This is a genomic window from Stenotrophomonas sp. NPDC077461 (genome assembly GCF_049545475.1).
In the GTDB taxonomy this organism is placed as follows: domain Bacteria; phylum Pseudomonadota; class Gammaproteobacteria; order Xanthomonadales; family Xanthomonadaceae; genus Stenotrophomonas; species Stenotrophomonas nematodicola.
In genome coordinates, this window is the sequence record NZ_JBMWDO010000003.1 from 167,810 (window position 1) to 209,258 (window position 41,449).

Annotated in this window: 43 protein-coding genes (1 of these 43 only partly in view); 17 read left to right on the plus strand and 26 right to left on the minus strand. The window is 68.8% G+C overall.

The genetic code is table 11. The annotated features are described in order from the left end of the window. Positions 1 to 597, plus strand: the 3' portion of a protein-coding gene (locus tag ACPEH8_RS07375; RefSeq protein WP_017354777.1) for an EamA family transporter. Its footprint begins 282 nt before the window's first position; the window shows 597 of its 879 coding nt (coding positions 283–879); its start codon lies off the left edge, out of view; its stop codon occupies positions 595 to 597. Positions 598 to 607: 10 nt separating this feature from the next. On the opposite strand, the gene betA is transcribed toward ACPEH8_RS07375, so the two are convergent. The 7 genes from betA to ACPEH8_RS07410 all read right to left on the minus strand — a co-directional run bounded on the left by betA (position 608) and on the right by ACPEH8_RS07410 (position 9,226). Continuing rightward, on the minus strand, positions 608 to 2,281 hold the full coding sequence (gene betA, locus ACPEH8_RS07380; RefSeq protein ID WP_017354776.1) for a choline dehydrogenase: 1,674 nt from the start codon (positions 2,279 to 2,281) through the stop codon (positions 608 to 610). A 25-nt stretch (positions 2,282 to 2,306) separates the two neighbouring features. After that, positions 2,307 to 3,779: a betaine-aldehyde dehydrogenase gene (gene betB / locus ACPEH8_RS07385; protein WP_017354775.1), complete on the minus strand. Its 1,473-nt coding sequence runs from the start codon at positions 3,777 to 3,779 to the stop codon at positions 2,307 to 2,309. Between the two features lie 36 nt (positions 3,780 to 3,815). Beyond that, a complete protein-coding gene (betT, locus tag ACPEH8_RS07390; protein WP_423666418.1) occupies positions 3,816 to 5,795 on the minus strand; it encodes a choline BCCT transporter BetT in 1,980 nt (659 codons plus the stop codon). A gap of 107 nt (positions 5,796 to 5,902) precedes the next feature. Next, positions 5,903 to 6,670 carry an endonuclease/exonuclease/phosphatase family protein gene (locus ACPEH8_RS07395; protein WP_017354773.1) on the minus strand — a complete coding sequence of 256 codons (768 nt, stop codon included), beginning with the start codon at positions 6,668 to 6,670 and terminating at the stop codon, positions 5,903 to 5,905. A gap of 23 nt (positions 6,671 to 6,693) precedes the next feature. After that, on the minus strand, positions 6,694 to 7,512 hold the full coding sequence (locus ACPEH8_RS07400) for a thiol:disulfide interchange protein DsbA/DsbL (protein ID WP_153164768.1): 819 nt from the start codon (positions 7,510 to 7,512) through the stop codon (positions 6,694 to 6,696). A gap of 121 nt (positions 7,513 to 7,633) precedes the next feature. After that, a complete protein-coding gene (locus ACPEH8_RS07405) occupies positions 7,634 to 8,278 on the minus strand; it encodes a thiol:disulfide interchange protein DsbA/DsbL (RefSeq protein WP_136005070.1) in 645 nt (214 codons plus the stop codon). Between the two features lie 150 nt (positions 8,279 to 8,428). Next, complete coding sequence (locus ACPEH8_RS07410) at positions 8,429 to 9,226, minus strand: c-type cytochrome (RefSeq protein WP_423666420.1); 798 nt, start codon at positions 9,224 to 9,226, stop codon at positions 8,429 to 8,431. 155 nt (positions 9,227 to 9,381) lie between these two features. On the opposite strand from ACPEH8_RS07410, the gene yihA reads away from it, so the two are divergent. Continuing rightward, positions 9,382 to 10,005, plus strand: a complete 624-nt coding sequence (yihA, locus tag ACPEH8_RS07415; RefSeq protein ID WP_017354770.1) for a ribosome biogenesis GTP-binding protein YihA/YsxC — start codon at positions 9,382 to 9,384, stop codon at positions 10,003 to 10,005. A 46-nt stretch (positions 10,006 to 10,051) separates the two neighbouring features. On the opposite strand, the gene ACPEH8_RS07420 is transcribed toward yihA, so the two are convergent. The 3 genes from ACPEH8_RS07420 to ACPEH8_RS07430 form a co-directional block, all read right to left on the minus strand. Beyond that, positions 10,052 to 11,038, minus strand: a complete 987-nt coding sequence (locus tag ACPEH8_RS07420; protein WP_423666422.1) for an MBL fold metallo-hydrolase — start codon at positions 11,036 to 11,038, stop codon at positions 10,052 to 10,054. Positions 11,039 to 11,138: 100 nt separating this feature from the next. After that, positions 11,139 to 11,969, minus strand: coding sequence for a helix-turn-helix transcriptional regulator (locus tag ACPEH8_RS07425; RefSeq protein WP_153164767.1), 831 nt, complete (start codon positions 11,967 to 11,969; stop codon positions 11,139 to 11,141). Further along, on the minus strand, positions 11,969 to 12,667 hold the full coding sequence (locus tag ACPEH8_RS07430) for a VIT1/CCC1 transporter family protein (protein ID WP_136005058.1): 699 nt from the start codon (positions 12,665 to 12,667) through the stop codon (positions 11,969 to 11,971). Before ACPEH8_RS07430 ends, ACPEH8_RS07425 begins: the two co-directional genes overlap by 1 nt. 190 nt (positions 12,668 to 12,857) lie before the next feature. On the opposite strand from ACPEH8_RS07430, the gene ACPEH8_RS07435 reads away from it, so the two are divergent. Further along, a complete protein-coding gene (locus tag ACPEH8_RS07435; protein WP_136005054.1) occupies positions 12,858 to 14,222 on the plus strand; it encodes a glutamate--cysteine ligase in 1,365 nt (454 codons plus the stop codon). 45 nt (positions 14,223 to 14,267) lie between these two features. Here ACPEH8_RS07435 and ACPEH8_RS07440 read toward each other — a convergent pair whose 3' ends face one another. Further along, entirely contained in the window at positions 14,268 to 14,600 is a 333-nt protein-coding gene (locus tag ACPEH8_RS07440) for an EmrE family multidrug efflux SMR transporter (protein ID WP_017356679.1), read from the minus strand. Positions 14,601 to 14,689: 89 nt separating this feature from the next. Further along, positions 14,690 to 15,751 carry an NAD(P)-dependent alcohol dehydrogenase gene (locus tag ACPEH8_RS07445; protein ID WP_017356680.1) on the minus strand — a complete coding sequence of 354 codons (1,062 nt, stop codon included), beginning with the start codon at positions 15,749 to 15,751 and terminating at the stop codon, positions 14,690 to 14,692. Positions 15,752 to 15,857: 106 nt separating this feature from the next. On the opposite strand from ACPEH8_RS07445, the gene ACPEH8_RS07450 reads away from it, so the two are divergent. From ACPEH8_RS07450 to ACPEH8_RS07470, 5 genes are all read left to right on the plus strand, one after another. Then, entirely contained in the window at positions 15,858 to 16,748 is an 891-nt protein-coding gene (locus ACPEH8_RS07450; protein WP_017356681.1) for a LysR family transcriptional regulator, read from the plus strand. A 157-nt stretch (positions 16,749 to 16,905) separates the two neighbouring features. Next, entirely contained in the window at positions 16,906 to 17,487 is a 582-nt protein-coding gene (locus tag ACPEH8_RS07455; protein WP_313160468.1) for a hypothetical protein, read from the plus strand. A 78-nt stretch (positions 17,488 to 17,565) separates the two neighbouring features. After that, positions 17,566 to 17,982, plus strand: a complete 417-nt coding sequence (locus tag ACPEH8_RS07460; RefSeq protein WP_166473441.1) for a DUF2231 domain-containing protein — start codon at positions 17,566 to 17,568, stop codon at positions 17,980 to 17,982. Continuing rightward, positions 17,979 to 19,328 (plus strand): PQQ-dependent sugar dehydrogenase, encoded by a 1,350-nt coding sequence (locus tag ACPEH8_RS07465; RefSeq protein ID WP_423666424.1) that lies wholly within the window; start codon positions 17,979 to 17,981, stop codon positions 19,326 to 19,328. Before ACPEH8_RS07460 ends, ACPEH8_RS07465 begins: the two co-directional genes overlap by 4 nt. A gap of 152 nt (positions 19,329 to 19,480) precedes the next feature. Further along, positions 19,481 to 19,921: a hypothetical protein gene (locus ACPEH8_RS07470; protein WP_153164762.1), complete on the plus strand. Its 441-nt coding sequence runs from the start codon at positions 19,481 to 19,483 to the stop codon at positions 19,919 to 19,921. A gap of 16 nt (positions 19,922 to 19,937) precedes the next feature. Here the strand turns inward: ACPEH8_RS07470 and ACPEH8_RS07475 are convergent, their stop codons facing one another. The 3 genes from ACPEH8_RS07475 to ACPEH8_RS07485 all read right to left on the minus strand — a co-directional run bounded on the left by ACPEH8_RS07475 (position 19,938) and on the right by ACPEH8_RS07485 (position 22,449). Further along, positions 19,938 to 20,345 (minus strand): VOC family protein, encoded by a 408-nt coding sequence (locus ACPEH8_RS07475; RefSeq protein ID WP_136005039.1) that lies wholly within the window; start codon positions 20,343 to 20,345, stop codon positions 19,938 to 19,940. A 68-nt stretch (positions 20,346 to 20,413) separates the two neighbouring features. Continuing rightward, complete coding sequence (locus ACPEH8_RS07480; protein WP_423666426.1) at positions 20,414 to 21,760, minus strand: heavy metal sensor histidine kinase; 1,347 nt, start codon at positions 21,758 to 21,760, stop codon at positions 20,414 to 20,416. After that, positions 21,757 to 22,449, minus strand: a complete 693-nt coding sequence (locus tag ACPEH8_RS07485) for a heavy metal response regulator transcription factor (RefSeq protein ID WP_153164759.1) — start codon at positions 22,447 to 22,449, stop codon at positions 21,757 to 21,759. The genes ACPEH8_RS07480 and ACPEH8_RS07485 overlap by 4 nt, the downstream gene beginning before the upstream one ends. 194 nt (positions 22,450 to 22,643) lie before the next feature. Between ACPEH8_RS07485 and ACPEH8_RS07490 the strand changes: the two genes are divergently transcribed. Genes ACPEH8_RS07490 through fghA form a run of 4 tightly spaced genes read left to right on the plus strand, consistent with a single transcriptional unit; the run spans position 22,644 to position 25,548 of the window. Beyond that, entirely contained in the window at positions 22,644 to 23,180 is a 537-nt protein-coding gene (locus tag ACPEH8_RS07490) for a DUF411 domain-containing protein (RefSeq protein ID WP_208020007.1), read from the plus strand. A gap of 50 nt (positions 23,181 to 23,230) precedes the next feature. Next, a complete protein-coding gene (locus ACPEH8_RS07495) occupies positions 23,231 to 23,506 on the plus strand; it encodes a metal/formaldehyde-sensitive transcriptional repressor (protein ID WP_017356129.1) in 276 nt (91 codons plus the stop codon). Between the two features lie 53 nt (positions 23,507 to 23,559). Beyond that, a complete protein-coding gene (locus ACPEH8_RS07500) occupies positions 23,560 to 24,669 on the plus strand; it encodes an S-(hydroxymethyl)glutathione dehydrogenase/class III alcohol dehydrogenase (RefSeq protein WP_017356130.1) in 1,110 nt (369 codons plus the stop codon). Positions 24,670 to 24,717: 48 nt separating this feature from the next. Next, positions 24,718 to 25,548, plus strand: a complete 831-nt coding sequence (gene fghA, locus ACPEH8_RS07505; protein ID WP_017356131.1) for an S-formylglutathione hydrolase — start codon at positions 24,718 to 24,720, stop codon at positions 25,546 to 25,548. A gap of 15 nt (positions 25,549 to 25,563) precedes the next feature. On the opposite strand, the gene ACPEH8_RS07510 is transcribed toward fghA, so the two are convergent. Further along, the gene (locus ACPEH8_RS07510) at positions 25,564 to 26,424 is read right to left on the minus strand and encodes a PA4780 family RIO1-like protein kinase (RefSeq protein ID WP_026070784.1); all 861 of its coding nucleotides are present in this window, start codon (positions 26,422 to 26,424) and stop codon (positions 25,564 to 25,566) included. Positions 26,425 to 26,771: 347 nt separating this feature from the next. On the opposite strand from ACPEH8_RS07510, the gene ACPEH8_RS07515 reads away from it, so the two are divergent. Together ACPEH8_RS07515 and ACPEH8_RS07520 are read left to right on the plus strand one after the other, a co-directional pair. Next, entirely contained in the window at positions 26,772 to 28,115 is a 1,344-nt protein-coding gene (locus ACPEH8_RS07515; RefSeq protein ID WP_423666428.1) for an OmpA family protein, read from the plus strand. 157 nt (positions 28,116 to 28,272) lie between these two features. Continuing rightward, the gene (locus ACPEH8_RS07520) at positions 28,273 to 29,724 is read left to right on the plus strand and encodes a GGDEF domain-containing protein (RefSeq protein ID WP_166473437.1); all 1,452 of its coding nucleotides are present in this window, start codon (positions 28,273 to 28,275) and stop codon (positions 29,722 to 29,724) included. A 57-nt stretch (positions 29,725 to 29,781) separates the two neighbouring features. On the opposite strand, the gene ACPEH8_RS07525 is transcribed toward ACPEH8_RS07520, so the two are convergent. The 5 genes from ACPEH8_RS07525 to ACPEH8_RS07545 all read right to left on the minus strand — a co-directional run bounded on the left by ACPEH8_RS07525 (position 29,782) and on the right by ACPEH8_RS07545 (position 34,573). Then, positions 29,782 to 30,120, minus strand: a complete 339-nt coding sequence (locus ACPEH8_RS07525) for a hypothetical protein (RefSeq protein ID WP_136005029.1) — start codon at positions 30,118 to 30,120, stop codon at positions 29,782 to 29,784. Positions 30,121 to 30,180: 60 nt separating this feature from the next. Further along, positions 30,181 to 31,125: a DegV family protein gene (locus ACPEH8_RS07530; RefSeq protein ID WP_136005026.1), complete on the minus strand. Its 945-nt coding sequence runs from the start codon at positions 31,123 to 31,125 to the stop codon at positions 30,181 to 30,183. Between the two features lie 92 nt (positions 31,126 to 31,217). Next, a complete protein-coding gene (locus ACPEH8_RS07535; RefSeq protein ID WP_262071221.1) occupies positions 31,218 to 31,847 on the minus strand; it encodes a 2-hydroxychromene-2-carboxylate isomerase in 630 nt (209 codons plus the stop codon). Positions 31,848 to 31,865: 18 nt separating this feature from the next. Continuing rightward, positions 31,866 to 33,158, minus strand: a complete 1,293-nt coding sequence (locus tag ACPEH8_RS07540; RefSeq protein ID WP_136005310.1) for an amidohydrolase family protein — start codon at positions 33,156 to 33,158, stop codon at positions 31,866 to 31,868. Between the two features lie 5 nt (positions 33,159 to 33,163). Then, positions 33,164 to 34,573 carry an amidohydrolase gene (locus ACPEH8_RS07545; protein ID WP_026070653.1) on the minus strand — a complete coding sequence of 470 codons (1,410 nt, stop codon included), beginning with the start codon at positions 34,571 to 34,573 and terminating at the stop codon, positions 33,164 to 33,166. Between the two features lie 145 nt (positions 34,574 to 34,718). Between ACPEH8_RS07545 and ACPEH8_RS07550 the strand changes: the two genes are divergently transcribed. Together ACPEH8_RS07550 and ACPEH8_RS07555 are read left to right on the plus strand one after the other, a co-directional pair. Continuing rightward, entirely contained in the window at positions 34,719 to 35,495 is a 777-nt protein-coding gene (locus ACPEH8_RS07550; RefSeq protein WP_017355288.1) for an AMP nucleosidase, read from the plus strand. 53 nt (positions 35,496 to 35,548) lie between these two features. Further along, complete coding sequence (locus ACPEH8_RS07555) at positions 35,549 to 36,088, plus strand: DUF924 family protein (protein WP_017355289.1); 540 nt, start codon at positions 35,549 to 35,551, stop codon at positions 36,086 to 36,088. A 92-nt stretch (positions 36,089 to 36,180) separates the two neighbouring features. Here ACPEH8_RS07555 and grxD read toward each other — a convergent pair whose 3' ends face one another. The 5 genes from grxD to ACPEH8_RS07580 all read right to left on the minus strand — a co-directional run bounded on the left by grxD (position 36,181) and on the right by ACPEH8_RS07580 (position 40,063). After that, positions 36,181 to 37,107: a Grx4 family monothiol glutaredoxin gene (grxD, locus tag ACPEH8_RS07560; RefSeq protein WP_017355290.1), complete on the minus strand. Its 927-nt coding sequence runs from the start codon at positions 37,105 to 37,107 to the stop codon at positions 36,181 to 36,183. A gap of 129 nt (positions 37,108 to 37,236) precedes the next feature. Next, on the minus strand, positions 37,237 to 37,560 hold the full coding sequence (locus tag ACPEH8_RS07565) for a hypothetical protein (RefSeq protein WP_017355291.1): 324 nt from the start codon (positions 37,558 to 37,560) through the stop codon (positions 37,237 to 37,239). Positions 37,561 to 37,587: 27 nt separating this feature from the next. Further along, positions 37,588 to 37,968 carry a hypothetical protein gene (locus ACPEH8_RS07570; RefSeq protein ID WP_136005017.1) on the minus strand — a complete coding sequence of 127 codons (381 nt, stop codon included), beginning with the start codon at positions 37,966 to 37,968 and terminating at the stop codon, positions 37,588 to 37,590. Positions 37,969 to 38,161: 193 nt separating this feature from the next. Further along, a complete protein-coding gene (locus ACPEH8_RS07575) occupies positions 38,162 to 38,785 on the minus strand; it encodes an SGNH/GDSL hydrolase family protein (RefSeq protein ID WP_136005015.1) in 624 nt (207 codons plus the stop codon). Between the two features lie 3 nt (positions 38,786 to 38,788). Continuing rightward, the gene (locus ACPEH8_RS07580; protein ID WP_017356954.1) at positions 38,789 to 40,063 is read right to left on the minus strand and encodes a pyridoxal phosphate-dependent aminotransferase; all 1,275 of its coding nucleotides are present in this window, start codon (positions 40,061 to 40,063) and stop codon (positions 38,789 to 38,791) included. Between the two features lie 183 nt (positions 40,064 to 40,246). Here ACPEH8_RS07580 and rsgA point away from each other — a divergent pair, with 183 nt between their 5' ends. Beyond that, entirely contained in the window at positions 40,247 to 41,338 is a 1,092-nt protein-coding gene (gene rsgA, locus ACPEH8_RS07585; RefSeq protein ID WP_017356955.1) for a ribosome small subunit-dependent GTPase A, read from the plus strand. Positions 41,339 to 41,449 lie beyond the last annotated feature (111 nt).

The window sequence follows — 41,449 nt, forward strand, 5'->3', positions numbered from 1 at the left end:
TTCGGGATCGCAGTGGCCATCGAGTTCTGCGGACCGCTGGCGGTGGCGATGTGGTCGTCGCGCCGGCCGGTGGATTTCGTCTGGGTGGGATGCGCGCTGATCGGGCTGCTGCTGCTTCTGCCGCTGGGGCATGGCGCGCCGCTGGACCCGGTCGGCGTGCTGTTCGCGCTCGGGGCGGCGGCATGCTGGGCGATGTACATCATCTTCGGCAAGCGCGCGGGCCATCTGCATGCCGGGCACACCGTGTCGCTGGGGCTGTGCGTGGCCGCGCTTGTGGTGGTGCCGGTGGGCGTGGCGCATGCCGGCATGGCGCTGCTGGACCCGGCGATCCTGCTGTTCGGGCTGGGCGTGGCGATCGTGTCGAGCGCCATCCCGATGTCGCTGGAGATGATGGCGCTCAAGCGGCTGCCGAAGGAGACCTTCGGCATCCTGATCAGCATGGAGCCGGCGGTAGCCGCGCTGCTGGCGATGGGACTGCTGGCCGAACACCTGACCCCGCTGCAGTGGACCGCGATCGGCTGCACAGTGGTGGCGTCGGTGGGCAGCACGGTGACCGCCCGGCGGCCCTCCCCGCAGGTGCCGGGCGCCCCGGCGTAGCAGCGGCGCGTCAGCGCTGTCGTGCGGGGGTGTCACCTGCGACGTGATAGGGGGCGGTGCTGCGCGGCAGCGGGGCGCGGCCACGGATGCGGTCGGCGATCTTCTCGGCAATCATGATGGTGGTGGCATTGAGGTTGCCGGTGATGATGCGCGGCATGATCGAGGCGTCCACCACGCGCAGGCCCTGCATGCCATGCACGCGGCCCTGGCCATCCACCACACTCATCGCGTCGGTGCCCATCGCGCAGGAGCACGACGGGTGGTATGCGGTCTCGGCGCGGGCGCGCACGAAGGCGTCCAGCTCGGCGTCGGTCCTGCAGTCGGCACTGGGGCTGATCTCGCGCCCGCGGTACGCGTCCAGGGCCGGTTGGGCGATGATCTCGCGCGTGATCCGGATCGCGTCGCGGAACTCCTGCCAGTCCTGGTCGGTGGACTGGTAGTTGAACAGGATCGACGGATGCGCGTGCGGGTCCAGCGAACGCGCGTGCACGCGGCCACGGCTGGGCGTGCGCATCGAGCCTACGTGCGCCTGGAAGCCATGCTCCTTGACGGCATTGGTACCGTTGTAATTGATCGCCACCGGCAGGAAGTGGTACTGGATGTTGGGCCACTCGAAGTCCTCGCGCGTGCGGATGAAGCCGCCCGCCTCGAACTGGTTGCTGGCACCGATGCCGGTCCCGGCAAACAGCCACTCCGCACCGATCGCCGGCTGGTTCCACCACTGCAGGGCGGGGTACAGCGACACCGGCTTTTTGCAGGCGTACTGCATGTACACCTCCAGGTGATCCTGCAGGTTCTCGCCGACCCCGGGCAGATCGTGCACCACCGGCACGCCGAGCGATGCCAGCAGCGCCGGCGCGCCCACGCCGGAACGCTGCAGGATCTGCGGCGAGGCGATCGCACCGGCGCACAGCAGCACTTCACGGCGTGCGTGGGCATCGATCGGCGTGGCGCTGCCGCCGGCCAGGTAGCGCACGCCCACCGCGCGCTTGCCGTCGAACAGGATGCGGTCGGTGGTGGCGTGCACCACGATCTCCAGGCCATCGCGGTCCTTGGCCATGTCCAGGTAGCCGCGTGCGGTGCTGGAACGGCGGCCGCGCGGAGTCACGGTCCGGTCCATCGGGCCGAAGCCCTCCTGCTGGTAGCCGTTGAGGTCGTCGGTGCGCGGATAGCCCGCCTGTACGCCGGCCTCCACCATCGCATGGAACAGTACGTTGTTGCCGTTCTTCGGCGTGGCCACGCTGACCGGGCCGTCGCCGCCGTGATAGTCGTTGGCGCCGATGTCGCGGGTTTCGGCCTTGCGGAAATAGGGCAGCACGTCGTGGTAGCTCCAGTCCTCCAGGCCATCGAACGAGGCCCACTGGTCGAAGTCCAGCGCGTTGCCGCGGATGTAGCACATGCCGTTGATCAGCGAGGAGCCGCCCAGCCCCTTGCCGCGCCCGCATTCCATGCGCCGGTTGTCCATGTGCGGCTCCGGCTCGGTTTCATAGGCCCAGTTGTAGCGGCGGCCCTGCAGCGGATAGGCCAGTGCAGCCGGCATCTGGGTGCGGAAATCCAGCCGGTAGTCGGGACCGCCGGCCTCCAGCAGCAGCACGCTGATGCCGGCGTCCTCGGTCAGGCGCGCAGCCAGTGTGTTGCCGGCCGACCCGGCGCCGATGATGATGTAGTCGTACTCGCGCTTCATGGCAGCGTCTCCTTGTCGGGCCGGTTCAGAACACCGACGCGTAGCGGTCCAGCTCGATCTGGATGGATTTGGTGCGGGTGTAGGCGCGCAGCGTCGCCAGCCCGTTCTCGCGGCCGACGCCGGACTGCTTGTAGCCGCCCACCGGCATCTGTGCCGGCGATTCGCCCCAGCAGTTGATCCAGCAGATGCCGGCCTCGAGCTGGTGGATGAGGCGATGGGCGCGCGCGAGGTCGGGGGTCACCACGCCGGCCGCCAGCCCGTAATCGGTGTCGTTGGCGCGGCGCACGGCCTCCTCCTCATCGTCGTAGGCCAGCAGGCTCATGACCGGGCCGAAGATCTCTTCGCGCACGATGCGCATGTCATCGCGGCAGTCGCTGAAGATGGTCGGCGCCACATAGCAGCCCTTGGCCAGCGCGCCGTCGGTGAGGCGCTCGCCGCCGCAGACCAGCCGTGCGCCCTCGGCCCTGCCGCTGGCGATGTGCTCGAGCACGCGGTGCATGTGTGCGGCGCTGACGAGCGGGCCGAAGGTGGTGTCGCTGGCCAGCGGATCGCCGATGCGGATGCGCGCGACACGTTCCAGCAGCTTGCCTTCAAAAGCGGCAAGGCGGGTCCTGGGCACGAACACGCGGGTGCCGTTGGTGCACACCTGACCGGCGCTGTAGAAGTTCGCCATCATCGCCACGTCGGCAGCCAGGTCCAGATCGGCGTCGGCGCAGACGATCAGCGGCGACTTTCCGCCGAGCTCCATCGTCACCTCCTTGAGCGTGGAGCTGGAGGCGCTGGCCATCACCTTGCGGCCGGTGCTGGTGCCGCCGGTGAAGGAGATCTTCTCGATGCCGGGATGTTCGGTCAGCGCCGAACCCACGCCGGCACCATCGCCGGGCAGTACGTTGAACACACCGTCGGGCAGTCCGGCTTCAGTGAAGATCTCGGCCAGCTTCAGTGCGGTCAGCGGCGTGACTTCGCTGGGCTTGAAGATCATCGCGTTGCCGGCGGCCAGCGCCGGGGCGGCCTTCCACAGGGCGATCTGGATCGGGTAGTTCCACGCGCCGATCGCGCCGACCACGCCCAGTGGTTCCTGCCGGGTGTAGAAGAAGCTGCTGTCGCGCAGCGGCACCTGGCTGCCTTCCAGGCCGTGCATCACGCCGGCGTAGTACTCCAGTACATCTGCGCCGGTGACGATGTCCACGGCGGTGGTTTCGCTCAGTGGCTTGCCGGTGTTGCGGCTCTCCAGCGCGGCCAATGCATCGTTGCGCTCGCGCAGCAGGGCCACCGCGCGCAGCAGGATGCGCGAGCGCTCCACGGTGGTCAGTGCGGCCCATGCTTTCTGGCCGGTCCGTGCACTCGCCACGGCGGCGTCGAGATCGTCGCGGTTGGCGCTGTGCACGTTGGCGAGCACCTCGCCGTTGGCCGGGTCGATGACCTCGAAGGTCGTTCCGCCCTGTGACGGAACGTAGCGGCCGCCGATGTACAGCAGTTGATCGGGGAAGGTGGGCATGTCGATGACTCCTTTGCAGCGGGAGACCAGCCGAGGTCAGCGCGTGAGGTGCAGGAACTGCAGATGGCGCTCGTACTGGTCGATGATGTCGTTGATGATCTGCTGGCGGCTGTAGCCGACCAGCTCGTAGTCCTGTCCCCCCTCATAGAGGTGGACTTCGGCGCGGTAGTAGCGCTGGTTGCGGAAGCGCTGCGCGGCGAAGGACGGGGTGAGGTAGCCGCGCATCACCACCTGGTAGCGGAACACCTGCTGTTCGCCGTGGTCCACCACCAGTTCCATCTGGCCTGGCTCGAAGCTGGTCTGCACATTCAGGCCCTGCTCGCGCAACTGCGCGGCCACCGCTTCGATGGCCGGGCGCACGTCGGTGTCCATGAACCGGTAGACCTCGTCGCGCACCGGGAAATGCACGGCCTGGGTCAGGCGCTGGCGCCAGCCGCGCTGGTGCCGGGACTGCCCGATCAGCGGGGTGGGCGAGTACTGCGAGGCCTTCCTGCGCTGGGATTCCTCGCCCAGCGCGCGGGTCAGGCCCCACAGCATCAGCAGCAGCACCACCGAGAACGGCAGTGAGGCCAGCACCACTGCCGATTTGAGCGCGTCCATGCTGCCGGCCAGCAGCAGCCCGGCGGTGACCAGACCGGTCATCACCCCCCAGAACACCCGCAGCCAGCGCGGGCCATCGTCTTCGGGGGCGCCGCCGTGGGAGGACAGGGTGGACAACACCACCTTGCCCGAATCGGCGGAGGTGACGAAGAAGATGAAGCTGACGATCACCGTGACGGTGATGACGGTGCGGCTCCAGGGATAGTTGTCGAGCAGCGCGTAGAGCACGGTCGGTGGGGTGTCCACGGCCATCTGCGCCAGCTGTACCTGGTCGTGGTGCAGGATCTGGTCCAGCGCGCTGTTGCCGAAGATGGACAGCCACGCCAGGGTGAAGCCAAGCGGAATCAGCAGCACGCCGAACACGAACTCGCGGATGGTGCGGCCGCGCGAAATGCGGGCGATGAACAGGCCCACGAACGGCGCCCAGCCGATCCACCACGCCCAGTAGAACACCGTCCAGTTGCCCAGCCAGTCCGGCCGGCCGCCGTAGGCGTAGACATCGAAGCTCTTGCCGACCACGTTGCCCAGGTAGTCGCCCAGATTCTGCATCAGCGCATTGAGCAGGTACTGGGTGGGGCCGGCGAACAGCATGAACAGCAGCAGCCCGATCGCCAGCAGCATGTTGATGTCCGACATCCAGCGCACGCCCTTCTCCACGCCGGACACTGCCACGGTGATCGCCGCGCCCATCATCAGCACGATCAGCCCGACCTGCACCCAGGCGGCATGCGGCACCGGCAGCAGCGTGTTGAGCCCGGCATTGAGGTGCAGTACGCCGAAGCCCATGTCCGCGCCGAGCCCGAACACGGTGGCCACAATGCCCAGCGCATCCACGGTGTAGCCGATCGGGCCATTGATGCGCTTGCCGATCAGCGGATACAGCGCCGAACGCAAGGCCAGCGGCAGGTTGTGGCGGTACGCGAAGTAGGCCAGTGCCATCGCGGCGAGCGCGAACACGCCCCAGCCGTGCAGGCCCCAGTGCAGGAACAGCAGCTGCATGGCCTGGCGCGCGCTGGCCTCGCCGCTGCCCACACCGCCCTGCGGCGGGACCAGGTAGTGGGTGAGCGGCTCGGACACGCAGAAAAAGAACAAGGTGATGCTGATGCCGGCGGCGAACAGCATGCCGGCCCAGGACAGATAGCTGAACTCCGGCTCGTCGTGATCGGCACCGAGTTTGACGTTGCCGTAGCCGGACAGGGCCACGCCGACCACGAACACCAGGTACACCGTCATCGCCAGCAGGTAGTACCAGCCGACGTTGCGCGAGGCCCAGGTCTGCGCGTCCAGCAGCGCCACGCCTGCATCGATGGGAAATGCGGCAACCAGAATGGCGAATGCCGCCACGAGGGTGGCGGCAAGCAGGAAAACGGGACGAAGCGTGCGCACCTCGGGCGGATGCGGCTCCAGGGTACTCATGAGGCGGGGGACGCTCCGATGCCTGGACGGCGGAGGGGCGATTTATCGCACACCGGGTGTGGATGCTGCGTCAGCACATCGGCCCGGCGCGTGGCCGGGCATGAGCGTCAGCGCAGGGCGCTGGTCGGAACCTGCAGGTCCATGCCCACTGCCAGGTGGTCGGAAAACGCGGCCGCCACTGCTTCGGTACGCTGGATGGTCAGGCCATCGCTGACCAGGATGTGGTCGATCGCACGCTCGGGGCGCCAGCTCGGGAAAGTCGGCACCACGCAGCCCGGCGGCTGCAGTCGCGTGTGGCGGTAGAGCGCCTGCATTTCCGGTCGATCGGCCACGCAGTTGAAATCGCCCATCAGCACCGCGTTGGGATGGTCGGACAGCAGTTCGGCGATGAAGGCCAACTGCGCCATGCGCGAGTTGGTGCCCAGCGACAGGTGCGCCACCGCCACCGCGAGGCCGTGAGGGCCATCACCGAATTTGGCCAGCAGCACGCCGCGCCCGCCGATGCGGCCGGGCAGGGCGTGGTCCTGGACTTCCACCGGCTCGAGCCGGCTGAGCAGGCCGTTGGCGCTGGAGGCGACCCCGCCCATGCGGCGGTTCGGCTGGTGGCTCCAGTAGTTGAAGCCGGCGCGCTCGGCCAGATAGTGGGTCTGGTTGGTGAAGCCCGAACGCAGGCTGCCCGGATCGGCCTCCTGCAGGCCCACGATGTCATGGCCGCTGGCGAGCCGGGCGATGGCATCCAGGCTGCTCCGCTTGCGCCCCGCCGGCAGCGCATGCGACCAGCTGCGGGTCACATAGTCGCTGTAGCGGCGGGTGCTGGAGCCGGCCTGGATGTTGGCCGTGAGCAGGCGCAGGGTCCGCGTGTCGGGGGAAGTCACGACGGGTTCGCTGGCAGCCGTGCTCAGTTGCCCTTGGCGGCGCGTTCGCGCGCGACCAAGTGGTCGGCGATGCGCAGCATGTCCGGGAAGCTCTTGCCCTTGACCAGGTACTTGCCGTTGACGATCACCGACGGGGTGCCGGTCACGCCGCTGCGCTGCGCGAACTGCTTGGCGGCATTGGTCTTGGCGTTGACCGCGAAGCTGCTCATGGTGGCGGCGAACTGCTTCGGATCGGCGCCGAAGGTGGAATAGAACTTGGCGATGTCCTCGACCGAATCGCGGCCGCGCTCGCCCTTCAGGGTCTGCTGGGCGTGGATGGCGGCATACAGCGCTTCGTGGGTCTTGTCCTGCAGGCCCATGCTCTGCGCGGCGTAGAACGCACGGCCGTAGTCATCCCAGGTGTTGCCGAACATGGCCGGCACGTAGACGAAGCTCACGTCGCTCGGCAGGCCGGCCTTCCACGGCCCGATCAGCGGCTGGAACGCGGCACAGGCCGGGCACACGTAGCCGAACACTTCGGCCACTTCGATCTTGCCGGTAGCCGGCTGGAACGGCTGGCCGTTCTCGATCACCACGTAGTCGGTCCCGGCAACCGGTTCCGGGCCGGTCGGGCGTGCCGAGGCGGACGGCGACGGCGCCGCTGCGTTCTCGGTGGCCGCGGCCGCCGCGGCAGTCTCGCCGGCGGCAGCCGGGGTGGCCGGCGCGGCCGGTTCGCTGGCCGGGGCCGTCGCCGGGGTGGCCGGCTCGGTCGGGGCGGCGGTGTTGGCGGTGCCATCCTGGGCCTTGCACGCGGCCAGGATCGGCAGCAGGGCCATCAACGTCATAGCGAAACGGGTTTTCATCGAAGCATCTCCAGCGGATGAACAGGGTGGGCCGACGCGCAGCGACGGCCAGGGGAACATGATGACATGCGGTGGCCAGGCCCCCGCGTGCACGGTGCGTGACGGTTCAGCGAGCGTCGACTCAGCGCGCTTTTTCGCTACGGGCGCGGGCGATCAGGGCATCGGCATTGCGCAGCATCGATTCGAACGAATCGCCCTTGACGCGGTACTTGCCGTTGACGATCAGGGTCGGGGTGCCCGTCACCTTGGCGCGCAGGGCGAAGGCGCGCGCGCCTTTGACCTTGGCATCCACCGCCTCGCTCTTGAGCGCGGCGATGTAACGGTCCGGGGTTACGCCGTAGCCCTTGTAGAAGCCAGCCAGTTCATCGGCCGAGATGTTCTGCATCGGCAGCGAACGCTGTTCGTGCAGCGCATCGAACATGGCGCGGTGGCTGCGCTTGGCGACGCCGAGCTGGTCGGCGGCGTAATACGCGCGCGCGAACGAATCCCACACGCCACCGAACGCGGCGGGCACCGGGGTGAAGCGCACATCCTTGGGCAGCTTGGCGGCCCAGGCTTCCAGTTGCGGTTCGAAGTGGGCGCAGTGCGGGCAGGTGTAGCCGAACATCTCCACTACTTCGACCTTGCCGGCCAGCGGCGCGAACGGACCGGCGTCCTCGATCAGTTCATAGTCCCGGCCTTCTTCCAGCGGCGCGGCCGGGGCGGCGAGGGCACTCAACGGGCTCAGGGCAAGCAGCAGCAGCATCAGGCGGGGCATCACACTCATCTACATCCATCTCCATCGGGAAAAAACGACGCCGGCCCTATCGCCGGCGTGCTGGTGAACATACCGTGCCGCGTGCGCGCGGCGCATCCGCCATCGGTCCCGGCGGTCGCCCGGGAGCCTCGAGCGGCCGCGACCTGCCGGCGACAGGGCTCAGGGTGCCTGTGCGGCACCGGTGCGCGTGGGGGCCGCCGCGACATCGTCGGCGCGGTTGTGCAGGCCCTGCAGATAACTGCCCAGCGCCTGGATCTCCTGTTCGGTGAGCTGCCGGGCGATGGTGGCCATGATCTGGAAATGCGCCTTGTCGGTTTCGTGGGTGACCCCGGCCTGGTACTCCTGCAACCGGCGCGCGACATACGCCGCGTGCTGGCCACCGATGTGCGGGTAGGCCGGGCCCGGGTTGCCGGCGCCGGTGGGGCCGTGGCAGGCCATGCACGCCGGAATGCCGCGGTCGGCATCGCCACCGCGGTAGAGCTGCTGGCCGATCTCGTAGAACTTTTTGCCGGCGTAGGGACCTTCGCTGACGAGGCCGTCGTCGGCAAGCCCGGCACTGGCTTTCTGCGTTGCGAAATACGCACCGATGTCGCGCATGTCCTGCGGGGTGAGGTCCTGCACGAACGGCACCATCGCCGCCGAGGCACCGGAGGTGCGCTGGCCGTTGGCGATCAGGGCCATCTGCTGGGCGACGTAGCGCTCGCTCTGGCCGGCGATGCTGGGGTACATCTCCACCGTGGAATTGCCGTCGGCGGAGTGGCAGGCCGCGCAGGCGGCGGCCTTGGCCTGCCCGGCCTTGGCATCGCCCCAGGTGGTCTTGCTGAAATCGACCTCCAGCGACGCGGTCTTGATCGGCCCGTTGTCGGGCAACGGGGTCAACGAGGTCTGGGCGACCGCAACGGCGGCCAGCAGCGATACAGCGACAGCGGAAACGGCAAGAACGCGAGCGTGGCGCATGCGGAAGCTCCGTGTGGACCGGCCTGGCGGCTGCAGGGTGCAGTCGCGGGGATCGCCCGATTATCCATGCCGTTTCACGCCACGGTCAACGCAGCAGTGCAGCAAAACCGGGCCGGGGCAGCGCGTTGGTGCCCCGGACATGCGATCCTATGCCCATGTCATTGCTCCTCGAACGTGCCCATTACCTGCTTTCGGCCCACAACACCCGGCAATTGCCGGAGGATGTCGGGGCCGAAGTCGCCTTTGCCGGGCGCTCCAACGCCGGCAAATCCAGCGCCCTCAACGCCTTGACCCGCCAGAACAGTCTGGCCCGGGTCTCCAAGACCCCCGGCCGCACCCAGCAGCTGGTGTTCTTCGAGGTCACCCCGGACGCCAAGCTGGTCGATCTGCCCGGGTACGGCTACGCCAAGGTGCCGCTGGATCTCCAGGCGCACTGGCAGGCCTTCATCGACCAGTATTTCCGCACCCGCGAGGCCCTGCGTGGCCTGGTAGTGGTGATGGACATCCGCCACCCGCTGAAGGACTACGACCGCCAGATGCTGGCCTACGCGGTCCAGCGCGGCCTGCCGGCGCACGCGCTGCTGACCAAGGCCGACAAGCTCGGCCGGGGCCAGCAGGGCATCGCCCTGCAGAAGGTGCGCAAGGAACTGCAGTCCTCGTTCGGCGACACTGTCAGCGTGCAGACCTTCTCCGGCCCCGCCCGCCAGGGCGTGGACGAGGCCCGCGGCATCATCGGCGGCTGGCTCGGCCTGAACAAGCCGGCCCCGGAAACCGCCTGACCGGCGCGTGCCGGCCCGACCGCGGGTCGGCGCCACCGACCCGGGGTTACTCCGCGCCGGGCGCGGGCAGGGGGGTGAACTCGCCCGGGACCCAGGCGAATGCGTCGCCTTCGCGGCGTACGTGGCCCAGGCCCGGGAACGGCAGGTGCGCACCGGCGACCCACCAGCCCTGGTCGGCCGCCTCGGCCATCATGCGGCGGCGGCTGGCGATGGCGGCGTCGCGGTCGCTGTCCGCTTCGTACGCGGCCGCTGGCTGTGCGAACTGCACCGCATGGAAATGCACGATGTCGCCCCAGACCAGCAACGCCTGGCCGGGCGCGGCGTCGATCTTCCAGGACACATGTCCGGGGGTATGGCCGTGGCTGTCCAGCGCGCTGACCCCGGTCGGCAGCGCCTGCCCGGCCCGGAAACGACGCAGTTTTCCCGCTGCCTCATACGGTGCTGCCGCCTTGCGTGCCAGTGCGAAGGCGAAGCGGACGCCCTGCGGTGCGCTGGCTTCGCTGGCCGGGTCCAGCCAGTAGCCGGCATCGGCGGCCGACAGCCAGACCGTGGCGTTGGGATAGGCAGTGCCGCCCTGCGCATCCAGCAGGCCGCATAGATGGTCCGGGTGGGCGTGGGTGAGCAGGAGGTCGTCCACCTCGGCCGGGTCGTAGCCGGCGGCGCGCAGGTTGCCCAGCACCTGGCCCAGCCCGGGGCCGAAGCACTGCGCGGTGCCGGTGTCGACCAGGGTGAGGTGGTTGCCGCGCTGGACCAGGTAGGCGTTGACCGCCGTCTGCAGGCCCTTGCCATCCTCGGGCACATACCGATGGTCGAGCAGGCGGGTGACCGCGCCGGGGGCGATGCCTACCAGTTCTTCGCGGCCCAGTGCGACAGTGCCGTCGAACAGCGCGGTGACCTGCAGCGTCCCGATCTGCTGGTGATAGACGCCCGGCACCTGGGTGCGCGGCAGGTGGGATGTGGTGGCGAAGGCGGGACCGGCAACGGCGGCCAGCACCAGTGCGGCGACGAGCGGGCGAACGCGGAGGAAGGGCATGCAGGTGTCCAGACAGAGCGGCAGCGCCGCGGGACGTCCATGCTGGGCGCCGGCCGCTCCGCGTTCCGCTCAGAATGCTGCGCGATCCGCTCGCGATCGCTCAGCTGTTGCCGATCGCGGCCGGCTCCAGGCCGTAACGCGCGGCGAAGCGCCTGCTGAAGCTGCCCAGCGAGCGGTAGCCCACGCGTGCGGCCACGGTCTTCAATGGCAGGCGCGTGGTGTAGAGCAGGTTCATCGCGTGGGCCAGGCGTGCGTCGGTGATCAGCTCGCGCACGCTGGCGCGTTCGCTGGCCAGACGCCGGCGCAGCGTGGCGCCGCTCAGTCCAAGCTGCTGCTCGAAATCGCGTGATTGCCAGTCGCGTTCGGGCTGTGCGGCAATCAGGTCGCGGATGCGCTCGCCCAGGCTCGGCTCGGGTGGCACCAGCAGGCTGCCATGTCCGCGGCGGCAGAAGGCCACCACCAGCGATGCCAGGGCCAGCCGCGCCTCGGTGTACCGCCCCTGTTCCAGCGCGTGGCGCCACTGCCGCAGGTGGTCGGCATGCGCGTCGAGCGGCAGGCGCGCCAGCGCGTCGCCGGCCTCCGGCAGCGGCTCGTTCCACAGCACCCGCGCGGCCGACAGTGCTTCACCGCACAGCGGCACGATCGCGCTGAGGTACAGGCCGGACGCCGGATCGGGGATGTTCACCACGTCGATGCGGCAGCGCCGGGTGATCAGGAACAGATCGCCCGGTGCCAGCACCAGCGACTGCTGCGCGGTGGATACCTGTTTGCGCCCCTGCAGCAGAATCGCGAACTGCGGCTGCGGAATGTCCACCGACGAGGCCCCATGTTCGCGGCGCGCGGTGATGCAGGCATAGCCGCCGGCGCGTTGGCAGTCGGCCAGGCTTGCCATCTCGGCCAGCAGGGAAGCGGGGGGCGTGCGGGTGTCCATTACAGTGCAGTATCGAACAACCGGCCGATCGCTGCGGCCGCCGCCATTGCCAGCGCGCCCCAGAACATCACGCGCAGCGCGCCGCGTAGGGGGCGTGCGCCACCAACACGTGCGGCGATGGCACCGGTCAGGCCCAGGCCGACCAAGGTGACGGCGGTGGTGATCTGGGCCACCTGCGCGTGCGGGGCGAGCAGCGCGGTCACCACCGGCAGCGCGGCGCCAACGGCGAACGCGCCGGCCGATGCCAGTGCCGCCTGTATCGGCCGGGCGCGCAGTTCCTCGGTGATGCCCAGCTCGTCGCGCGCGTGCGCACCCAGTGCGTCGTGCGCGGTGAGCTGCACCGCGACCTCGTGGGCCAGCTCGGCAGTGAGTCCACGATGCCGGTAGATCGCGGCCAGCTCCTGCAGTTCGCTGTGCGGGTCGTCACGCAGTTCGCGCTTCTCCACCAGCAGGTCGGCCTGTTCGGTATCGGCTTGGGACTGCACCGACACATACTCGCCAGCCGCCATCGACATCGCTCCGGCCACGGTGCCGGCGATGCCGGTGGCCAGTACGGTGGTGGCCGATGCGCCGCTGGCGGCGATACCGACCACCAGCCCGGCCACCGAGACGATGCCGTCGTTGGCGCCCAGCACGGCTGCGCGCAGCCAACCGGCGCGGTCGGAGCGGTGAACTTCCTGATGGCGGGCTCTGTTCATGCCCACAGTCTAGGGCGGGCAGGACGGGGATGGCGGAATGACTCGCAGCAGCGTCAAGTCCTTCCCGGTGGGATGCTGAAAACCGTCACGGTGACACGACGGTGGGGAACGCCACGATATAGTGCGCCCTTGCGATGCCGGGGCGTGGTCCCCACATCCCCGCCCTGACCAGAATACTGCGAGCCTCCCCTTGTCGAGCCCCAGCCACGTCGCCGAGACGCCGATTACCGACCGAAATGAACTGGTCGCCACGCTGGCCTCCGGCGAGAAGCCCAAGGCGCAGTGGCGCATCGGCACCGAACACGAGAAGTTCGGCTTCCGCCTGGACGACCTGCGCCCGCCGACCTTTGACGGCGACCGCGGCATCGAGGCCCTGCTCAACGGCTTGACCCGCTTCGGCTGGGCACCGGTGCAGGAAGGCGGCCGCACCATTGCACTGCTGCGCGACAACGCCTCGGTGACGCTGGAACCGGCCGGCCAGCTGGAGTTGTCCGGCGCGGCGCTGGAGACCATCCACCAGACGTGCGTGGAAACCGGCACCCATCTCAACGAAGTGGCCCAGGTGGCCGGCGAGCTGCAGCTGGGTTTCCTGGGCATGGGCTTCCAGCCGAAATGGCGGCGTGACGAGATGCCGTGGATGCCCAAGGGGCGCTACCGGATCATGCGCGACTACATGCCCAAGGTCGGCTCGCTCGGCCTGGACATGATGACCCGCACCTGCACGGTGCAGGTCAATCTGGACTACGCCACCGAAGCGGACATGGTGAAGAAGTTCCGCGTGTCGCTGGCACTGCAGCCGATCGCCACCGCCCTGTTCGCCGACTCGCCGTTTACCGAAGGCCAGCCGAACGGCTACCAGAGCTACCGCTCGCACATCTGGACCGATACCGATGCCGACCGCACCGGCATGCTCGACTTCGTATTCGAAGACGGTTTCGGCTACGAGCGGTATGTGGACTACCTGCTCGACGTGCCGATGTACTTCTCCTACCGCGATGGCACGTACCACGACGCCAGCGGCCAGAGCTTCCGCGATTTCATGGTCGGCAAGCTGCCGGTGCTGCCGGGCCAGCTGCCGACGCTGCGCGACTGGTCCGATCACATGACCACCGCTTTCCCGGAAGTGCGCCTGAAGAAGTACCTGGAAATGCGGGGTGCCGATGGCGGCCCGTGGAACCGCCTGTGCGCGCTGCCGGCGTTCTGGGTCGGGCTGCTCTACGACGATGCCGCACTGGATGCAGCCTGGGATCTGGTGCGCGATTTCAGCCTGGCCGAGCGCCACGCGCTGCGCGACGGCGTGCCGCGCCATGCGTTGAAGCTGCCGTTCCGCGGCGGTACCGTGCGCGACCTGGCGCGCGAAGCGGTGAAGATCGCCGTGGCCGGGCTGCAGCGCCGTGCCGCACGCAACGCCGATGGCCAGGACGAAAGCCACTTCCTGGACGTACTGCAGGAAATCGTCGATACCGGCCTGACGCCGGCCGACCGCAAGCTGGCGCTGTTCCACGGCGCGTGGAAGGGCAGCATCGACCCGGTCTTCAAACAGTTCGCTTACTGACCACCGTCAGGGCAGGGGTACCGACCGTGGGTCGGTACGCCTGTCTCAATGGGCGGACGCTTTCGAGAACAGATTGATCACCGCCACGCCGGCCACGATCAGACCCATGCCGATCAGCGCCGGTGCATCCAGTTTCTGCTTGAACACCGCCCAGCCGATCAGCGAGATCAGCACGATGCCCGCACCGGACCAGATCGCGTAGGCGATCCCGGTGGGAATGGATTTGAGCGTGAGTGCGAGCAGATAGAACGCGGCGGCATAGCCGACCACGGTGCCCAGCGAGGGCCACACCCGGGTGAAGCCATCGGAGGCCTTGAGCAGGCTGGTGGCGATCACTTCGAACACAATCGCCAGGCCCAGCAGAACATACACATTCATGGCGCGCGCACCGCTTGGACGATGCGCGCATTGTACGGGCGCGCCCGTGCCGCGCCGGACGCTGCAGGAGCGTCCGGCGCAGACCGTGTTCAGGCGGCCTGTGCGCCAAGCGTGGCCATGTCGATCACGAAGCGGTAGCGCACATCGTTGCGCGCCATGCGCTCCCACGCCTCGTTGACGGTCTTGATGTCGATCACTTCCACGTCGCTGACGATGCCGTGCTCGGCGCAGAAGTCCATCATTTCCTGCGTCTCGGCCATGCCGCCGATCGCCGAGCCGGTGATGTGCTTGCGACCGAACATCATGGACGCGCCCATCAGCGGCGGATCCAGTTCGGTCAGCACGCCGACCAGGCACATGGTCGCATCGCGCTTGAGCAGGGACATGTACGGGTTGGTGTCGTGGCTCACCGGAATGGTGTTGAGCAGGAAGTCGAAGCTGCCGGCATGCGCCTTCATCTGCGCCGGATCGCGCGACACCAGCACCTCATCGGCACCGAGGCGCTTGGCGTCGGCGCCCTTTTCCGGCGTGGTGGTGATCATCACCACGGTGGCGCCCATCGCCTTGGCGAACTTCACGCCCATGTGGCCCAGCCCGCCCAGGCCGATCACGCCGACCTTCTGGCCGGGGCCGACCTTCCAATGGCGCAGCGGCGAATACGTGGTGATACCGGCGCACAGCAGCGGCGCGGCGGCCTTCAGGTCCAGCCTGTCGGACACCTTCACCACGAAGCGCTGCTCGACCACGATGTGGTCGGAGTAGCCGCCGAACGTCGGCTGGCCGCTGTCGCGCTCGGTGCTGTTGTAGGTGAACGTGGCACCCTTCTGGCAGTACTGCTCCAGGTCCTGGTCGCAGGCATCGCAATGGCGGCACGAATCGACCATGCAGCCCACGCCGGCGTGGTCGCCGACCTTGAAGCGGGTGACGTTGGCACCGACCTCGGTGACCCGGCCGATGATCTCGTGGCCCGGCACCATCGGGAAAATCGAGCCACCCCAATCGTCACGCGCCTGGTGCAGGTCGGAGTGGCAGATGCCGCTGTACAGGATCTGGATGCGGACATCGTCCGGGCCGACCGCGCGGCGCTCGAACGAGAACGGGACCAGCGGGGCAGTCTGGTCGTGAACGGCATAACCGTGGGCGAGGGACATGGGGAATCCTTGGCAGGTTTGTAGAAAGGCGCTTTACAATACGCCCCGACGCAGTGCACAGGCAGTCAGGATATCGGCATGATTCATCAAGTCAGACTGGATAATCATGGTCACTGACAACCTCACCCACCTGGCCGCGTTCGCCGCCGTGGCGCGGCACCGCAGCTTCCGCCGTGCGGGGGCCGAACTGGCCCTGTCCACCTCGGCGGTCAGCTATGCGATCCGCGCGCTGGAAGAGCGCCTGGGGGTCGGTCTGTTCCATCGCACGACCCGCAGCGTGGCCCTCACCGAGGCCGGCCAACGCCTGCTCGAGCGCCTGCAGCCCGCGCTCGGTCAGGTTCATGACGCGCTGGAGGAGATGAACCACTTCCGCGCCGCACCGGCGGGCCTGCTGCGCATCAACGCCACCCGCGCTGCCGTGCATACCCAGCTGGGCCCGCGTCTGGCCCGCTTCCTGCGTGGCCATCCGGACGTGCGCATCGAGCTGGCGCAGGACGACGGGCTGGTCGATATCGTCGCCAGCGGCTTCGACGCCGGCGTGCGGCTGCACGAGTTCGTTCCCGAAGACATGGTGGCGGTGCCGCTCGGGCCGCCGCTGCGTGGCCTGATCGTCGGCGCACCCGCGTATCTGCAGGACCGCCCGACGCCGCAGCATCCGCGTGATCTGGCCAACCACGAATGCGTGCGCTTCCGCTTCGCCAGTGGCCATCTGTACAAGTGGCAGTTCGATCGCGATGGCCAGGCGCTGGAGATCGACGTGCCGGGCCGGCTCACGCTCGGTGACCAGCACACGGTGCTGCAGGCGGTGCTGGACGGACTGGGCTTGGCCTACGTGCTAGAAGACGCCGCGCGGCCGTATCTGGACGACGGCCGGCTGGTGGCCGTACTGGAAGACTGGAGCGAGCCGTTTCCCGGCTTCGTGCTGTATTACCCGCGCCAGCGGCAGATGTCCTCGGCGTTGCGCGCGTTCGTGGACATGCTGCGCGAGCCGGTGTGAGGCGCGCGCCGCGCGGCGGCGTGACCTTCTTCATGGCGACTTACGTCACTGGGCCGTGCCCGGCGCGCGGTACTACGCTGCGATCGAACCCCGTGCAGCGTCGCCGTGACGCAGTGCGCCGCATGGATCGGCAACACGCCATGACAAGGAGGATACGATGCAGAACCAGAACCCCGACCAGGACCTTCGCCAGCGTGTGGCGACGTTGGAACGCAACGCCCGCCGCGGACGCATGATGGCCGCGACCATGTTCGCGCTGGGCGCATCACTGGCGCTGATCGGTACCACGGTGGCGCAGCCGGAGGCGCCGATCGTGCCGGAAATCCGCACGCACAAGCTCACCGTGGTGGACAGCGAGGGACGCACCCGCGTGCAGATCGCCGAAGACCCCGCCGACCACAAGCGCAATGCGCGCGCGGCGGGCCTGACCATCTACGACATCACCGGTCACGAGCGCGGCGGTATCGGTACGATGGCCGATGGCAGTGCCGCCGTTGCCCTGGATGCGCCGCATGGCGTAGGCCACAGGATGCGCGATCGTGCGGGCATCAAAGTGGGGCCGGACGGGTCGGCGATGATCGTCACCATCTCCAACGCCGGGCAGTTCTCTGCCGGCCTGTTCTCCAAGGGCGAGGAAGGCCGCCTGGAGCTGTCGCGCAGCGATGCGGCGGCCGACCAGATCACGACGCGGGTGATCACGCAAGGCGGCGATACCTCCAGGGATGGCAAGCTGCAGTAGCGCACCGACGCTCACAAGCTCCACACAGGCGGGTGGCAGCATGGCGACATTCCTGCCCCCGTCGTTGAGGAGAGTGTCATGGCATCGTCTGCCATCCGGCCCCCTGTCTGGTCCATCCATCCGCTCCACGCCGCCGTGCTCGGCGGCGTGCTGCCGCTGTTTCTCGGTGCGCTGCTGGCCGACTACGCCTACTGGAGCACCTACGAGATCCAGTGGAGCAACTTCGCGTCCTGGCTGCTGATCGGCGCGATGGTGATGGCCACCCTCGCCCTGTTGTGTGCGGTTGTCGGCGTGGCCCGTGGCCGCCGCCGGCTGGGTTACCTGCTGGTACTGGTCGCCACGTGGATCGTGGGGTTCATCAACGCCCTGCATCACGCACGCGACGCGTGGGCCATCATGCCGACCGCACTGCTGCTGTCGGCCGTGGCGACCGTGCTGGCACTGGTGGCAGCCTGGATCGGGTTTGCCAGCCTGCGCGTGGGAGGTGTGCGATGAACCGTCCTGTCGCCCGCGTCATCGCGGTATCGGTCCTGGCCGCCACGCTGGCCGCCTGCGGCCAGGCACCGCAGATGCACCAGTACGGCAACGCGCCCGAGCTGCCGGCACCGCACCGGGGGCTGATGCCGGACATGACCATCGCCAAGCCGGCGACCTGGGGCGACCGGGTGCCAACCGTGCCGGACGGGTATCGCATCACCGCGATCGCCACCGACCTGGCGATCCCGCGGCAGACCCTGGTCCTGCCCAACGGCGACATTCTGGTGGCCGAGGGACGCGGTGGCAGCGCACCCAATCTCAAGCCCAAGGACGTGATCGCCGGCCGCATCAAGGCCAAGGGCAACACGGCGGTCAAGGGCGGCAACCGCCTGACCCTGCTGCGCGATGCCGATGGCGACGGCATCTATGAACTGAAGACCGTGTTTGCCGACGCGCTCAATGCGCCCTACGGGTTGGCGCTGATCGGCAATGCGCTGTACGTGGCCAACCAGGATGCGCTGGTGCGCTTCGACTACCAGCCGGGCCAGACCCGCGCGAGCGGCGCGCCGGTCACGCTGACCACACTGCCGTCCGCGATCAACCATCACTGGACCAAGTCGCTGGCCGCCAGTGCCGACGGCCGTTACCTGTACGTGGGCATCGGCTCCAACAGCAACATCACCGAGCGCGGCATGGCAGTGGAGGTGGACCGTGCCCGCGTCTGGCAGGTGGACGTCGCCACCGGCGCGCACCGCGACTACGCTACCGGCCTGCGCAATCCAACCGCGTTGGCCATCCAGCCCGGCACCGGTGCGCTGTGGGCGGTGGTCAACGAGCGCGACGAGATCGGCCCGAACCTGGTGCCGGACTACCTTACCTCGGTGCGCGATGGCGGCTTCTACGGGTGGCCCTACAGTTACTGGGGCAAACACCCGGATCGGCGGGTGATGCCGCAGGACCCGGCCAAGGTTGCCTCGGCGCTGGTGCCCGATTACGCGCTGGGCTCGCATGTGGCCGCGCTCGGCGTGGCGTTCTCGTCGCCGGCAATGGGCGCGCGCTTCGCCGACGGCGTGTTCGTGGGCGAGCACGGCAGCTGGAACCGCAACCCACCGGTCGGCTACAAGGTGGTGTTCGTGCCGTTCCGCGAGGGTCGTCCGGCAGGCGATCCGATCGACGTTGCGACCGGCTTCCACGGCGACGATGGGCTGACTCGCGGGCGTCCCGTCGGCGTCACACTGGACCCGCGCGGCGCGCTGATCGTGGCCGATGACCTGGCCAACACGATCTGGCGGATCACCCCGGACGCGACCGCTGCAGCACCAGCTGCACCGCCCGTGCCCGCTGCTCCCGCCGCGACCCCATAAGCGGTGCGGTCCGGGCCTGCCGCGCGCCGATGCGCGTGCGGCAGGCCGTGTTGACGTCTCCCGCGGGCACTCGACATGATCCGCCAGGGCGCCCGGGGCCGGGCCAACAGCAGGGCAGGGACGTGATGCGACAGACGCGTGCAGCGCCACGGATGGGCCGCCTCCGGCAACGGCCTGGCAGCGTGCTGGCCGGCGTGCTGATCACCATCGGTCTGCTGGCGGCTGCGGGCTGCTCCGATGGCCCGGGCATCAGCGTGGACGTCAAGGCGCTGGGCGACTCGCCTCTGGCGCGGCACCTGTCGCGGCAGTGGATGAATCCCGAAGCCGCGCTGGCCGGGGATCTTCGGGAATGGCTTCACACCCGGCCGGACAGCACCGCCTGTCTGGCGTCCGACGCCTGCCTGCGTGGGTTGGGCTTCCACCAGTGCAACGGCGGCGAGCATCAACTGGACTGCCGTTACCAGGCCACGCTGCACGGCCTGCTGGTCAAGCGCGGTGGCGAGCGCACGCCGCTGCAGGTGCAGCTGCGGATCAGCCTGCAGAGCCGCAACGGCGCGATCACCGCGCTCCACGTTCACCGCATCGGGCTGTAATCACCGCGGCGCGGCGTCAGCCGGTGCTGATCGCGTCGTAACCGTCGCCCAGGAACTGCAGCAGGCAGAAGCCGTGCCCGAAGGGATCGGCCAGCAGCGCGATCCGCCCCCACGCGTGCGTGGCCGGTGCCTGCTCGACGCGCGCGCCCGCCTGTACGGCGCGTGTGAGCGCGGCGTCCACGTCATCCACGACCCAGTCCAGGTGCAGCGGCGTCCAGTGCCGGCGATAGTCCCGGCGGTCGCGCACCTGCGGCGTGGACGCGCTGCCGGCGGGCTTGGCCAGCAGGTAGACCGGCGCGGGGCCGCCCAGCAGCTCCACGCCATCGGCGCCGAAGCGGCGGCCCGGGTGCAGGCCGAATGCGCGGGTGTAGAAGGCGATGCCGTGGTCGAGGTTGTCCACGTCGATGTTGACCAGGAAGCGCATGCGGTGTCCTTGGCGGCGAGTGCGGGCGATGCGCCCGGCCTGGACGGAGGTGGTCCGGATCGATTGTGTCACGCGCCAAAGCGCAGCGTGAAACAGGTCGCCGCCGGCCCGGAGGCCACGCACAGGGTGCCGCCGTGGGCCAGCATGATCGCGCGTGTGATCGCCAGCCCAAGCCCGGCGCCATCGGCGTCGCCGCGGGTGCGCGAACGCTCGGCACGGAAGAAGCGTTCGAACAGATGGGGCAGGGCATCGGCCGGAATGGGCGGGCCGGGATTGCGCACGGTCACCTCGGTGGCCCCCGCCGTGTCTGCCACCGTCACCGCGATGGTGGCGCCGCGCGGGGTATGGCGCAGTGCATTGGACAGCAGGTTGCCGAGCGCGCGGCGCAGCATCAGCCGGTCGCCGCGCACCTGGCCCTTGCCGTGCAGCGCCAGCGTGATGCCGCGTTCCTCGGCGAGCGCGTCGTAGAAATCGAACAGTTCGGTCACCTCCCGCTCCAGCACCACCGTGCCGGCCTCGGGCAGCCCGCCGCCGTGCTCGGTGCGCGCCAGGAACAGCATGTCGCCGATCATCCGGCTCAGGCGCTGCAGTTCTTCCGCGTTGGACAGCAGCACATCCTGGTACTCGGCCGCGCTGCGTGGCCGCGCCAGCGCCACTTCGGTCTGGGTGAGCAGGTTGGTGATCGGCGTGCGCAGTTCGTGCGCGATGTCCGAGGACAGCTCGCTCAGGCGCTGGAAGTCGGCCTGCAGACGCGCCAGCATCGCATCGAGATGGGCAGCCAGTTCGGCGATCTCCGGCGGCGCCGGCTGCAGCGGCATGCGCTGGTCCAGGCGCTCGGCGGTGACCTCGCGGGCACGCGCGGCCATCGCGCGCAGGGGCGCCAGGCCACGCCGTGCCGCAAGCCAGCCGAGCAGGCCGATCAGCAGCGCCGAGGCCGCCACGTACAGCGCCAGGCGGCCGGTGAAGTCCTGCAGGAAGCGGGTATGCGGTGCGGTGTCCAGCAGCACGGTGATCTGCAGCGGGCCGTGTGCGGGATCGGCGGTGGTGCGCACATGGCGCAGCCGGTGGTCGCGTCCCTGCGCGTCGCGGTGCCAGGCCCGCGCGACGCTGGTGGGAGCCGGCAGTGCGGCGCCGGCCGAGCGGTACAGCAGGCTGCCATCGCCGCGCAGCACCTCGGCGCTGAAGCCGGCCTGGTGGTCCAGCGCCTCGGCCAGGCGCACCCCGGCCTGGTCGGGCGGGGCATCGGCGACGATGGACGCGATCAGCCGCACCTTGTTGTCCAGGTAACGGTCGTCCTGCTGCACGAAATGCTGCTGCACGGTGGAGAGGATCAGCGCGCCCAGGCCGGCCAGCACCACGGTGGAGACCGCGGCGAACAGCACGGTCAGGCGCGCGGTAAGCGATAGCGGCCTCATGCCGGTGGGTCGGCGTCGCCGGCATCGAGCACATACCCCATGCCGCGCACGGTGACGATCAGCTTGCGTTCGAAACCGTCATCCATCTTGGCGCGCAACCGGCGGATGGCCACGTCGATGACGTTGGTGTCGCTGTCGAAATTCATGTCCCATACCTGCGAGGCGATCAGCGAGCGGGGCAGTACCTCGTTGCGCCGGCGCACCAGCAGTTCCAGCAGGGTGAATTCCTTGTGGGTGAGCACCAGCCGCTGGCCGGCGCGGGTGGCGCGACGGCGCGGCAGGTCGAGCACCAGATCGGCAACCTGCAGGCGGTCCTGCTGCGGGTGCAGGTGGCCACGGCGCAGCAGCGTGCGCAGCCGCGCCAGCAGTTCAACGAAGGCGAACGGTTTGACCAGGTAGTCGTCCGCGCCCAGCTCCAGGCCCTTGACCCGGTCGCCGACGCTGTCGCGCGCGGTCAGGAACAGCACCGGCGTGGTGCGCCCGGCAGCACGCAGCGCCTGCACGATGTGCCAGCCGCTCACGTCCGGCAGCATCACATCGAGCACGATCAGATCGTACGCTCCGGTCATCGCCAGATGATGTCCATCCAGCCCGTTGCGCGCGTGGTCCACCACGAAGCCCGCTTCGCTCAGCCCCTGGCGCAGGTACTCGCCGGTCTTGGGTTCGTCCTCGACCACCAGCAGTTTCATTCGTTGGCCCGCCTGCATCCTTCCTGGGCACGACCGCGTCGTGTACACCTGCGCCGGCTACTGTATGACAGCGACCGCACGGCAGGATGACCCGCGCATTACGAGGATGTAATGCGCGCGTCATCGCCGCGACGGGCGCCGCTTCCTAGATTGCGGAACCGCCGTGGCCCACGGATACCGCAAGGACTCTTCGCATGCAGCACCTCCGCCTTCTTCGTCTTGTTGCCTTCGCTGGCGCCAGCCTGGCCCTGGCCGCATGCGCGCAGCCGCCCGCGCCGACCACCGCAGCACCCGCCGCTGCCGATGCGCAGTCCGCTGCGGCGCCGGTATCCCCGGCGGGGCACATGGTGGTGCACAAGAGTGCCAGTTGCGGGTGCTGCGGCATCTGGGTCGACCATGTGCGGCGCGCCGGCTTCAGCGTGGAGGTGCGCGATACCGACGACCTGATGACGGTCAAGCAGCGCCTGGGCGTGCCGCTGGACAAGGCCGCCTGCCACACCGCGGAAGTGGGGCCCTATATCGTCGAGGGGCATATCCCCGCCACCGATATCCAGCGCCTGCTGCGCGAACGCCCGCTCGCGCGTGGCCTGCTGCTGCCGGGCATGCCGGCCGGATCGCCCGGGATGGAGGTGCCCGGCATGCCGGTGCCCGGCTATACGGTGGAACTGCTGGGCAGGGATGGCCGGACAGCCCCGTTCAGTCGGCACGGAAGGGCCCCGGACGAAACCTGAGGAGATCGCTCGTGTATACTCACCCCCACTATAGTTCCGAGGTCGCGTCCATGCCGCATTCGCCACAGGAGAAGAAGCGCGTCCTGGCCCGCGTGCGCCGCATCCGCGGCCAGTGCGATGCGCTGGAGCGCGCGCTGGAGGGCGGCGCGGACTGCAGCCCGGTGCTGCAGCAGATCGCGTCCATCCGCGGCGCCGTCAACGGGCTGATGTCCGAAGTGATGGAGGCGCACCTGCGTGAAGAGTTTGGTCAGCCGGCGCAGTCCGACGCGCAGCGCGAGGCACGCGTGCGCGAAATGAGCGTGCTGATCCGGTCCTACCTGAAGTAAGCGCGGGCGACCGCGCGCTGTCCCGATCCGTTTCCCGTCCTGGAGAGTTCCCGATGAAATCCCGTGCTGCCGTTGCCTTCGCCGCTGGCGAACCGCTCAAGATCGTCGAGATCGATGTCGCTCCGCCGCAGAAGGGCGAAGTGCTGGTGCGGATCACCCACACCGGCGTCTGCCACACTGACGCCTTCACGCTCTCCGGTGATGATCCTGAAGGCCTGTTCCCGGCCGTGCTCGGCCACGAAGGCGCCGGCATCGTGGTGGAAGTGGGCGAGGGCGTCACCAGCGTCAAGCCGGGCGACCACGTGATTCCGCTGTACACCGCCGAGTGCGGCCAGTGCCTGTTCTGCACGTCGGGCAAGACCAATCTGTGCGTCGCCGTGCGCGCCACCCAGGGCAAGGGCGTGATGCCCGACGGCACCACCCGCTTCTCGTACAACGGCGAGCCGATCTATCACTACATGGGCTGCTCGACCTTCAGCGAGTACACCGTGGTGGCCGAAGTCTCGCTGGCCAGGATCAACCCGGACGCCAACCCGGAACATGTGTGCCTGCTCGGGTGCGGCGTCACCACCGGCATCGGCGCGGTGCACAACACCGCCAAGGTCCAGGAAGGCGACAGCGTGGCCGTGTTCGGCCTCGGCGGCATCGGCCTGGCGGTGATCCAGGGGGCGCGCCAGGCCAAGGCCGGTCGCATCTTCGCGATCGACACCAACCCGTCCAAGTTCGCATTGGCGCGGCAGTTTGGTGCCACCGACTGCGTCAACCCGAAGGATCACGACAAGCCGATCCAGCAGGTCATCGTCGAGATGACCACGTGGGGCGTGGACCACACCTTCGAGTGCATCGGCAACGTCAACGTGATGCGCGCCGCGCTGGAATGCGCGCACCGCGGCTGGGGCCAGTCGGTGATCATCGGCGTGGCCGGGTCGGGCCAGGAGATCTCCACCCGTCCGTTCCAGCTGGTCACCGGCCGTTCCTGGAAGGGCACCGCCTTCGGCGGCGTCAAGGGCCGCAGCCAGCTGCCGGGCATGGTCGAAGATGCCATGAAGGGCGACATCGAACTGGCGCCGTTCGTTACCCACACGATGGGCCTGGAGCAGATCAACGAGGCATTCGACCTGATGCACGAAGGCAAGTCGATCCGCTCGGTGGTCCACTACTGATCATGCCGGGCGGCGTGGCAACCGCGCGCCGCCCGCGGGGGAAACATCATGGAACGCATTGAACACCGCGCCGCTTCCGGCGGTTGGCAGGACGTGTACCGGCACCGCTCGCAGGTGCTGGGCTGCGAGATGACATTCGCGGTCTATCTGCCGCCGCAGGCCGCCTCGCGTCGGCTGCCGGTGCTGTACTGGCTGAGCGGATTGACCTGCACCGAGCAGAACTTCATCACCAAGGCCGGTGCGCAGCGCTATGCCGCCGAGCACGGGGTGATCCTGGTGGCGCCGGACACGAGCCCGCGCGGCGATGACGTCCCCGATGCGGACGGCTACGACCTGGGCAAGGGCGCCGGTTTCTACCTCAATGCCACCGAGCAGCCGTGGGCCACGCACTACCGGATGTACGACTACATCGTGGACGAGCTGCCGGCGCTGGTCGAGGCGCACCTGCCAGCGACGGCGGCGCGCGGGATCAGCGGGCATTCGATGGGTGGCCACGGCGCGCTGGTGATCGCGCTGCGCAATCCGGGCCGCTACCGCAGCGTGTCGGCCTTCTCGCCGATCGTCGCGCCCACACGGGTGCCGTGGGGGCAGAAGGCCTTCGCCGCGTACCTGGGCGAAGACCGTGCGGGCTGGGCGGCCTGGGATGCCAGCGAACTGGTGGCCACGGCCAGCGAACGCCTGCCGCTGCTGGTCGACCAGGGCGGCGGCGACGAGTTCCTCGACACCCAGTTGCAGCCGCAGTGGCTGCAGGCGGCCTGCACGGCGGCAGGCCATCCGCTGCAGTTGCGCCTGCAGCCCGGCTACGACCACAGCTACTACTTCATCGCCAGTTTCATCGGCGAGCACATCGCGCATCACGCCCAGGCACTGCACGCCTGAGGATCGGCGGCAGGATCACAGGTCGTCTTCTTCCGCCGCCTCGCGGCCCTGCTGGCGGATCAGGGCTTCCTCGCGCGCATCGTTGATCGCGTGGCGGACGCTGTCCAGGTCGATGGTGGATTCGTCGTGGACGAAGGTGCCGGTCAGTTCGCTGTCCGGCAGCAGGTCACCGGCCTCGAACAGCGCCCACATCTCCTCGCCGTACCAGGTATCGAGCAGTTCCGGAGCGAAGCGGCCGAGGTACGCGGTAAGGTTGTTGACGTCACGCAGCAGCATGCTGCGCGCGGCATTGTTGCCACCGGCGTTGACCACCTGCGGGAAGTCGATCACCACCGGGCCATCCGGCCCGACCAGCACGTTGTACGGCGACAGATCGCCGTGGATGAGGCCGCAGCACAGCATCCGCACCACCTGGCGTACCAGCACGCGATGGAACTCGCGGGCCTGGTCGGCTTCCAGTTCCACCTCGCCCAGGCGGGCCGCGGAGAAGCCGTCGGCATCGGTGACCAGTTCCATTACCAGCACGCCGTGGAAATAGCCATGCGGCTCGGGCACGCGCACGCCGGCATCGCGCAGTTGGTAAAGCGCGTCCACTTCGGTGTTCTTCCAGGCGGTTTCCTGCTGCTTGCGGCCGTACCTGCTGGCCTTGCCGACCGCACGGGCCTCGCGGCTGCCGCGCACCTTGCGGCCTTCCTGGTACTGCACGCGCTGCTGGAAACTGCGTTGCGCCATGTCCTTATAGACCTTCGCGCAGCGCACATCGTCGCCACTGCGGACCACGTACACGGCTGCTTCCTTGCCGCTCTTGAGCGGACGCAGCACTTCATCGATCACGCCGTCGTCGATCAGCGCCTGCAAGCCTTGGGGGGTCTTCACGGAATCTCGCGGATGGGGCCGGCGCCAGTGCGCCCGCCGGGGAGGGCCCGGGATTTTCGCATCTTCGGGCCGGGCCGGCCATCGTGGCGTTCAGCCACGCGCCGAGGGTGTGAGGACGGGGCGGTCGTCGTGCCACTGCGCAGCAGGGTGGTTGAATATGACGTTCAGTGACGTTTTTGGCTGTTTATATTAAGTGGGCTATCGAAAATATAAACTCAATTGATTATTTGATGGATTTGGGTGGAGATAATTCATGCGCTCTCCACGGCGGCGCTTTCTATGGTGGGTGTACGGCCTGAATCCACTGTCGACCAGGTCATCACTCTGCATATTCATGGGGCGTATTGATGTCACTACTCGATGGTCTGATCGACGAAGCCGCGCGTGCAACCGGACTGGGCGGCGACGCGCGGAAACTGGTCGCGGTCGTGGTCGGCTACATATTCACCGTGCCGGGTGGGCTCAAGGGGTTCCGCGACAAGTTCGCCAAGGCCGGTCTGGGGGAGGTGTTCGATTCCTGGATGGGTCATGCGCTGCATCCCCGCAGTGTCAGTGCAGGCCAGGTGCAGCATGTGATCGGCAACCGCGACATGATCGCCCTTGCCGACAAGGCCGGCGTGGGCAGCGGGGCCATCGGCGCGACGCTGGCCACGGTGCTGCCGATGCTGGTACGCAGGGTGACGCCCGACGGTACGCTGCCCACCGCTTTGCCCAGCGACCTGCAGCAGCTCATCAACGGCGTGACCGGTGCGGGGCAGGTCCATCGCGTGGATGCCATCCACCACGCTTCGCCTCCCCGTCGCGCCGGCCCGTGGAAATGGCTGCTGCCCTTGCTGGCCCTGCTTGGGCTGGCGTACTGCGGCTGGCAGGCAAAGAACGGCCGGATGCAGGCGCGTCCGGCGGCCACGCCGGACGCTGCGGCCACGCCAGCGGCGGCGACGCCATCGCGGGCCCAGCCGCAGCTGGATCTGCGCACGGCCGACGGCAAGGTGAACGTGTCCGGCCGGCTGCCCAGCGCAAGTGAGAAGCACCGGCTGCTGGAGGCGCTCGGCACCACCTTCGGCACCGGCAATGTTGTCGGCGACATCCAGGTCGATCCGGCCGCCCAGCCGGCGGGATGGATGGACACGCTGATCAAGCTGCTGCCCCGGCTGAAGGCCAACGGCCTGCGAATGGCCTTCAGCGGTGACAGAATCGATCTGGACACCTCGGCGATGCAGCAGGCGCAACGGTTCGAAGTGAGCCGGCTGTTGCAGGGGGAACTGAGCCGTTTCGAGCTGTCGGGTCTGTTCGATCCGGGAGTGGCGGCGCTCGATGGACTGGCCTCCGGCTACGGCGCCGCGGATCTGACGGCGGCGCTCAACCAGACCACCATGACCTTCGAGTCCAATTCGGCGACCCTCTCGCCCAGCAGCCGGGAGATCCTGCGGATCGCGGCCAAGGCGCTTGCAGGCGCACCGGACGGTACGCACGTTGTCGTGGGCGGGCACACCGACAGCCAGGGTGATCCGGTCGCCAACCTGGCGTTGAGCCGGCAACGTGCCCAGGCCGTCGTGGATGCGCTGGTGGCCCTGGGGGTGCCGGCCGGGCGCCTGAGTGCGCGGGGGCACGGCTCGAACCAGCCGATTGCCGACAACCGTACCGGGGAGGGTCGCGCAGCCAACCGGCGCATCGCCTACACCGTGAAGTAGGCGGCGCGGGCGTCTCTCCCGTCCGTTGCCTGCCGACACCTCCTTGCCGATGCCGGCAGGAGGTGTCTTCACTTTGCATCGGCAATACTGCGGCCAACGGGGATGGCCGGAACAGCCGGGGCGCGCCGGTCGCCGCGCCGCAAAGGGAGAAACAGGCATGGCATGGTGGCTGTCTGCGGCATATGTGGGTGCCCACGGGGTGGCGCTGGTGCTCCTGCCCGCGCATGCCCAGACCCTGTCATATTCGTTCCTGATCGGCGCCCCCCTGCTGGCGGCGGCGGCCTGCGTGCGGCGCAGTCTCGGCAGCGAGGCGGTGGTGGGCTGGGTGGCGCTGGCCGTGGGCATGGTGCTGTGGGCCGGCGGCATGGCGATGAACATGTACCAGGAGGTGGGGCTGGGCAATGCCGACTCCACCCCGGGCATCAGCATGCTGCTGTACGTGCTATACGGCGTGCCGTTGACCTTCGCGATGGCCCATCCGCGGCACGCGCCGTGGTTTCTCAGCGTGATCGATGGTGCGATGGCCCTGCTCCTGGGCTATCTGTTCTTCGTCTACACCTTCTCCTTTGTCACGATCACCGACGCTTCCGATGCCGGGGTGGACAGCCTGCGGCGGATGTTCGATATCGAGAACCTGTTCATCGCCGGCTTCGCGCTGCTGCGTTGGCTGGCCAGTGAAGACCGTTCGCGCCGCGCCTTTTTCGGCGCGTTGAGTCTGTTTGCCTGCGTCTATCTGGTGGTGGCGGCCTACATCAACCACTTCGGTTCCGAGACCAGTTACGGCAGCCTGGTGGACCTGCTGATCGACGTGCCGTTCCTGGTGCTGGCCGTGGTCGCCTGGCGGCGTTCGCCGGTCCGCCCGGTCGAGGTGTCGCGGCGGCTGGCGTTGGGCGTGCGGGCGGGCAGTCCATTGATTCTGGCGATCTCGCTGCTGGTGATGTCGGCCCTGCTGGTGCGCGCGCACCCGATGCTGGCGGTAGCCGGCTTTGCCTTCGCCACGCTCGGCTCGGGCCTGCGCAGTGTGCTGATGCAGGTGCGCTCGCTGGAGCAGCAGGATCGGCTGGATGTGCTGGCGCGGGTCGATGGCCTGACCGGCGTGGCCAACCGCCGCCAGTTCGATCAGGTGCTGCAGGCCGAATGGAACCGGTCGCGGCGCAGCGGGCAGGGCATAGCGCTGCTGATGGTGGACATCGACCACTTCAAGGTGTTCAACGACCGTTACGGGCATCCGCTCGGCGATGCCTGCCTGCGCGCGGTGGCGGCCGCACTGGCCGGCTGCGCCACGCGCGCGACCGATGTGGTGGCGCGCTACGGCGGCGAGGAGTTCGCGGTGGTGCTGCCGGCGGCATCCCGCGAGGGCGTGCTGGCCTTGGCCGAGACCATGCGCATCGCGGTCGAGCGGCTGCGGCTGAACTCGCCGGCCTCGGTCTGCCAGATCGGGGTGACCATCAGCATCGGGGTGGCGCAGCTGGACAAGGTCACCACGGCGGCCCCGGGCGAGCTGGTGGCCGCCACCGACGCGGCGCTGTACGAAGCCAAGCGACAGGGCCGCAACCGGGTGGTGGAGGGGCAGGTGGCGGCGGGGCTGGACGAGGACCTGGACCGGTAGCGCCGGACGCTGGCCGGCACTCCGCGTGCGGTCACACGCGGGCCTCCGCCGCGGGACTCATCGCACGTCGCGCAGTTCCCAGTGATGCCCGGCGAGCAGGCGCAGGCGCTGTTTGAACACGTCACTGTCGATGCGGGTGGTGGCGACCAGGTTGATCCGCAGGTCGTCCTGCGAGCCGGTCACGGTTGCCGCCGGATCGGTGGCGCCCCATTGCGACTCGACGGCGTCCGGGTCGGGCTGCTTGGCGCGCCACTTCTCGAACAGCGTGGTGCTGCGCAAAGCGTCCTGAAGCTCCTCGGCGAAGCCGGCGGCGCTCTGCGAGTGGAAGGAAAGATCGGGATCGTTGCCGCGGGCCTTGGACGGGTCCGGCAGGCTGATGTGGTACTGCGCTGACATGATTGCCTCCATTGAATGATCCAAGGCTCGCAGATCGCCGGTGGATTCGGTGTGCAGGACTCAGGCGCGGAAGGTATGCGGTTCATCGGCAAAGCCGACCGTGACCGCGCCCTTGCCGACGTTGACCATCCCGGTCAGGCTCATCACCGCCTCGAACAACTGCACCCCGTGCGCCTCGCAGGTCTGGCGCAGCGTGGCGTAGCCGGGCAGGGCCTGCAGGTCGGCCAGCTCGCCGCCGTAGCTGACGCAGACGGTGGGGGTCATCAGCCCGGCCCTGACCCGTTGGCCGACGAAGTCGAACAGCTTCTGCACCGCGTTGTCGAAGCCCTTGATCTTGGCGACCGGGCCGGTTTCGCCGCGGTATCCGTGCAGCACCGGCTTGATGTCCAGCGCGCTGCCCAGCGCAGCGCTCAGCAGGCCCACGCTGCGGTCGCCCTTGTGGCGTGCGCGGGCACGCATGTAGTACAGGTCGCGGGTGACCATGTAGCCGTGCACGTTGTGGGCCAGCAGCTCGAGCCGCTCGCGGATCTGCTGCACGCCGGCACCGCTGTCGCGCAGGCGCACCGCTTCCACCGCGGTTACGCCCTGGGCGGCGAACAGGTTCTGGGTGTCCAGCACGCGCAGCGCGAACGGCGAGTTGTAGCCGGCTGCCTGGCGCACCGGTTTGTAGTCGTTGAGGATCGCGAAGCTGGCCTGCATCGCGTTGTCGTGGATCGGGCTGCGCGTCTTGGTGATCGTCATGCAGAAGACATGGTCGTAGTCGATCACCAGCTTGCCCAGGAACAGGTCGCGGATCTGGTTGACGCTGAACGGAATGGTTTCCGCTTCCGCGCCGTTCTCGGCCACGTGCGCATGCAGGAAACTCAGGGTCGCCTGTTCGTCGCGGTGGTCGGCCAGCACCGCTTCGCCGATACGTACGGTGATGGGCAGCAGCACGATGTTGTGCTGCTGGATGAAGTCTGGTGGCAGGTCGCACGCCGAGTCGACCACGATTCCGATGCGCATCCTGTGCCCCCCTCAAGGCCGGTATTGGTTCGGAACTGTGAAAGCTATCTCAATTTTCGCCGGTTTGCCCGGTCCATCGCGCGGGGGGCGGCTCAGCGGCTGCGTTCCACCGCCACCGGCAGCGAGGCCAGCCGGTCCCATTCACCGCCGCGGACCGTGTCCGGGTCGGCCAGCACGGCCTGCATCAGGTCGTGGGCGTCGTTGCCCCAGTACAGCTCGCCATCGATGGACAGGGTCGGCACGCCAAACACTCCGGCGGCGATGGCCGCGTCAGTGTTGCGGCGCAGCTGTTCCTTCACGTCCAGCGCGCCGATGGCGGCGGCCACGTCCGCCACGTCCAGCATCGCGCCGGGCAGGGCCAGCGCGGCGGCGCTGTCACCGGCATGCCCGTCGCGCCAGATCCAGTTGAACAGGATGTCGATCGACGCCGGGGTGGCGCCTGCGGCCAGGCACAGGCGCAGCGCGGCCAGCGGATTGAACGGGTGGCCGGGCGGGAAGCGCAGCGTCACTTCCTCGCGCCGGGCCTGCCAGAGCAGGTGCCGGTACATGGCACGACGCTTGGCCGGGATCTCCGCCGGGCCCAGATTGCCCAGGTGGTGCAGCACCGCGCCGAAGGCGATCGGTACCGGGGTGATCTTCTCGAACTGCGGCAGGGCTTTCAGCTTCTGCCAGTGCAGGTAGGAGAACGGCGAGACGAAATCGAAGTACCAGCGCAGGGTCATCGGAACATCCTTGCAGGGTCAGCGCGAGTATGCGCGCGGTTCGGTGGTGGGCGGGGCCAGATAGCGGTCGCGCAGCTCGGTCTGCCGCGAGCGCATCGGCATCGCGCGGCCGCCCAGCCACACCTGTTCGGCGTAGTGGCCCACATCCAGCGGGTCGCCGTCCCACAGCACCAGGTCGGCCAGCTTGCCCGGCTCGAGGGTGCCGATGCGGTCGCCCACGCCCAGCACCTGGGCCGGCACCCGGGTCAGCCCGGCCAGCCCGTCGGCCCACGGCAGGCCGTTGGCGACCGCATTGCCGGCCAGCTGGCGCATTTTGCGCGCGTTGTGCGAGGCGTCGTCGCGCTGCGCAAAGCTCACCGCGACGCCGGCCGCGTGCAGGCGTGCGGCGTTGTCCAGGGTCGCCCCGAGCTGGTCGAAGCTGGTCGGCAGGTTGCCCAGCGCATCGACGAACACCGGCACCCGGGCCTGGGCAAGCTGCGGTGCCAGGCGCCAGGCTTCGGCGCCGCCGGCGATGGCGATCCGGACCTTCTCGCGGGCCGCCCAGCGCAGCAGTTGGCGGATGTCGGCGGCACGGTCCACCTGCACCACGATCCGGCCCTGGCCGGCCAGGTAGCGGGCCAGCGTGGCGCGGCCAGCCGGGGTGAGCAGGGCATGCGGCGAGTCGGCCGGGACCCGCCCGCGCGCCTCGCTGACCATCTGTTCCAGCAGCATCCACTGCGCGGCGCGGGAACTGCCGGTCAGCTCGGCACCGGGGGCGCCCAGGCGGACATACAGGGCCAGCGGGCCGATCGGATCGGCACTGCCATCCAGCCGGACCACGCCTCCCTGGCCGGCGATGAAGCCGCCACCGCTGTTGGCGCCCAGTGCGGTGAAGCCGATGCCGTCCAGGCGCGCCACCGGGATCAGCACCGAGGCCGGGTTGTAGGCCAGGCTGACATCGAACTCCGGCCGCAGCGGCTGGTCGGGCAGCTTGAGCGCACTGTCGACCGTGGTTGACTCGCCGGACACCTCGTCAATGCCGATGTCGGTGATGCCACCGAACAACGCAGGGGTCAGCGGCTTGCCGCCGGCCTCGACAACGGGCACCCCGGCCGGTGCCGACAGCCCGGTGCCGACCGCACGGATCACGCCGCCCTGGACCAGCACGTCGGTGTTGGTCAGGCTGCCGCGCGCAGTGGCGGTGTGCACCGTGGCGTTGCGGATGAGCAGGTCCTGCGCCTGCAGCGGCAACGCTGTCAGCATCAGCAGCGCGGTGGTGCCGAGCCATGCCCGGCAACGCGATCCCAGGGGCTGGGCGGCAACGCGGTTCATGGCGCTCACGGGCGTGCCTCCTGGCCGAGCATGAAGTCCGACAGCGGCTGCCGGCGCGTGTCCTGGCGGTCGTAGACGGCGTGGCCGTCGATGTACACCTTTTCTGCAAGCGCGTAGGAACTGAAGGGGCTGCCGTTCCAGATCACCACGTCGCCCATCTTGCCCGGCTCCAGACTGCCCGTCTGCTTCTCCACGCCCAGCGAGCGCGCGGCATTGAGGGTGAGCCACATCATCGCGCGCTCGGGCGCGATCTCGATGCCTGCGCGACGCGCGTTGGCGATCGCCTTGGCCGCTTCCTGGTTGAGCCGCTGGATGCCCTCGGGAGAATCGGAGTGCACGATCGCGCAACTGTTGGCCGGGCGGTCCACCAGCGCGATGTTGTCCTGGATGCCGTCGAAGGCCTCCATCTTGAAGCCCCACCAGTCGGCCCACAGCGCGCCGCACACGCCTTCGGCGGCGAGCCGGTCGGATAGTTTGTAGGCTTCCACCGCGTGGTGGAATGCCGCGATCCTGAAGCCGAACTCGTGCGACAGATCCAGCATCGTCGCCATCTCGTCGGCGCGGTAGCAGTGGATGTGCACGCGGATGTCACCCTGGATCGCGCCGGCCAGCGTATCCAGTTTCAGGTCGCGCTTGCCGCCGGCATCGCCGGCGCTGTCCCCTTTGTCCCCTCCGCTGAACCAGCGCTTCTTCTTCGGCTTCTTCGGGGTGTTCTTGGCGATGTACTCGCTGGCATCGATGAACGCCGCGCGGTAGCCGGCCACATTGCCCATGCGCGTGCCCGGGGCGACGCCCTTGCCGCCGCCGTACACCCGCTTGGGATTCTCGCCGCAGGCCATCTTCAGTCCCCACGGTGCCCCCGGGAATTTCATCGCCTGGTAGGTAGTGGCTGGAACATTCTTCAGGGTCACGCCGCGCCCGCCGACCAGGTTGGCCGAGCCGGGCAGCACCTGCATCGCGGTCACGCCACCGGCCAGCGCTGCGGCGAATCCGGGGTCCTGCGGCCAGACCGAGTGTTCGGCCCACACATTGGCGGTGACCGGTGCGGTCATCTCGTTGCCGTCACTGTGCGCGCTCACGCCCGGGCTGGGGTACACGCCCAGGTGCGAGTGCACATCGATGATGCCCGGCGTCACCCACTTGCCCTGGCCGTCCACGCGCACGGCGTCGGCCGGCACCGGCAGCGCGGGGCCGACGGCGGCAATGCGGCCATCACGCAGCAGCACGTCGGCATTGTCCAGGCGCGTGCCGGTGCCGGTCAGCACGGTGGCGTTGTGGATCAGCACCGGGGCCGAGGCGATCGGGGCGTAGGTGCTGGGATACGGGTCCTGCACGAAGCGCGAGGCGGCCGGCGCCGACGGCGCGGCCAGTGAGAACAGCGCCAGGCCCAGCCCGGCGGTCAATCGTGTGCGCATGTGGTCCCCGATGCGGCGTGAACGTAGGGGTGACGCTAGCCGTTGGGCGGGGGCGTTGCCAAGTGACCAAACGCATGTTGCTTGCTTATTGGCCGATCTCACCGAGAATTACCGAGTGCACCTCATGCACGACCGGACGCGCTCGATGAAGAACAAGCAGGAAATCGTGGAAAACTGGCTGCCGCGCTACACCGGCGTCCCGCTGGAGCAGTTCGGCCCGCATGTGCTGCTGACCAATTTTGCCGGCTACCTGCACACGTTCTCCCAGCTCACCGGCGCGCCGGTGCAGGGCCTGGACCGGCCGATGGCCAGCGTCACCAGCGACGGCATCACGCTGATCAACTTCGGCATGGGCAGCCCCAATGCCGCGATCATCATGGATCTGCTGTCAGCCGTGATGCCCAAGGCGGTGCTGTTCCTGGGCAAATGCGGCGGGCTCAAACGCAAGAACCAGCTCGGCGACCTGGTCCTGCCGATCGCCGCGATCCGGGGCGAGGGCACGTCCAGCGACTACCTGCCACCGGAAGTGCCGGCGCTGCCGGCCTTCGCCCTGCAGCGTGCGGTATCCACCATGATCCGCGACCTGGGCCACGACTACTGGACCGGGACGGTGTACACCACCAACCGCCGGGTCTGGGAGCACGATGAAGCCTTCAAGGAAAAACTGCGCCTGATGCGCTGCATGGCCATCGACATGGAGACTGCCACCCTGTTCGCGGCCGGCTTCGCCAACCACATCCCGATCGGGGCGCTGCTGCTGGTGTCCGACCAGCCGATGATCCCCGACGGGGTCAAAACCGAGGCCTCCGACGCCAAGGTGAGCTCCCAGTTCGTCGAAAACCATATCCAGATCGGTATCGAGGCGCTTAAGCTTATACGGCGCAACGGCAAGTCGGTCCGCCACCTGCGCTTTGACGAGTGATGGCAATGGCACAGGCGGGCGTCCGGCGGACGCGCCGCCTACAGGGGCAGTAAATGGACGTGGCGGCACAAGTGGTGGAATTCTGGCGCGACGCGGGGCCGCAGCAGTGGTTCGCGCGCGATGACGCGTTCGACGCGCGTTTCCGCCAGGCATTCCTGGAGGAACACTTCGCCGCTGCCCGCCGCGCCCGCGAGCACTGGCTGGGTACCGCCGAGGGCGCGCTGGCACTGATGATCCTGCTCGACCAGTTCCCCCGGAACTGCTTCCGCGACACTGCCCACTCGTACGCCACCGACGGACTGGCCCGCCACTACGCCATGCGCGCGGTGGAGGAGGGCCTGGACCTGCAGTTGGTCCCCAAGCTGCGTGCCTTCATCTACCTGCCGTTCGAGCACTCCGAAGATCCGCAGGACCAGGAGCGCTCGGTGGCCATGTTCGATGCGCTGGGTGACAAGGAGTACCTGCAGTACGCCGAGCTGCATCGCGACATCATCCGCCGCTTCGGCCGGTTCCCGCATCGCAACGCCGTGCTGGGCCGGATGCCGACCGCCGCGGAGCTGGATTACCTCGCCGAAGGCGGCTTCGCCGGCTGAGGGGCCGCTCACGACGCGGTCGGTGCCACGGCCGCGGATAAAAAAAACGCCGGCATTGCCGGCGTTTTTCTTCTGCGTGGATCCGCACCCGATCAGTAGGTCGGCACGCTGTTGTCCACGTCCTTGGACCAGGCGTCGATGCCGCCGGTGATGTTGTACACCGTGGTGAACCCCAGGGCGCGGAACTGCTCGGCGGCCTGGGCACTGCGGCCGCCGTGGTGGCACAGGAAGGCCAGCGCAGTGTCCTTGGGCAGGGCTTCCAAGCGGGCGCGGTTGTCGCCGTCGAAGGTTTCGAACGGCCCGTTGATCGCGGCGATCGCACGCTCGTCGGCCGGACGCACGTCCACCACGGTCACAGTGCCGGCACGCAGCCGGTCGTCGGCGTCGCGCACGCCCAGTTCCTGCACCGGCTTGGGCGCATTGGGGTTGTCGATGGCCAGACCCTGGCCCCGGATGTCGTCGACCCAGTCGATGGTGATGCCGTCGGCACGGCGCGCGCTGGCCAGGTCGAACTGCACGCGCAGGCCGTTGGACTCGGCGGCGATCGCGTTGTCATCGTGCGGGGCCAGCTGGAAGTTCGGCTGGAAGCGCGCGTCGATGCCCAGCTGCAGGGACGCACCCGGGGCGTCGGCCAGCGCACCGCGCAGCATCTCCACCGCCGCCGGGGTGACGGTGATGCGCGGCGGGGTGCGGTCCGGGGCGGCCAGGCCGAGCACGCTGCTCAGCTCGCCGCTGCCGGCCATCTGCAGGATGATGTCGCTGCCGCCGACCAGTTCACCGTCGATGTACAGCTGCGGGATGGTCGGCCAGTCGCCGTAGGCCTTGATCCCTTCACGGATCTCGGCGTCGGCCAGCACGTTGACGTGGGCGAACTCCACGCCCAGGTCCTGCAGCGCGCCCACGGCCTTGGCCGAGAAGCCGCACTGCGGCATGGTCGGCTGGCCCTTCATGAACAGCACGACGCGGTTGGCGTTGAGAATGGATTCGATGCGCGAACGCAGGGCGGGATCGAGGGACATGGGGTTCGGGTCCGGATATGCGAACCCCCTATTCTACGCGGCATGGCAGCGTGGGGCATGACCGTACCGGAAACGTTGCATCGCATTCCCCGCCGGCCCTGGCGCGGGCCGCACCTGCCGGTGGCCGGCTCAGCCCATCATCAGGCCGGCAATGACCAGCATCCCCATGCCGATCACACTGCCGATCGAGATCACGATCGCCAGGATGCCGAACACCTTCTTGGTGGCCGGCATGAACGCCGCCGCCACGCCCAGTGCCAGTGCGATCAACTGGCCGAAACCGGCGCAGATGATCACCAGGCCGACCATCAGCGACAGCGGAGAGTCCTCGTTCATCTCGACACCGTTGATTGCCGCCACGCTGGCGCCGATCACGCTCAGCAGCATGATCAGGGCGCAGCCCAGCGCGAGGCAGAAGGCGGCGATGCCGAGGCCGGAGTGCTTGAGTTCCATGAGGTCCTTTTCAGTGGTGGAGGGGTATCAGGTGGGCAGTGCCGGAACATGCGCGGCCGGCACGGCGGGCGGGGGGCGTTGCTGCCACCGGTGGTGGGTCCAGACGCCCAGCGTGAGGTAGACGCACAGCACCGCCAGCGAGAGGATCAGCGCCAGCACCCCGAACAGGCGGCGGCGCCGGTGCTGCAGCACGCTGCCCACGCCCAGCAGGCCAGCCAGGCCGTTCAGGCCGATGCTGATCAGCCCCAGCACGCCCAGCGTGGGTGCCAGCGCCAGCCCTTCGACCTCGGCATGGCGTTGCACGAACAGATAGCCCAGCCCAAGGGCGATGGAGAACAACGCCACCCCGCAAAGGCTGGTGATGAACGCCACGATGCCCAGCGCGGAATGCCGGGAAGGCGAGGTCATGGCGGCTCCGTGCCGGGACAGGTCAGGGGCGCGAGTATGCGCGCGCGCGCGCCGAGCGGCCAGCTGGCGGCCACGACCGGGCTCGGCGGACGGCAGGCGCAGCGCCCGGGTCGGGTGCCGGCGCGCGGGGCGGGCACGGTGGTGGTGGCAATGTGGCGGGCCTGTTCCCTGGCCAGTGGCGCGGCGTCCGTGCTCAGTGGGTGCCCTCGTCGGCCAGCTGCACCCGTGCGACCGGGTAGGCACGCTGGTGCCAGAGCGCGTACATCGCCGCCGACGGGTGCAGGCCATCGGCGGCCAGCATCACCGCTTCGCCACCGAAGTCGCGGCTGAGGTCGGTGATGTCGATGAAGGTCACCCCATGCCCGGCGCAGATCGCCGCCGCCGCCGTGTTGTAGGCGTCCAGTTCCTGCCCGATCTGCACGCGGTCGCGGCCGGATGCGACGGCATACGGGGTCACCCCCCAGTCCGGGATCGACAACACCAGCACACGTGACGGGCGGCCGCCGGCAAAGCCCAGCGCGCGCTCCAGCAGCGCGGTGAAGCGCGGGCGATAGTCGTCCACGCTGCGCCCGCGGTACTGGTCGTTGACCCCGATCAGCAGGCTCACCAGGTCGAACGGCCCCTGCGGCGCGTCGGCATCGATGCCGGCATCAAGCTCGTCGGTGGTCCAGCCGGTGGTGGCGATGATGTGTGGGTCGTCCAGCGCGATGCCGCTGTCGCGCAGTGCGGCGGCCAGCTGTACCGGCCAGCGGCCGCTGGCCGCAACGTCTTCGCCGATCGTGTAGGAATCGCCCAGCGCCAGGTAACGCATCGCCATGTGTCAGGCCACCGCGCTGCGTGGCTTGAGGGGCACCACTTTGGTGTTGGCCTCTGCGCGGCGCGCCAGTGCACGGTCGATGCGGCCAAAGACGTCACGCATGACCTCCGGCTCGGGCAGCAGGGTCACGCGGAAGTGGTGGCGGTAGGGCACGTTGAAGCTGGAGCCCGGCACCACCAGCACGCCTTCCTCGTTCATCAGTTCCAATGCGAAATCGTGGTCGTCGAAGCTGCGCGCGGCCGGCCCGACCACCGCCGGGAAGGCGTACAGCGCACCGGCCGGGGCCACCAGCGACAGGTGCTCGCTGGCGTGGCAGGCCTCGATCACCGCGCGGCGGGTTTCATACAGGCGGCCGCCCGGCGCGCACAGCGCCGAGATGGTGTCCGGCCCGTTGACCGCCGCGTCGATCGCGTACTGGCCGGGAACATTGGCGCACAGGCGCAGCGCACTGAGCAGGTCCATCGCCGCGCGGAACTCGCCCAGCCGCTCGGCGGCGCCGGACAGCATCGCCCAGCCCACCCGCCAGCCGCAGGCGCGGTGCACCTTGCTCAGGCCACTGAAGGTGATGCACGGATGCTCGCCGGCCAGCGGCGCCACCGCGTGGAACTCGGCGCCGTCGTACAGGATCTGGTCGTAGATCTCATCGACCATCAGCAGCAGGTTGTGTTTGGCCGCGATGGCCACGATGCGTTCCAGCAGCGCCTTGGAGTAGCTGGCACCGCTGGGATTGTTGGGGTTGATCAGCACGATCGCGCGGGTGCGCGAGGACACCAGCGATTCGATCTCCACCGGGTCCGGCTGGAAGCCGTTCTCCGGCGCGCAGCGGTAGTACACCGGGCGGCCGTCGTTGAGGATGGTGGCCGCCGACCACAGCGGGTAGTCGGGCGAGGGCACCAGCACTTCATCGCCGGGATTGAGCAGGGCGCGCAGCGACAGGTCGATCAGCTCGCTGACCCCGTTGCCGACGAACACCCGGTCCGGATGCGCATCGGGCGCGCCCCGCCGGGCGTACGCGGCGGCGATGGCCTCGCGGGCTTCGGGCAGCCCCTGCTGGTGGGTGTAGGGATCGGTACGGCCCATGTCGTCGGCAATGGCCCGCTGCAGGTGCTCGGGCGCGCGGAAACCGAAGTTGCCGGGGTTGCCGATGTTGAGCTTGATCAGCCTGCGGCCCTGTGCCTCCAGCTCCCGCGCTCGCCGCGCCAGTTCGCCCCGGATCTCGTAGCGGACTTCGGACAGGCGCTCGCGGGTGGCGAGCGGCTTCAGCGGAGGTGTGGACATGACTGGGCCGTCGTTCGGGCTTGGAAATCGCATGGTAGCGGAAATGTTGCGTTGCAGGGCGGGCGTTCCAGGGCCGGTTTTCCAATGCTGGCAGGCAGTTGCCGGCCCATGCGACGGCCATGCCGGCGCCGCCCGGGGCCACGGCGGCGACGGCGGCGGGCCGCACCCTCTAGAATGGGCCCGATGACCCACACCACCGATTACCGCGCCCTGCAGACGATGGGCTGGCCCTGGGCCGGCGCCCCCGAGCTGCCCGCCTGGCAGGCCCTGTTCGACCAGCATCCGCAGGCCCGCCCGGGCCGGGTGATCGAGCAGCACCGCACCGGCTACGTCGTTGCCGATGCGCCTGATGCGGCGATCCGCACCGAATCTCCGGCCGAGTGGCAGCGCCCACGCTTCCCCAGCCACGAGCGTGCCGCCGTCGGCGACTGGGTGCTGCTGGAGGGCATCAGGATCGTCGCCCTGCTGCCGCGCCGTACTGCGATCAAGCGCGGTGCGGCGGGCGAGCATTACCACCAGCAGGTGATCGCCGCCAACATCGATACGGTCTTCATCGTCTGCGGCCTGGACGCGGACTTCAATCCACGCCGGATCGAGCGCTATCTGCTGCTCGTCGGCGGTGGCGGTGCGCAGCCGGTGGTGGTGCTGACCAAGGCCGACCAGACCGAGTACAGCGACGATGCGCTGGCCGTGCTGGAGGAACTGGCGGCGCAGGACATTCCGCTGCTGGCGATCAACGGCAAGGACCCGGCCAGTGCGGCGGCGCTGCTGCCGTGGCTTGGCGCGGGCCGCACCGTGGTGCTGGTGGGTTCTTCGGGAGCCGGCAAGTCCACCCTGACCAACACGCTGCTGGGCGAGGAGCGGATGAAGACCGCCGATGTGCGCGTCAACGATTCGCGCGGCCGCCACACCACCACCCACCGCGCGCTCATCCCGCTGCCGGCCGGCGCCTGCCTGATCGACACCCCCGGCATGCGCGAGCTCAAGCCGACCGGCGAAGAAGCACTCAGCGAAAGCGGTTTCGCCGACGTGGAAGCCCTGGCCGCACAGTGCCGCTTCCGCGATTGCGCGCACCAGCGCGAACCAGGGTGTGCCGTGCGTGCTGCCATCGACGCGGGTGACCTGGACGAAGAGCGCCTGCTCAACTACTTCAAACTGAAGGACGAAGTCGCCGCTGCCGCCGCCAAGCTGGCCGTACGCCAGGCCCAGCAGGCGATCGAGCGCAAGCACGTCGGCAAGGGCGCGCAGTGGCGCCCCCCCGGCAGGAAGCGGTAGAGCCGACTTCCAGTCGGCTGCTTTCCGTGCGGCCATCGAACCCCCCGCGCTGCGCGCGTCAGCCGGCTGGAAGCCGGCTCTACAAAGGCCCTGCGCGTCGCATCCTCGTAG

Excerpts from the sequence above, each read along its gene's own strand:
- ACPEH8_RS07570 (WP_136005017.1), bottom strand. The coding sequence starts at position 37,968 with ATGACCTCGCCTTCCCGGCATTCCGCGCTGGGCATCGTGGCGTTCATC.
- ACPEH8_RS07450 (WP_017356681.1), top strand. The coding sequence starts at position 15,858 with ATGGTCACTGACAACCTCACCCACCTGGCCGCGTTCGCCGCCGTGGCG.
- ACPEH8_RS07400 (WP_153164768.1), bottom strand. The coding sequence starts at position 7,512 with ATGAAAACCCGTTTCGCTATGACGTTGATGGCCCTGCTGCCGATCCTG.
- ACPEH8_RS07475 (WP_136005039.1), bottom strand. The coding sequence starts at position 20,345 with ATGCGCTTCCTGGTCAACATCGACGTGGACAACCTCGACCACGGCATC.
- ACPEH8_RS07515 (WP_423666428.1), top strand. The coding sequence starts at position 26,772 with ATGTCACTACTCGATGGTCTGATCGACGAAGCCGCGCGTGCAACCGGA.
- ACPEH8_RS07440 (WP_017356679.1), bottom strand. The coding sequence starts at position 14,600 with ATGAATGTGTATGTTCTGCTGGGCCTGGCGATTGTGTTCGAAGTGATC.
- betA (WP_017354776.1), bottom strand. The coding sequence starts at position 2,281 with ATGAAGCGCGAGTACGACTACATCATCATCGGCGCCGGGTCGGCCGGC.
- ACPEH8_RS07445 (WP_017356680.1), bottom strand. The coding sequence starts at position 15,751 with ATGTCCCTCGCCCACGGTTATGCCGTTCACGACCAGACTGCCCCGCTG.
- fghA (WP_017356131.1), top strand. The coding sequence starts at position 24,718 with ATGGAACGCATTGAACACCGCGCCGCTTCCGGCGGTTGGCAGGACGTG.
- ACPEH8_RS07575 (WP_136005015.1), bottom strand. The coding sequence starts at position 38,785 with ATGGCGATGCGTTACCTGGCGCTGGGCGATTCCTACACGATCGGCGAA.
- ACPEH8_RS07485 (WP_153164759.1), bottom strand. The coding sequence starts at position 22,449 with ATGAAACTGCTGGTGGTCGAGGACGAACCCAAGACCGGCGAGTACCTG.
- ACPEH8_RS07460 (WP_166473441.1), top strand. The coding sequence starts at position 17,566 with ATGGCATCGTCTGCCATCCGGCCCCCTGTCTGGTCCATCCATCCGCTC.
- betT (WP_423666418.1), bottom strand. The coding sequence starts at position 5,795 with ATGAGTACCCTGGAGCCGCATCCGCCCGAGGTGCGCACGCTTCGTCCC.
- ACPEH8_RS07555 (WP_017355289.1), top strand. The coding sequence starts at position 35,549 with ATGGACGTGGCGGCACAAGTGGTGGAATTCTGGCGCGACGCGGGGCCG.
- ACPEH8_RS07410 (WP_423666420.1), bottom strand. The coding sequence starts at position 9,226 with ATGCGCCACGCTCGCGTTCTTGCCGTTTCCGCTGTCGCTGTATCGCTG.
- ACPEH8_RS07405 (WP_136005070.1), bottom strand. The coding sequence starts at position 8,278 with ATGAGTGTGATGCCCCGCCTGATGCTGCTGCTGCTTGCCCTGAGCCCG.
- ACPEH8_RS07430 (WP_136005058.1), bottom strand. The coding sequence starts at position 12,667 with ATGAACAGAGCCCGCCATCAGGAAGTTCACCGCTCCGACCGCGCCGGT.
- ACPEH8_RS07480 (WP_423666426.1), bottom strand. The coding sequence starts at position 21,760 with ATGAGGCCGCTATCGCTTACCGCGCGCCTGACCGTGCTGTTCGCCGCG.
- betB (WP_017354775.1), bottom strand. The coding sequence starts at position 3,779 with ATGCCCACCTTCCCCGATCAACTGCTGTACATCGGCGGCCGCTACGTT.
- rsgA (WP_017356955.1), top strand. The coding sequence starts at position 40,247 with ATGACCCACACCACCGATTACCGCGCCCTGCAGACGATGGGCTGGCCC.
- ACPEH8_RS07500 (WP_017356130.1), top strand. The coding sequence starts at position 23,560 with ATGAAATCCCGTGCTGCCGTTGCCTTCGCCGCTGGCGAACCGCTCAAG.
- ACPEH8_RS07540 (WP_136005310.1), bottom strand. The coding sequence starts at position 33,158 with ATGAACCGCGTTGCCGCCCAGCCCCTGGGATCGCGTTGCCGGGCATGG.
- ACPEH8_RS07425 (WP_153164767.1), bottom strand. The coding sequence starts at position 11,969 with ATGGACACCCGCACGCCCCCCGCTTCCCTGCTGGCCGAGATGGCAAGC.
- ACPEH8_RS07470 (WP_153164762.1), top strand. The coding sequence starts at position 19,481 with ATGGGCCGCCTCCGGCAACGGCCTGGCAGCGTGCTGGCCGGCGTGCTG.
- ACPEH8_RS07455 (WP_313160468.1), top strand. The coding sequence starts at position 16,906 with ATGCAGAACCAGAACCCCGACCAGGACCTTCGCCAGCGTGTGGCGACG.
- ACPEH8_RS07565 (WP_017355291.1), bottom strand. The coding sequence starts at position 37,560 with ATGGAACTCAAGCACTCCGGCCTCGGCATCGCCGCCTTCTGCCTCGCG.
- yihA (WP_017354770.1), top strand. The coding sequence starts at position 9,382 with ATGTCATTGCTCCTCGAACGTGCCCATTACCTGCTTTCGGCCCACAAC.
- ACPEH8_RS07580 (WP_017356954.1), bottom strand. The coding sequence starts at position 40,063 with ATGTCCACACCTCCGCTGAAGCCGCTCGCCACCCGCGAGCGCCTGTCC.
- grxD (WP_017355290.1), bottom strand. The coding sequence starts at position 37,107 with ATGTCCCTCGATCCCGCCCTGCGTTCGCGCATCGAATCCATTCTCAAC.
- ACPEH8_RS07420 (WP_423666422.1), bottom strand. The coding sequence starts at position 11,038 with ATGCCCTTCCTCCGCGTTCGCCCGCTCGTCGCCGCACTGGTGCTGGCC.
- ACPEH8_RS07495 (WP_017356129.1), top strand. The coding sequence starts at position 23,231 with ATGCCGCATTCGCCACAGGAGAAGAAGCGCGTCCTGGCCCGCGTGCGC.
- ACPEH8_RS07520 (WP_166473437.1), top strand. The coding sequence starts at position 28,273 with ATGGCATGGTGGCTGTCTGCGGCATATGTGGGTGCCCACGGGGTGGCG.
- ACPEH8_RS07525 (WP_136005029.1), bottom strand. The coding sequence starts at position 30,120 with ATGTCAGCGCAGTACCACATCAGCCTGCCGGACCCGTCCAAGGCCCGC.
- ACPEH8_RS07545 (WP_026070653.1), bottom strand. The coding sequence starts at position 34,573 with ATGCGCACACGATTGACCGCCGGGCTGGGCCTGGCGCTGTTCTCACTG.
- ACPEH8_RS07535 (WP_262071221.1), bottom strand. The coding sequence starts at position 31,847 with ATGACCCTGCGCTGGTACTTCGATTTCGTCTCGCCGTTCTCCTACCTG.
- ACPEH8_RS07490 (WP_208020007.1), top strand. The coding sequence starts at position 22,644 with ATGCAGCACCTCCGCCTTCTTCGTCTTGTTGCCTTCGCTGGCGCCAGC.
- ACPEH8_RS07530 (WP_136005026.1), bottom strand. The coding sequence starts at position 31,125 with ATGCGCATCGGAATCGTGGTCGACTCGGCGTGCGACCTGCCACCAGAC.
- ACPEH8_RS07465 (WP_423666424.1), top strand. The coding sequence starts at position 17,979 with ATGAACCGTCCTGTCGCCCGCGTCATCGCGGTATCGGTCCTGGCCGCC.
- ACPEH8_RS07550 (WP_017355288.1), top strand. The coding sequence starts at position 34,719 with ATGAAGAACAAGCAGGAAATCGTGGAAAACTGGCTGCCGCGCTACACC.